The organism is Geodermatophilus sabuli (assembly GCF_010686765.1).
Classification (GTDB): Bacteria; Actinomycetota; Actinomycetes; order Mycobacteriales; family Geodermatophilaceae; genus Geodermatophilus; species Geodermatophilus sabuli_A.
In genome coordinates this window covers 56,711-113,097 of sequence record NZ_JAAGWF010000005.1, presented here as the reverse complement: position 1 = coordinate 113,097, position 56,387 = coordinate 56,711, and the positions used below count along the sequence as shown (strand labels likewise).

The 56,387-nt window shown below is 73.5% G+C and carries 49 protein-coding genes and 1 riboswitch (2 of these 50 running past the window's edge); of the genes, 26 read left to right on the top strand and 23 right to left on the bottom strand.

Annotated elements, in window-relative coordinates:
* Positions 1 to 495, bottom strand: the 5' portion of a protein-coding gene (locus tag GCU56_RS04130; RefSeq protein ID WP_163480251.1) for a dihydrofolate reductase family protein. It extends 84 nt beyond the left edge of the window; only the first 495 of its 579 coding nucleotides appear in the window; its start codon is at positions 493 to 495; its stop codon lies off the left edge, out of view.
* Between the two features lie 68 nt (positions 496 to 563).
* The gene (locus GCU56_RS04125; RefSeq protein WP_163480250.1) at positions 564 to 1,634 is read right to left on the bottom strand and encodes a hypothetical protein; all 1,071 of its coding nucleotides are present in this window, start codon (positions 1,632 to 1,634) and stop codon (positions 564 to 566) included.
* Between the two features lie 163 nt (positions 1,635 to 1,797).
* On the opposite strand from GCU56_RS04125, the gene GCU56_RS04120 reads away from it, so the two are divergent.
* On the top strand, positions 1,798 to 3,201 hold the full coding sequence (locus GCU56_RS04120; RefSeq protein WP_163480249.1) for a DUF4407 domain-containing protein: 1,404 nt from the start codon (positions 1,798 to 1,800) through the stop codon (positions 3,199 to 3,201).
* A 66-nt stretch (positions 3,202 to 3,267) separates the two neighbouring features.
* Here the strand turns inward: GCU56_RS04120 and GCU56_RS04115 are convergent, their stop codons facing one another.
* Complete coding sequence (locus tag GCU56_RS04115) at positions 3,268 to 3,690, bottom strand: nuclear transport factor 2 family protein (protein WP_163480248.1); 423 nt, start codon at positions 3,688 to 3,690, stop codon at positions 3,268 to 3,270.
* Positions 3,691 to 4,049: 359 nt separating this feature from the next.
* Between GCU56_RS04115 and GCU56_RS04110 the strand changes: the two genes are divergently transcribed.
* Positions 4,050 to 4,538 (top strand): hypothetical protein, encoded by a 489-nt coding sequence (locus GCU56_RS04110; RefSeq protein ID WP_163480247.1) that lies wholly within the window; start codon positions 4,050 to 4,052, stop codon positions 4,536 to 4,538.
* Positions 4,539 to 4,687: 149 nt separating this feature from the next.
* The gene (locus GCU56_RS04105; RefSeq protein ID WP_345771621.1) at positions 4,688 to 5,458 is read left to right on the top strand and encodes an enoyl-CoA hydratase/isomerase family protein; all 771 of its coding nucleotides are present in this window, start codon (positions 4,688 to 4,690) and stop codon (positions 5,456 to 5,458) included.
* Positions 5,459 to 5,610: 152 nt separating this feature from the next.
* Here GCU56_RS04105 and GCU56_RS04100 read toward each other — a convergent pair whose 3' ends face one another.
* Positions 5,611 to 7,161, bottom strand: coding sequence for an HNH endonuclease signature motif containing protein (locus tag GCU56_RS04100; RefSeq protein WP_163480245.1), 1,551 nt, complete (start codon positions 7,159 to 7,161; stop codon positions 5,611 to 5,613).
* 120 nt (positions 7,162 to 7,281) lie between these two features.
* Between GCU56_RS04100 and GCU56_RS04095 the strand changes: the two genes are divergently transcribed.
* Positions 7,282 to 10,551: an SNF2-related protein gene (locus tag GCU56_RS04095; RefSeq protein WP_163480244.1), complete on the top strand. Its 3,270-nt coding sequence runs from the start codon at positions 7,282 to 7,284 to the stop codon at positions 10,549 to 10,551.
* Between the two features lie 109 nt (positions 10,552 to 10,660).
* Here the strand turns inward: GCU56_RS04095 and GCU56_RS04090 are convergent, their stop codons facing one another.
* From GCU56_RS04090 to eat, 3 genes are all read right to left on the bottom strand, one after another.
* Positions 10,661 to 11,284, bottom strand: coding sequence for an antibiotic biosynthesis monooxygenase (locus GCU56_RS04090; protein WP_163480243.1), 624 nt, complete (start codon positions 11,282 to 11,284; stop codon positions 10,661 to 10,663).
* 149 nt (positions 11,285 to 11,433) lie between these two features.
* On the bottom strand, positions 11,434 to 12,213 hold the full coding sequence (locus GCU56_RS04085; protein ID WP_345771620.1) for a FadR/GntR family transcriptional regulator: 780 nt from the start codon (positions 12,211 to 12,213) through the stop codon (positions 11,434 to 11,436).
* A 4-nt stretch (positions 12,214 to 12,217) separates the two neighbouring features.
* Entirely contained in the window at positions 12,218 to 13,669 is a 1,452-nt protein-coding gene (gene eat / locus GCU56_RS04080) for an ethanolamine permease (protein ID WP_163480242.1), read from the bottom strand.
* 221 nt (positions 13,670 to 13,890) lie between these two features.
* On the opposite strand from eat, the gene GCU56_RS04075 reads away from it, so the two are divergent.
* The 4 genes from GCU56_RS04075 to GCU56_RS04060 are packed head-to-tail and all read left to right on the top strand — an operon-like array spanning position 13,891 to position 18,120.
* On the top strand, positions 13,891 to 15,255 hold the full coding sequence (locus GCU56_RS04075; protein ID WP_163480241.1) for a glutamine synthetase family protein: 1,365 nt from the start codon (positions 13,891 to 13,893) through the stop codon (positions 15,253 to 15,255).
* 22 nt (positions 15,256 to 15,277) lie between these two features.
* Entirely contained in the window at positions 15,278 to 15,964 is a 687-nt protein-coding gene (locus tag GCU56_RS04070; RefSeq protein ID WP_345771619.1) for a gamma-glutamyl-gamma-aminobutyrate hydrolase family protein, read from the top strand.
* A gap of 24 nt (positions 15,965 to 15,988) precedes the next feature.
* Positions 15,989 to 17,356 (top strand): aldehyde dehydrogenase family protein, encoded by a 1,368-nt coding sequence (locus GCU56_RS04065; RefSeq protein WP_163480239.1) that lies wholly within the window; start codon positions 15,989 to 15,991, stop codon positions 17,354 to 17,356.
* Positions 17,356 to 18,120, top strand: a complete 765-nt coding sequence (locus tag GCU56_RS04060) for a 3-oxoacyl-ACP reductase (RefSeq protein WP_163480238.1) — start codon at positions 17,356 to 17,358, stop codon at positions 18,118 to 18,120. The genes GCU56_RS04065 and GCU56_RS04060 overlap by 1 nt, the downstream gene beginning before the upstream one ends.
* A gap of 63 nt (positions 18,121 to 18,183) precedes the next feature.
* On the opposite strand, the gene GCU56_RS04055 is transcribed toward GCU56_RS04060, so the two are convergent.
* Both GCU56_RS04055 and GCU56_RS04050 read right to left on the bottom strand, forming a co-directional pair.
* Entirely contained in the window at positions 18,184 to 18,804 is a 621-nt protein-coding gene (locus GCU56_RS04055) for a hypothetical protein (RefSeq protein ID WP_163480237.1), read from the bottom strand.
* A 404-nt stretch (positions 18,805 to 19,208) separates the two neighbouring features.
* A complete protein-coding gene (locus GCU56_RS04050; protein ID WP_163480236.1) occupies positions 19,209 to 19,868 on the bottom strand; it encodes a hypothetical protein in 660 nt (219 codons plus the stop codon).
* Positions 19,869 to 20,001: 133 nt separating this feature from the next.
* On the opposite strand from GCU56_RS04050, the gene GCU56_RS04045 reads away from it, so the two are divergent.
* The 3 genes from GCU56_RS04045 to GCU56_RS04035 all read left to right on the top strand — a co-directional run bounded on the left by GCU56_RS04045 (position 20,002) and on the right by GCU56_RS04035 (position 21,793).
* A complete protein-coding gene (locus GCU56_RS04045) occupies positions 20,002 to 20,643 on the top strand; it encodes an endonuclease/exonuclease/phosphatase family protein (protein ID WP_163480235.1) in 642 nt (213 codons plus the stop codon).
* Positions 20,644 to 20,780: 137 nt separating this feature from the next.
* Complete coding sequence (locus GCU56_RS04040; protein WP_163480234.1) at positions 20,781 to 21,236, top strand: hypothetical protein; 456 nt, start codon at positions 20,781 to 20,783, stop codon at positions 21,234 to 21,236.
* A complete protein-coding gene (locus tag GCU56_RS04035) occupies positions 21,233 to 21,793 on the top strand; it encodes a GIY-YIG nuclease family protein (protein ID WP_163480233.1) in 561 nt (186 codons plus the stop codon). The genes GCU56_RS04040 and GCU56_RS04035 overlap by 4 nt, the downstream gene beginning before the upstream one ends.
* A 94-nt stretch (positions 21,794 to 21,887) precedes the next feature.
* Here GCU56_RS04035 and GCU56_RS04030 read toward each other — a convergent pair whose 3' ends face one another.
* The 4 genes from GCU56_RS04030 to GCU56_RS04010 form a co-directional block, all read right to left on the bottom strand.
* Positions 21,888 to 23,759, bottom strand: a complete 1,872-nt coding sequence (locus tag GCU56_RS04030) for a DUF2075 domain-containing protein (RefSeq protein ID WP_204331428.1) — start codon at positions 23,757 to 23,759, stop codon at positions 21,888 to 21,890.
* A gap of 420 nt (positions 23,760 to 24,179) precedes the next feature.
* On the bottom strand, positions 24,180 to 27,296 hold the full coding sequence (locus tag GCU56_RS04020) for a DUF3427 domain-containing protein (protein WP_163480231.1): 3,117 nt from the start codon (positions 27,294 to 27,296) through the stop codon (positions 24,180 to 24,182).
* Positions 27,297 to 27,380: 84 nt separating this feature from the next.
* A complete protein-coding gene (locus GCU56_RS04015; protein WP_204331427.1) occupies positions 27,381 to 27,992 on the bottom strand; it encodes a GIY-YIG nuclease family protein in 612 nt (203 codons plus the stop codon).
* Between the two features lie 15 nt (positions 27,993 to 28,007).
* A complete protein-coding gene (locus GCU56_RS04010; RefSeq protein WP_345771641.1) occupies positions 28,008 to 28,919 on the bottom strand; it encodes a phosphorothioated DNA-binding restriction endonuclease in 912 nt (303 codons plus the stop codon).
* 172 nt (positions 28,920 to 29,091) lie between these two features.
* Here GCU56_RS04010 and GCU56_RS04005 point away from each other — a divergent pair, with 172 nt between their 5' ends.
* Positions 29,092 to 32,346, top strand: coding sequence for a TM0106 family RecB-like putative nuclease (locus tag GCU56_RS04005; RefSeq protein WP_163480230.1), 3,255 nt, complete (start codon positions 29,092 to 29,094; stop codon positions 32,344 to 32,346).
* Positions 32,347 to 32,382: 36 nt separating this feature from the next.
* Here GCU56_RS04005 and GCU56_RS04000 read toward each other — a convergent pair whose 3' ends face one another.
* A complete protein-coding gene (locus GCU56_RS04000; protein ID WP_163480229.1) occupies positions 32,383 to 33,018 on the bottom strand; it encodes a hypothetical protein in 636 nt (211 codons plus the stop codon).
* A gap of 312 nt (positions 33,019 to 33,330) precedes the next feature.
* On the opposite strand from GCU56_RS04000, the gene GCU56_RS03995 reads away from it, so the two are divergent.
* Both GCU56_RS03995 and GCU56_RS03990 read left to right on the top strand, forming a co-directional pair.
* Positions 33,331 to 34,335, top strand: coding sequence for a DUF3048 domain-containing protein (locus tag GCU56_RS03995; protein ID WP_345771618.1), 1,005 nt, complete (start codon positions 33,331 to 33,333; stop codon positions 34,333 to 34,335).
* Positions 34,336 to 34,480: 145 nt separating this feature from the next.
* The gene (locus GCU56_RS03990; protein WP_163480227.1) at positions 34,481 to 34,648 is read left to right on the top strand and encodes a hypothetical protein; all 168 of its coding nucleotides are present in this window, start codon (positions 34,481 to 34,483) and stop codon (positions 34,646 to 34,648) included.
* Between the two features lie 19 nt (positions 34,649 to 34,667).
* On the opposite strand, the gene GCU56_RS03985 is transcribed toward GCU56_RS03990, so the two are convergent.
* Positions 34,668 to 35,189 carry an HAD domain-containing protein gene (locus GCU56_RS03985; RefSeq protein WP_163480226.1) on the bottom strand — a complete coding sequence of 174 codons (522 nt, stop codon included), beginning with the start codon at positions 35,187 to 35,189 and terminating at the stop codon, positions 34,668 to 34,670.
* 130 nt (positions 35,190 to 35,319) lie between these two features.
* On the opposite strand from GCU56_RS03985, the gene GCU56_RS03980 reads away from it, so the two are divergent.
* Positions 35,320 to 36,975, top strand: a complete 1,656-nt coding sequence (locus GCU56_RS03980; RefSeq protein ID WP_204331426.1) for an FAD-dependent oxidoreductase — start codon at positions 35,320 to 35,322, stop codon at positions 36,973 to 36,975.
* A 29-nt stretch (positions 36,976 to 37,004) separates the two neighbouring features.
* On the opposite strand, the gene GCU56_RS03975 is transcribed toward GCU56_RS03980, so the two are convergent.
* Positions 37,005 to 37,628, bottom strand: a complete 624-nt coding sequence (locus GCU56_RS03975; RefSeq protein WP_163480225.1) for a hypothetical protein — start codon at positions 37,626 to 37,628, stop codon at positions 37,005 to 37,007.
* A gap of 170 nt (positions 37,629 to 37,798) precedes the next feature.
* Between GCU56_RS03975 and GCU56_RS03970 the strand changes: the two genes are divergently transcribed.
* Positions 37,799 to 38,473 carry a hemerythrin domain-containing protein gene (locus tag GCU56_RS03970; protein ID WP_163480224.1) on the top strand — a complete coding sequence of 225 codons (675 nt, stop codon included), beginning with the start codon at positions 37,799 to 37,801 and terminating at the stop codon, positions 38,471 to 38,473.
* 4 nt (positions 38,474 to 38,477) lie between these two features.
* Here GCU56_RS03970 and GCU56_RS03965 read toward each other — a convergent pair whose 3' ends face one another.
* From GCU56_RS03965 to GCU56_RS03955, 3 genes are all read right to left on the bottom strand, one after another.
* The gene (locus GCU56_RS03965) at positions 38,478 to 41,732 is read right to left on the bottom strand and encodes a BTAD domain-containing putative transcriptional regulator (RefSeq protein WP_163480223.1); all 3,255 of its coding nucleotides are present in this window, start codon (positions 41,730 to 41,732) and stop codon (positions 38,478 to 38,480) included.
* 114 nt (positions 41,733 to 41,846) lie between these two features.
* Positions 41,847 to 42,629, bottom strand: a complete 783-nt coding sequence (locus tag GCU56_RS03960) for a hypothetical protein (protein WP_163480222.1) — start codon at positions 42,627 to 42,629, stop codon at positions 41,847 to 41,849.
* A complete protein-coding gene (locus tag GCU56_RS03955; protein ID WP_163480221.1) occupies positions 42,626 to 43,564 on the bottom strand; it encodes an ABC transporter ATP-binding protein in 939 nt (312 codons plus the stop codon). Before GCU56_RS03955 ends, GCU56_RS03960 begins: the two co-directional genes overlap by 4 nt.
* 186 nt (positions 43,565 to 43,750) lie before the next feature.
* Between GCU56_RS03955 and GCU56_RS03950 the strand changes: the two genes are divergently transcribed.
* The 3 genes from GCU56_RS03950 to GCU56_RS03940 all read left to right on the top strand — a co-directional run bounded on the left by GCU56_RS03950 (position 43,751) and on the right by GCU56_RS03940 (position 47,010).
* The gene (locus tag GCU56_RS03950) at positions 43,751 to 45,055 is read left to right on the top strand and encodes a sensor histidine kinase (protein ID WP_163480220.1); all 1,305 of its coding nucleotides are present in this window, start codon (positions 43,751 to 43,753) and stop codon (positions 45,053 to 45,055) included.
* A complete protein-coding gene (locus tag GCU56_RS03945; RefSeq protein ID WP_163480219.1) occupies positions 45,052 to 45,699 on the top strand; it encodes a response regulator in 648 nt (215 codons plus the stop codon). Before GCU56_RS03950 ends, GCU56_RS03945 begins: the two co-directional genes overlap by 4 nt.
* Before the next feature lie 150 nt (positions 45,700 to 45,849).
* On the top strand, positions 45,850 to 47,010 hold the full coding sequence (locus tag GCU56_RS03940; RefSeq protein ID WP_163480218.1) for a ScyD/ScyE family protein: 1,161 nt from the start codon (positions 45,850 to 45,852) through the stop codon (positions 47,008 to 47,010).
* 82 nt (positions 47,011 to 47,092) lie between these two features.
* Here GCU56_RS03940 and GCU56_RS03935 read toward each other — a convergent pair whose 3' ends face one another.
* The gene (locus tag GCU56_RS03935) at positions 47,093 to 48,007 is read right to left on the bottom strand and encodes a carbohydrate kinase family protein (RefSeq protein ID WP_163480217.1); all 915 of its coding nucleotides are present in this window, start codon (positions 48,005 to 48,007) and stop codon (positions 47,093 to 47,095) included.
* Positions 48,008 to 48,039: 32 nt separating this feature from the next.
* Positions 48,040 to 49,440 (bottom strand): ADP-ribosylglycohydrolase family protein, encoded by a 1,401-nt coding sequence (locus GCU56_RS03930; protein WP_163480216.1) that lies wholly within the window; start codon positions 49,438 to 49,440, stop codon positions 48,040 to 48,042.
* 183 nt (positions 49,441 to 49,623) lie between these two features.
* Between GCU56_RS03930 and GCU56_RS03925 the strand changes: the two genes are divergently transcribed.
* Positions 49,624 to 49,998 carry a hypothetical protein gene (locus tag GCU56_RS03925; protein ID WP_163480215.1) on the top strand — a complete coding sequence of 125 codons (375 nt, stop codon included), beginning with the start codon at positions 49,624 to 49,626 and terminating at the stop codon, positions 49,996 to 49,998.
* 182 nt (positions 49,999 to 50,180) lie between these two features.
* Positions 50,181 to 51,926: a PxKF domain-containing protein gene (locus GCU56_RS03920; protein ID WP_163480214.1), complete on the top strand. Its 1,746-nt coding sequence runs from the start codon at positions 50,181 to 50,183 to the stop codon at positions 51,924 to 51,926.
* 51 nt (positions 51,927 to 51,977) lie between these two features.
* Here GCU56_RS03920 and GCU56_RS03915 read toward each other — a convergent pair whose 3' ends face one another.
* Complete coding sequence (locus tag GCU56_RS03915; RefSeq protein ID WP_163480213.1) at positions 51,978 to 52,496, bottom strand: C40 family peptidase; 519 nt, start codon at positions 52,494 to 52,496, stop codon at positions 51,978 to 51,980.
* A 13-nt stretch (positions 52,497 to 52,509) separates the two neighbouring features.
* A riboswitch (cyclic di-AMP (ydaO/yuaA leader) is annotated at positions 52,510 to 52,632 on the bottom strand.
* A gap of 378 nt (positions 52,633 to 53,010) precedes the next feature.
* On the opposite strand from GCU56_RS03915, the gene GCU56_RS23345 reads away from it, so the two are divergent.
* From GCU56_RS23345 to GCU56_RS03895, 5 genes are all read left to right on the top strand, one after another.
* Positions 53,011 to 53,175, top strand: coding sequence for a hypothetical protein (locus tag GCU56_RS23345; RefSeq protein WP_204331425.1), 165 nt, complete (start codon positions 53,011 to 53,013; stop codon positions 53,173 to 53,175).
* Positions 53,176 to 53,230: 55 nt separating this feature from the next.
* Positions 53,231 to 54,184 carry a D-2-hydroxyacid dehydrogenase family protein gene (locus GCU56_RS03910; protein ID WP_163480212.1) on the top strand — a complete coding sequence of 318 codons (954 nt, stop codon included), beginning with the start codon at positions 53,231 to 53,233 and terminating at the stop codon, positions 54,182 to 54,184.
* A 91-nt stretch (positions 54,185 to 54,275) separates the two neighbouring features.
* Positions 54,276 to 54,446 carry a hypothetical protein gene (locus GCU56_RS03905; RefSeq protein ID WP_163480211.1) on the top strand — a complete coding sequence of 57 codons (171 nt, stop codon included), beginning with the start codon at positions 54,276 to 54,278 and terminating at the stop codon, positions 54,444 to 54,446.
* A 199-nt stretch (positions 54,447 to 54,645) separates the two neighbouring features.
* Positions 54,646 to 54,936, top strand: coding sequence for a hypothetical protein (locus tag GCU56_RS03900; protein ID WP_163480210.1), 291 nt, complete (start codon positions 54,646 to 54,648; stop codon positions 54,934 to 54,936).
* A gap of 59 nt (positions 54,937 to 54,995) precedes the next feature.
* Positions 54,996 to 56,336, top strand: coding sequence for an amidase (locus tag GCU56_RS03895; RefSeq protein ID WP_163480209.1), 1,341 nt, complete (start codon positions 54,996 to 54,998; stop codon positions 56,334 to 56,336).
* Positions 56,337 to 56,386: 50 nt separating this feature from the next.
* On the opposite strand, the gene GCU56_RS03890 is transcribed toward GCU56_RS03895, so the two are convergent.
* On the bottom strand, position 56,387 holds a 1-nt sliver of the coding sequence (locus GCU56_RS03890; protein WP_163480208.1) for an SDR family oxidoreductase. It continues 920 nt past the right edge of the window; a 1-nt sliver of its 921-nt coding sequence is all that appears in the window; its start codon lies beyond the right edge, outside the window — the gene reads right to left on this strand; the stop codon is cut by the window's right edge — 1 of its three bases falls inside, at position 56,387.

Sequence of the window (56,387 nt, the reverse complement as noted above, 5' to 3'; positions counted from 1 at the left end):
GAGGCCGTCGAAGAGCAGCTTGCCCCGGCCGAGGAGGACGGGGACGAGCTGGATCTCCAGCACGTCGAGCACCCCGGCCCGCAGGCAGCTCTGCGCCGTGACGGCGCCGTGCACCAGGACGTCGCGGTCACCGGCGGCGGCCTTGGCCTGGGCCACGCACGACTCGATGCCGTCGGCGACGAAGTGCACCCGCTCGTGCCGGTTCTCGGCCGGCGGGCGGTGCGTCGGCACGAAGATGGGGACGCCGTCGTGGTGGTCGCCGCCCCAGTAGTCGACGAAGTCGCCCGTCCGGCGGCCGGTGAGCACCGCTCCGGTCGCCAGCAGCTCGTCGAAGACGACCTGGCTCGGCGCGTCGGGCGGCCGGAGGTCGGGGCCCTCCCCGAGCCAGGCGTGCAGCCGCTCCCCGCCGGAGCCGAACGATCCTGGCCGGCCGTCGTCCGGACCCGCGATGAACCCGTCCAGCGACATCGACATGGACAGCACCGTCTTCGCCATCGCCGTCCTCCATGAGCTCGCTCATGGCAGGACTGACCGGTCGCTGCCCGCGAACTCATCGGGCGGGATCAGCCGACGAGGAAGGCGGTGGTCTGCGGGCCGTCCTCGTCGACGCAGGCCCCGGTGACCAGGGTCGGGCCGTCGGCGGAGCCGGCGACCGCGCCGAAGACGCCGGTGCCCCCGCAGAGCTTCACCGCGCCGATCCGGTCGCCGCTGCCGAGGTCGACGGTGACGAGCTCGGCCGGGAACTGCAGGTCGGCGACGGCGACGGTGGCCGACCGGCCGTCAGGGTCGACGACGAGGCCGAGCGCGGAGTCCCCGGCGCCGTCCAGGTCGACCGAGAGCTGGACCGCGCCGTCGGCGACGGTGACCAGCCGGCCGACGCTGCGGGCCTCGCCGAGGTGCACGGTGGCGACCGCGACGCCGTCCGCGGTGACCTCCAGGGCCGTGGCGCTGCTCCCACGCTCGGGGACGAGCGGGACCGGCTCGCCCACCGGCCGCAGGGCGGTGTCGTAGCGGGCGAGGACGGCGCCCGTGCCGCCGCCCTTGCGTCCGCCGTTGACCAGCGCGGCCAGGCCGCCGGTGGGGTCGAGGGCCAGGTGGGTGACCGGCGCGGCCGCGGTGGCGGTGGTGCGGACGGCGCCGGTGGCCGCGTCGACGGCGGCGAGCGCGGTGCCGCGGGCCAGGTAGAGGGTGCGGCCGTCGAGGGCGACCGCGGACGGCGGCCCGCCGAGGGGCAGCGGGACGGCGGTGGGGCCTTCCCCGTCGGGAGGCACGGCGAGCAGGTCGTCCCCTACGACGAGGACCGTGCCGTCGCCGGCGACGGCGAGCCCGCTGTCCCGGGGGACGGGCGGGATCGTCCGGACGTCGGCGGCCGGCCCGCCGTCTCCGTGGGTGATCCGGACCAGCCAGCTCTGCCGGGCGTCGAGGGCGGTGAGCAGCGCGACCGGTGCGCCGTCCGGGCCGGGCGCGAGGTCGGCGAGGGTGACGTCGGCACCCACGGCGGCGTCGAGGTCGAGGGTGCCGAGCAGCGCGTCGCCGGTCTCCCGGCCGTCGGGCTCGTCGCCGTCCGCACCGGTGCAGCCGGTCACGAGCAGCGCGACGGCGAGGGTCGCGGCGGCGCGGCGGGCGCGGGTCATGGCGGCTCCGGGAGCGGGCGGGCGCCGAGCGTCCCGCCGGTGTGACCCTCGTGCCAACTCGGCCGCCGTGCGCCGAGACCGTTCCGTCACCGCCGGGGACTGCCGATGAGGCAGGGGAGGCGGCGGCTGATCCACGACCCCCGTCGCCTGGGGGTGGCTCGGCATGGCGGCACGACAGCGGCTCGGCGACGGCCTGGCGTCGCTCGGCGGCGCGCGTCCCGACGTCCTGGAGGTGGCGCCCGGGGCGCGACCGCGGTTCGTCGCGCTGGGCGGCGTCCTGCTCAGCACCGGAGGGCTGGCGCTGGTCTCGATGGCGTTCGCGGTGCACATGGCGCTCGGCGTCTGGTGGCCGCTCGCGCTGCTGGTCGGCCTCGGCTGGGGCGCGGTGGTGATCAACCTGGACCGGATGCTGCTGGTCGGGATGGCGCACGACGCGTCGCTGAAGCGGAACCTGGTGCTCGCCGTCCCGCGGATCGGCCTGGCGCTGGTGCTCGGCATCGTGATCGCGACGCCGCTGACGCTGCAGGTGTTCCACAAGGAGATCGACGCCGAGATCGTGACGATGCAGGCCGAGGCGGCCGACGCGCACCGCGAGTCGCTGGAGTCCGACGCGCGGTTCGTCGGCCTGCCCGAGCTGCGGGAGCGGATTGCGACGCAGGAGTCGATCATCGCCAGCGGCGGGCGGACCGACCCCGAGCTGGCTCCCGTGCAGTCGACCGTGATCGAGCGCCAGACGGCCTATGACGAGGCGCTGGCGACGTCCGGGGAGCTCGAGGCGAAGGCGCAGTGCGAGCTGGACGGCACCTGCGGAACGGGGGACGCCGGCACCGGCGACGCCTACCTCCAGGCGCGGGCGGCCGCGGATGCGCAGGCCGCCGTGGTGGCCGCGGCGGGCTCCTCGCTCGCCGCCGCGCAGGAGGCCGCTGACGCGGCGGAGGAGCGCAGCACGGACCTGGCGGCGTCGTCGCTGGACCTCGACCGGGAGTCGCTCGAGCGGCTGACGGCGGAGCAGGACCGGCTGCAGGCCGCGTTCGACGGGGCCAACGAGGACAACGGCGGCATCCTCGCGCGGCTGCAGGCGCTGGACCGCCTCGGTGACCGGAACGCCACGCTGGCCGCAGCGCAGTTCATGCTGTCGCTGCTGTTCATGTGCGTGGAGATCCTGCCGGTGCTGATGAAGCTGCTGCTCAACTTCGGCCCGCCGTCGGCCTACGACAAGCTGGCGGCGCTGCGCGACTCCGGGGACGTCGAGGTCGAGACGATGCAGCACCAGTCGCGGCTCACCGTGGCGCAGGCGCGCGAGGAACTCCTGGTGATGGCCGAGCGGGAGCGCATCGACCGGCAGAAGGACGCCCTGCTGGCCCGCCGGCGCGCGGCCGTCGAGGCGGTGGCGGCTGCGGCCGTGGCGCGGGAGGCCGGTGCGGCCGAGCCGGCGCCGGTCGCTGCCGAGCCGGTGCGGCAGCCCTGGGACACCGGGCCGATCCTCGGCCTGGCCCGGGAGGCCGCCGTCCGGACGGTGCGATCCGTGCGTCGCCGGCCGACCGACCGGGTGACGACGGGCGTCTGACCCGGGCGGCACTGCCCGGGGAGGGTGGCCTGCCGGGGAGAGCTCCGGCAGTCCGCCGCCGCCCGCTCAGATGACGGCGACGCCCATCACGTCGGCCAGCTGCCGGGTGTCGACGTACTGCTGGAAACGGACCACCTTGCCGTCGCGGACGTCCCACACGTGCGCCACCTGGGCGTCCAGGGGCTTGCCGGTGGCCCGGTGGCTGGTGGCCCGATAACGGGCCTCGACGGCCACGGTCTCGCCGTTGCTGATGAACTTGTGCGGCTCCACCCGGAAGTCCTCGAAGTCCTCGGCGATCCTGGCAAGGACGCCCTCCACCACCTGCTGCGGTCCCACGAAGGCACGGCCCGGGTGCCAGGGGTTGCCCTCCGCCTCGTACCACTCGACGTTCTCGTCGAGGGCACCGATGACCGTGGCGACGTCCCCTCGAGCGAAGGCGTCGTAGAGAGCCGTGACGGTCTCGACGCTGGTGTCGGTTGTCTGCGTCATGACGACCTCCTCGGGTGATGATCGGCCGACGGTAGTGAGCGCCGCCGTGCTGCGGGTGGCCGCCGGAGCGCCCTAGAGGCCCGCCCAGCGCGCCACGACGGCGGGTGACCCGACCCCACCACGGAGCGGACCCGGGCGGATCGGCGGCGGCCGGTGGTGCGGTGCCTCTCCACGGCTCTCGCGGTCCCGGGAACTCCCGGCGGACGGTTGCCGCGCCGACCGTGCGGAGGCGGCGCGGGGGATCACGTTCCCGTCCCGCAGGGATGCCTCGGCGTGGCAAGGAGGACACGCCCGCGTCCGGTGTCCGGAGGCACAACGGCCCTTCGTCGGACCTGGGGTGGCTCCTACCGTCCGCCGGCATGCGCACGTCACTGCTCGCTCTGGTTCTGTGTGCCGCCCTCGTGGGGATCGGGGCCTCCCCGGCCGCGGCGGCCACCCGTGTCCCCGCTTCCGGGGACTTCACCGTGGCCGTCACGGGGCCGCCCGTCGTCCGGCCGCTCCCGGGCGACCGGTGCCTGGGGACCGCCCCGGTCCAGCTGTCCTTCGCTGCCGGAGGAACGCTGACCGGGCAGGCACCCGGCACCATCCGGATCGCGGTCGACGCGCCGTGCACCGTGGCCTTCACCGCCCCGCCGGGGACGTACGGGGACGTCTTCGCCTTCACCGGGACCTTCACGGGGACCGTGGACGGGGCGCCGACCAGCGCGACGCTCGTCTACACCGGCGTGACGCGGCCCGGTGGGTCGGTGGGTGGCCTGATGGCGCTGTCCGGAGACACGCACGGGCTGCTCGGGGGCACGGCGACAGCCGGCGTGGGCGGCACCTACTCCGGCGCCCTGGCCGCCTGAGGCGTCCCGCCAGTGGCTGTGACCGGCAGCCTCCACGACCGGCTGCCGTCGGGGGTCTGAGCCCTTCCGCGCCGCCCCGGCTCCTCCGTGGTCTGATGCCTCCGGTGTCAGCCGGCGGAGGGGCCGGTTGCGTGGGTGGGGGTGTGCTCGTGACTGCTTCCGGCTCGGTTCCCGGCGCTGCCTCGGGTGAGGTGCTGCTCGAGGTGGACGGCGCGGTCGCGGTCGTGACGCTGAACGCGCCCGATCGCCGCAACGCGTTGACGCCGTCGATGGCCCGGGAGCTGATCGGGCTGTTCGACGAGGTGGACGCGCGGCCGGAGATCGGGGCGCTGGTGGTCCGGGCGGTGGGAAAGTCGTTCTGCGCGGGCGGGGACATCGCGACGCTGACCTCCGCCGGGCGCGATCCCGCTGCTCCGGAGGCCTACGACGGGATGTCGGCCATCTACGACTCCTTCTACCGGCTCGGGCAGGTGCGGGTGCCGACCATCGCCGCGGTGCGCGGGTCGGCGGTCGGCGCCGGGATGAACATGCTGCTGGCGACGGACCTGCGGATCATCGCGTCCGACGCGCGGCTGCTGTGCGGCTTCCTCAAGCGGGGGATGCACCCGGGAGGGGGGCACTTCGTGATCCTGTCCCGGCTGATCGGCCGGGAGGCCGCGTCGGCGATGGCCCTGTTCGGCGAGGAGATCTCCGGTGCGCGGGCCGCCGAGCTGGGGCTGGCCTGGGAGTCGGTGGACGACGACGCGGTGGAGCCCCGGGCGATGGAGCTGGCCGCCCGTGTGGCCGCGGACCCGGAGCTGGCGCGGGTGGCGGTGGGCAACTTCCGCAGGGAGGTCGCGGGCGGTGCGGTGAGCTGGGAGGTCGCCACCCAGTTCGAGCGCCCGGCCCAGATGTGGTCGATGCGCCGCTCAGCCGGCTGAGCGGCGAGACGTCGACACGTCAACAGGTCGACAGGTCGCCACCGAGACCTCTCGACACGTCGACATGTCGGCGGCCGTGCTCACCTGAACCCGCCGCACGCCAGCGCGGCGCTGCCGCCGTGCTCGTCACCAGGGTGGGCCGAGCGCCCCCCTCACACGCGGAGCGGGTCGGGTGGGGCGACGTCCTCGAGCCAGGGCGGGTCGGGTTCCGGGTCGTGGCACCAGCCGGGCGGGCGGGTCGACCGGATGACGCCCGACGGGGTGCGGACGACCAGCTCGCCGTCGGGGAGCAGGGCGAACGACCAGCCGCGGGCGAAGGTCTTGATCCGGTGGTGCCGCCGGCAGAGACAGCACAGGTTCTCGCAGGCGGTGGGCCCGCCGGCGGCGTACTCGAGTGCGTGGTCGAGGTCAGAGCGGCCGGGCCGGCGGTGGCAGCCGGGCATTCGGCAGTGCCGGTCACGAGCGGTGACGAGGCGGCGCTGCGCGGCGGTGGGCCGGTAGCCGCGGGTGGGTGGCGGCGGCCGCAGGCCCGGCCCGTCGTCCGGTTCGGTCGTGCCGGCCCCGCGGTCGTCCCGGCCCGGTTTCCGGGTGGGGCAGTTTTCGGGGTCCGGTTGGTTGCGGCGGTGGATGCGGCGACGTCGGCCGGCGGCGCGGCGGAGTTCGGCGCGGGTGGCCACGGCGAGGGTCTGACCGGTGACCGGGTGGTCGATCGCGACGGAGATCGACCCGCCGATCGGCGCCGGGGACAGGGGCAGCATGTCGAGTGCGGCGAGCAGGTCGCGGCACTGGGCGGCGGAGATCAGCTGCCCGTCCAGCTCCGCCGGGGCGGCGTCGGCCGGATTGTCGGGCCGCAGCGAGGTGAGTGCGGCGTGGACGTGTAGCTGCGCGGTCACCGGCGGACGGCTGGTGTCCCACGGGCGCAGGATCAGGTCCAACGCAGCCGAGGCGCGCAGCACGCCGATCGGCCGGTCGTCACCGTCGGCCCGCATCCAGCGGGCGTACTGGTCGACCGCATCGCGGGCCGCGTGCACGGCGGGCAGCGGACCCTCGACGACGAGCCGGCCCAGGTCGTCGGCGGTGCGCTCGACGTGCACGTCGGCCCGGCGTTCGGCCTCGAGCCGGCGGCGTTCCTTGGCTTCGGCGTCCAGCCGGTACAGGTGGTAGCGGGCCCGGTCGGCCAACCGGGACGGCGGGCACGCCTCGGCGTCGGCGAGCACTCGCCCCTGGACGGCGGCGGCGACCTCGGGATCGGCATCACCGAGCAGGTCGAGCAGGATCCGTGCCTTGCGGACGGTCAGCCGCCCGGCGTACAGCTCGGACCAGGTCGCGGTCAGCGTGGTGGTGAGCAGGATCGACTCGGCCGCCAGCCGGCCGGCCTCGGCCTCCGAGCAGTGGCGGATCAGCGCGAGCTCGGAGACGAAGTCGTCGGAGACGTCGGCGAGCGCGGCCGGCCGCAGCGCCCGGGCATCACGCCCCGGCCCACCCCGAGGCCCGAACGCGGCGTCGCGCTCGGCCGAGCGACGGCGCGCCAGCTCGGCGATGGTGGCGGCCTGCCGGGCGTACTCGCGGGCCATGTGCGCGTCCGTGGACCAGATGTCGCACACCAGCTCGAACTCACCCGACTGCCGGGACACCACCTCCCACGGCAGGACGGGCATCGGCTCGCCGTCCTCCGGCGGCCGCGGTACCCCTCCGTCCTCCATGCCCCGCACGCTAGGCCCCACCTACGACAGTTCCGGCTGGTCGGAGGCATGGCCGACACCGGCAGCCGGTGAGCTGTGGACAGCGGCTCGGCCCTCTTTCGGCGCCGTTAACCTCGGGCGGTGTTCGACGAGTGGCGTCCGGCGCTCACCGACTCCGTGCTCCGCCGCTCGGTGGGGAACGACGCCTGGAACCGCGGTGCCGCGTACGCCCGCGAGGGCCGGGTCGCGGAGGTCTCCGTCCTCCGCGCGACGGGCCAGGTCAAGGCGGTGGTGAGCGGCAGTCTGGGGCGGATCTACCAGACCGTGGTGGAGTACGACGGCGGGGAGTCCCGGTGGTGGGGGGAGTGCAGCTGCCCGGTCGGCTTCGACTGCAAGCACGTCGCGGCGACACTCCTGGCCGCCCGCCAGGTCCACATGGCCTCGTCCGAGGCGCCCGGCGCACCGGACTGGGAGCGCGCGGTCGCCGACCTGGTGCAGGCCGCGCCGTCTCCCGGAGGCACCCCGATCGGCCTGCAGTTCGACGTCGAGCGGGCGGTGAACCGCCGCGCCGCCGGGCCCGAGGTGTCGGTGCGCCTGCGCCCGGTCGTGCCCGGCGCGAAGGGGCGCTGGATCCGCACGGGGGTGTCGTGGCGCAGTCTGCCCTTCGACTGGTCGGGGCACCGGAACCAGGCGCACGCCGACGCGCTGACGGGCCTGCACCGGGTACACCGGGCGGCCGACGACGGCCCCGGCGGCTACTCCGGCTCCGGTGACGCGCCCGTCCGGCTGGAGGAGTTCGGCCCGGAGCTGTGGCCGGCCCTCCGGCGGGCGGTCGACGACGGCGTGACCCTCCTGACCTCCCGCGGCGGAACCGTCGCGGTCACCGAGCAGCCGGGCGCCGTCACGGTGGACGTGCGCCAGGACGGGGACGCCGGCCTCCGGGTTCAGGCGGTGGTGGAGCTGGCGGACGACGTCCGGATGCCGGCGACGGCGGTCCGGCTGCTCGGCAGCCCGCCGCACGGCGCCGCACTGATCCCCGGCGTCGACGGCCTGCCGGACGGGCTGGTGGCGGACGGCGGGCTGCTGCTCGTCCCGCTCCAGCGGGTGCCCAGGAGCGTCGAGAGGCTGGTCACCGGCGGTCCGGTGCGGGTGCCCGCGGCCGACCGTGCGCGCTTCCTCACCGTCTTCTACCCCGCTCTGCGCCGGGCGCTGCCGGTGCGCTCGTCCGATCATTCGGTGGAACTGCCGGAGGTGCTGCCACCCCAGGTGGGCCTGCACGTCGAGCACACGGCCGGCCACCGGGCCCGCCTCACCTGGTGGGTGCTCTACCGCTCGGGCGACGACGTCCGCCGGCTGCCGCTCGGACGGGACAGGGGCGACACCTCCGACGTCGGGCGCGACCTCGCCGAGGAGGACCGGTTGCTGCGCGCCCTGCCCGCGCCGCCGGCCCGGCTGGCGCGGTACTGGTACGCCGGTCCGCAGCCACGGCCGGTGCCGGTCGCCGAGCTCTCCGGCATGGACGCCGCCGTCCTGACGACCGAGTTCCTGCCCCGGCTGGCCGATGCCGGTGTGCTCGTCGAGGTGACCGGGGAACCGCCGGACTACCGGCGGTCCGAGGCCGCTCCGGTCGTGGCGGTGTCGGCCACCGACGTCGGGGACGGCGACTGGTTCGACCTCGGGGTCACCGTCACCGTGGACGGCGAGGACATCCCGTTCCCCCTGCTGTTCGCGGCGCTGGCGGCGGGGGACGAGCACCTGCTGCTGCCCAGCGGGACCTGGTTCGACGTCCGCCGTCCGGAGTTCGACCGGCTGCGGAAGCTGATCGACGAGGCGCGGGCGCTGCAGGACGCCGACCGCCCGGGGCTGCGGATCAGCCGGTACCAGGCCGGGCTGTGGGACGAGCTCGTCGAGCTGGGAGTGGTGGCCGAGCAGAGCGAGCGGTGGGCGCGCGACGTCCGGACGCTGCTCGACGTGGACGACGCCGCCCCGCCGCCGGCGCCCGCCGGGCTGGCCGCGCAGCTGCGGCCGTACCAGCTGCAGGGCTACCAGTGGCTGTCGGTGCTGTGGGACGCCGGCCTCGGCGGGGTGCTCGCCGACGACATGGGGCTGGGCAAGACCCTGCAGACCCTGGCGCTGGTCTGCCGGGCGCAGGAGGCCGGTGAGCTGACCGCTCCGGTGCTGGTCGTGGCGCCGACGAGCGTGGTGTCGAACTGGGCGCGGGAGGCCGAGAGGTTCGCGCCCGGTCTCGTCGTCCGGACCATCGAGGCCACCGGCCGTAAGCGGGGCACGTCCCTGGCCGAGGTGGTCGAGGGCGCGGACCTGGTCGTCACCTCGTACACGCTGCTGCGGCTGGGGGACCAGGACTACGGCGCGCTGCGGTGGACCGGGCTGGTGCTCGACGAGGCGCAGTTCGTGAAGAACCACCAGGCGAAGACGTACGCCGCCGCGCGACGGCTGCCGGCCCGGTTCAAGCTCGCGATCACCGGCACGCCGGTGGAGAACGACCTGATGGACCTGTGGTCGATGCTGTCGATCGTCGCGCCCGGGCTGTTCCCGAGCCCGCAGCGGTTCACCGAGCACTACCGGACGCCGATCGAGCGGGGGAACGACGCCGAGGTGCTGACCGCGCTGCGCCGCCGCATCCGGCCGCTGATGCGCCGCCGCACCAAGGAGCAGGTGGCCGCCGAGCTGCCGCCCAAGCAGGAGCAGGTCCTCGAGGTGGTGCTGAACCCCAAGCACCGCAAGGTGTACGACACGCACCTCCAGCAGGAGCGGCGCAAGGTGCTCGGCCTCGTCGACGACCTGCAGCACAACCGGTTCACCATCTTCCGGTCGCTCACCCTGCTGCGGCAGCTGGCCCTCGACCCGGCGCTGGTCGACGGCGACTACGCCGGCATCCGGTCGAGCAAGGCCGACGCGTTCCTCGAGCACCTGCACGAGGTGGTCGCCGAGGGGCACCGCGCGCTGGTGTTCAGCTCGTTCACCGGCTTCCTGGGGACGGTGCGTGGACGGCTGGACGCCGAGGGGCTGCCGTACGCCTACCTGGACGGGGGGACGCGGGACCGGTCGGGGGCGATCGACCGGTTTCGCAGCGGGAGCGCGCCGGTGTTCCTGATCAGCCTCAAAGCCGGGGGGTTCGGGCTGAACCTGACCGAGGCGGACTACGTCTTCGTGCTCGATCCCTGGTGGAACCCGGCTGCGGAGGCGCAGGCGGTCGACCGCGCGCACCGGATCGGCCAGGCGAAGACGGTCATGGTCTACCGGCTGGTGGCCGCGGACACGATCGAGCAGAAGGTGGTGGCGCTGCAGGAGCGCAAGCGCGACCTCTTCTCCCGGGTGCTGGACGACGACGGCGAGGGCGGGCTGGCGGGTCCCCTGACGGCCGACGACATCCGGGGCCTGTTCGCCTGATGGTCCCGGCCGGTCCCTGCCGGTGACGGCGGTCCTCCTGTCGGCAGGTCGGCGCAGGACGGCGGGTGGTGCCCACCTGCAGGGGTGGTCACCACCCGGCCGCCGTCCGTCAGGCCATCTCGGGTACGCGCAGGTGATGGATGGCGATCTCCATCTCGATCACCTCGGTGATGTCGACGTCCATCGCGCTGCTGAACTCCGCGCGCATGCGGTCGCCCATCTCCCGTGACCGTTCCATCGCCTCGCGGTCGTCGAAGCACACGGTGGTCACGCCGCGACCGGCGGCCCGGTCGACCATGAGGCTGACGCTGGAGAAGCCGTCGAACTCGTCCATGCGGGGGAGGACGCCGGCCTTCCACGCCTCGATCACGCGGTCGGCGTCGCCGGCGTTCCTCAGCTGGCTGAAGATGACCCGGGCGCAGCCGCCTTCGCCCATGGTGTGGGCGCGGTGCATGACCGCGATCTCCCATTCCTGGACGTCGAACTGGCCCCCCATCACGTCGGTGGCCTCCTCGCGCATGGCACGGACAGCCTCCCTGCTGGCGCTCATCGACTCCTCGGAGTCCCAGCTCGTGGTGACGATGCACCGGCCGGAGTCGCGGTCGCAGAGCATGGACAGGCCCATGCATCCGGGCATGTCCTGCACGGTGGGCATGACCTCGTCGCGGATGTGGGCGATGCCCTGGTCGATGCGCTGCGGGTCGGCGTGGACGGTCGTGGAACGTGCGTACATGCCGCGCTCCTCTCGGAAGCGTGGGCGGCGCCCCTGCGGCGTCGCCGCGCAGGACATGGTTCTCCGCTCCGGGGACCTGTCAACGGGTCCTCGAGCGGCCGACATCCTCGCGGAGGGCGTCACCACCACGCTCCGCCCGACCGTCGCGGTCAGGTCAGGAAGCCGCGCAGCAGCGCCGCCGTGCCGGCCAGGTGCTCGGCCATGGTCCGCCGGGCGCCGGGCGGGTCGCCGGCGAGGATCGCGGTGACGATCGCTGCGTGCTGGCGGTCGGAGTGCTCGATGTTGGGCGCCAGCAGCGGGATCGCGTCGAGCAGCTCGTTGACCCGGGAGCGGACGTCGACGACCGCCGTCGTCAGGGACGGCGAGCCGGCCACCTCCGCGATGGCCAGGTGCAGCCGGGAGTCCAGGCGCCGGTAGTCGGCCTGGCCGGTGCCGGTGCACTCGGCCAGCCGGGCGGTCAGGTGCTCGCGGTCGGCGCGGGTCAGCGATCGCGCCGCGGCGGCCTCGGCCGCGCCCGCCTCGAGCACCTGCCGGAACGCCAGGACGTCGTCGATCTCCGCCGCGGAGCGGCCGCCGGGGGCGAGCCCGGAGCCGGGAGACGGTGTGGCGACGACGAACGTGCCGCCGTAGCGGCCGCGCCGCGACTCCAGGTACCCGGCGGTCTGCAGGGTGGCCAGCGCCTCGCGCAGGGTCGCCCGGCTCACACCGAGGCGGGCCGCGAGCTCGCGTCCAGGGGGCAGCCGCCCGCCGGGGGCGACGACGCCGAGTCGGAGGGTGGACAGCAGCCGCTCGACGGTCTCCTCGAAGGCGTTGCCGCCGCGGATCGGGCGGAACAGCGCCTCGTCGGCGCCGCGCACGGCACCCGACGACACCTCCGGCGGCTGCGCCGACGACAGTCCCTCCCGGCTGGGCACCAGCAGGGCCCGCACGGCGTCAGTCGCCGGCGAGCTCGGCCTCCGCCCGACCGATCGCCTCGAACTCCTCCTCCGGGGCGTTGGCCACCAGGCGGTGCCGGCTGTAGAACCAGAAGTAGGCGAGAGCCGCGACGAAGATGGCCGCGGTGATGCCGGCGGCCTTGACGTCGACGAAGAAGGTGGCCACGACGGCGGCCGCGGCGAGCACCAGCGCGACCCCGGTGGTGGCGACGCCGCCCGGCGTCCGGTACGGCCGGTGCAGGTCCGGCTCGCGCTTGCGCAGCACGATGTGGGACAGCGTCATGAGCACGTAGGACACGGTCGCGCCGAACACCGCGATGTTGATGAGCAGTGCGCCGTCCTGGGTGATGGCGGCGAGCAGGAAGCCGAGCGTGCCGGGCACGATCAGCGCCAGGTACGGCGTCCGGCGGGCGCCGGTGCGCGACAGCCAGCGCGGCAGGTAGCCGGCCCGCGAGAGCGCGAACAGCTGGCGGGAGTAGCCGAAGACGATGGAGAAGAAGCTCGCCACCAGCCCGGCCAGGCCGGCGTAGTTGACGACGTCGGCCATCCAGGTGTTGCCGCCGTAGGCCTCGCGCAGCGCCAGCGGCAGCGGGTTGTCCGAGTCGGCGATCGCCGCGGCGCCGGCACCACCGGGCGCGGTGATCAGGATGAGCGCCGCGAAGACCAGCAGCACCATCATCGCGGCGATGATCCCGCGGGGCATGTCCCGCTTCGGGTCGCGCGACTCCTCGGCGGCCAGCGGCACGCCCTCGACGGCGAGGAAGAACCAGATGCCGTAGACGAAGGCGGCGATCACTCCGGCGAAGCCGAACGGGAGGAACTCGCTCGCGCCGGCGGCCGAGGACGGCTCGATGTCGAACAGGTTCGACGCGCTGAACTGCGGGATCATCCCGACGACGAACACGGCCAGGGCGACGACGGCGATGGCGGTGATGCCGAACACCAGCCGCAGCGCCTCCCCGACGCCGTACAGGTGGATGCCGACGAAGATCGCGTAGCAGACGAGGTAGACCGGCCAGCCGCTGGTCAGCCCGAAGAGGCCGAGCGCCTCGACGTACCCGCCGATGAACACGACGATCGCCGCCGGGGCGATGACGTACTCGATGAGGATCGCGGTGCCGGTGGCGAAGCCGGCCAGCGGGCCCATCGCCCGGCGGGCGAAGCCGTAGCCGGCACCGGCGACCGGCAGCGCCGACGCGAGCTCGGCGAGGCCGAAGACCATCGCGGTGTACATGATCGCCATCAGCACCGTGGCGATGAGCAGGCCGCCCCAGCCGCCCTCGGCGAGGCCGAAGTTCCAGCCGGCGAAGTCACCGGAGATGACGTAGGCGACGCCGAGCCCGGCGAGCAGCACCCAGCCGGCGGCGCCGCTGCGCAGCTGCCGGCCCTCCAGGTAGTCGGAGCCCATCTGCTCGTACTCGGCACCGTGGACCTTGCGGCGGTCGACCATGCGGTACTCCCGGCTCGGGCCCACTCGGCGGCGGGCATTGGGCTCGACGTGGACCTTTGGAGCTGAGCGGTGCCGGGAAGCGTGGTGCCCGCCCGGCGGCGGTGTCAAGGTCGTTGACGGCGACCGCGTCCGACCTGTTGCATTCGGTCAATGGGCTCCTGCTGGCCCGTTGCAGGCCGCCCGCCGTCCCCCGAGGCGAGGGCACCGCCCGAGGAGGCGACATGGAGCGACCCCCGGCACCGCTGTCGGTCGAGGAGCTGAGCAGGCTCGTCGAGCGCGGCGACGTCGACACCGTGCTCGTGGCCATGACCGACATGCAGGGGCGGCTGCAGGGCAAGCGCTGCGGGGCGCGGTACTTCTTCGAGGAGGTGCTGCCGCACGGCGCCGAGGCGTGCAACTACCTGCTCGCCGTCGACGTCGAGATGAACACCGTGCCCGGCTACGCCCTGACCTCGTGGGAGAGCGGCTACGGCGACTTCGCGCTGCGCCCGGACCTCAGCACGATGCGGCTGATCCCGTGGCACCCCGGGACGGCGCTGGTGCTCTGCGACGTCCTCCAGCACGACGGCCGGCCGGTGGCGCCCTCGCCCCGGCAGGTGCTGCAGCAGCAGCTGGACCGGCTGGCCGAGCGCGGCCTGGCCGCGTACGTCGGCACGGAGCTGGAGTTCTTCACCTTCACGACGTCCTATGAGGAGGCCTGGCGCCGCGGCTACCGCGACCTCGAGCCGGCGAACCAGTACAACGTCGACTACTCGCTGATCGGCACCGGCCGGATCGACGGGCTGCTGCGCGACATCGCCCGCGGGATGACCGGGGCGGGGCTCTACGTCGAGTCGGCCAAGGGGGAGTGCAACCTCGGCCAGCACGAGATCGCCTTCCGCTACAGCGACGCCCTCTCCACCTGCGACAACCACGTCGTCTACAAGACCGGCGCCAAGGAGATCGCGGCGCAGCACGGCATGAGCCTGAGCTTCATGGCCAAGTACGACCAGCGGGAGGGCAACTCCTGCCACATCCACCTGAGCCTGCGCGGCGAGGACGGCGGCTCCGTGCTGGCCGGGGACGGCGCGCACGGGTTCAGCCCGCTGATGGAGCACTTCCTGGCCGGGCAGCTGGCCTGCCTGGAGGAGCTGACCGCGTTCCTCGCGCCGAACATCAACTCCTACAAGCGGTTCGCCGAGGGCAGCTTCGCGCCGACCGCGGTCGCCTGGGGCGTGGACAACCGGACCTGCTCGCTGCGCGTCGTCGGGCACGGCGAGTCACTGCGGTTCGAGAACCGGCTGCCCGGCGGCGACGTCAACCCCTATCTCGCCGTGGCCGCGCTGATCGCGGCGGGGCTGCACGGGGTGGAGAACGAGCTGCCGCTGGAGGAGCCGGTGACCGGCAACGCCTACACCTCGGACAAGCCGCGGGTGCCCTCGACGTTGCGCGACGCCGCTGATCTGCTCGAGGGCAGCGAGGTCGCCCGCAAGGCGTTCGGCCAGGAGGTCGTGGACCACTACGTCAACGCCGCCCGGGTCGAGATCACCGCCTTCGACGCCGCGGTGACCGACTGGGAGCGGGTGCGTGGCTTCGAACGGCTCTGACCGCCGACGGCCGCGGATCGGGGTGACGACCTACCTCGTGCCCGCCCGGCACGGGGTCTGGGAGCACGAGGCGGCGCTGCTGCCGCGGACCTACCTCGACGTCGTCGTCCGGGCGGGAGGGACGCCGCTGCTGCTGCCCCCGCTGCCCGAGGTGGACCCCGACGTGCTGGGCGTGCTCGACGGGCTGGTGCTCAGCGGCGGCGGGGACGTCGACCCGGCCCGCTACGGCGCCGAGCCGCACCCGCAGACGGGCGGGACCTCCGCCGTCCGGGACGCGGCCGAGGAGACGCTGCTGCGGGCGGCGCTGGCCGCCGACGTCCCGGTGCTCGGGGTGTGCCGCGGCATGCAGGTGATGAACGTGGCCCTGGGCGGCACGCTGGTGCAGCACCTGCCGGACGTGGTCGGGCACGAGGGGCACCGGCCGGAGCCGGCGACCTTCGGGCGCACCTGCGTGCGGTTGGCCGACGGCAGCCTGCTCGGCGGTCTGCTCGGCGAGCAGACCGACGTGGCGTGCTACCACCACCAGGCGGTCGGCGAGCTGGCACCGGACCTGGTGCCCGTCGGCCGAGCGGAGGACGGCACGGTGGAGGCGGTCGAGCTGCGCGGTCCGCGGTACGCCGTCGGCGTGCAGTGGCACCCGGAGCAGACCGGCGAGGACCTGCGCCTGTTCCGGAGCCTGGTCGCCGCGGCGAGCGCCGTCCTGGCCTGAATTGTCGACGAACGAGGGGAACGCGTGACGAGCACGATCCAGCTGGTGAACCCGGCCGACGAGCAGCCCCTGCAGGAGGTGGCGCTGACGTCGGCGGCCGACGCTGACGCGGCGATCGCCCGGGCGGCGGCGGCCGCTGCTGCGTGGCGGCGGGTCGCGCCGGCCGACCGGGCCCGGCTGCTGCGCCGCTTCGCGGCCGCGGTGGACGCCGACGTCGAGCACCTCGCGTCGCTGGAGGTGCGCAACAGCGGGCACCCGATCGGCGCGGCCCGGTGGGAGGCCGGGCACGTGCGCGACGTGCTCGAGTACTACGCCGCGGCGCCGGAGCGGCTGTTCGGCCGGCAGATCCCGGTGGCCGGCGGGGTGGACGTGACCTTCCACGAGCCGCTCGGGGTCGTGGGCGTGATCGCGCCGTGGAACTTCCCGATGCCGATCGCGGCGTGGGGCTTCGCGCCGGCGCTGGCCGCGGGCAACTGCGTGGTGCTCAAGCCGGCCGAGATGACCCCGCTGACCGCTCTCCGTCTCGGAGAGCTCGCGCTGGAGGCTGGACTCCCGGAGGGTGTGTTCCAGGTGCTGCCGGGCAAGGGCTCGGTGGTGGGTCAGCGGTTCGTCGACAACCCCCTGGTGCGCAAGGTGACCTTCACCGGGTCGACGGCGGTGGGCAAGCAGGTGATGGCTGGCTGCGCGCAGCAGGTCAAGCGGGTGACGCTGGAGCTCGGCGGCAAGAGCGCCAACATCGTGTTCGCCGACGCCGACCTGGAGAAGGCGGCGGCGACCGCGCCGTCCGGCGTGTTCGACAACGCCGGGCAGGACTGCTGCGCGCGGTCGCGGATCCTGGTGCAGCGGTCGGTGTACGACCGTTTCCTGGAGCTGATGGAGCCGGCGGTGACCGGGCTGCGGGTGGGTGACCCGGCTGATCCGGCGACGGAGATGGGTCCGCTGATCTCGGCTTCCCACCGCGCCAAGGTCGCGTCGTACGTGCCCGACGATGCGCCGGTGGCCTACCGGGGCAGCGCGCCGTCCGGCCCGGGGTTCTGGTTCCCGCCGACGGTGGTGACCCCTGATCCCGGCGACCCGGTGCTGCGCGAGGAGGTGTTCGGCCCGGTGGTCGCCGTCGTCCCGTTCGACGACGAGGACGACGCCGTGCGGATCGCCAACGACTCGGAGTACGGGCTGTCGGGGTCGATCTGGACGCGGGACGTCGGCCGGGCCTTTCGGGTCTCGCGCGGCGTGGAAGCCGGGAACCTGTCGGTCAACTCGCACTCGTCGGTGCGCTACGCGACGCCGTTCGGCGGCTTCAAGCAGTCGGGCCTGGGCCGGGAGCTGGGCCCGGACGCGCTGGCCGCGTTCACCGAGACCAAGAACGTCTTCCTGGCGACCGAGGAGTCCTGATGCAGCGTCTGGAAGGCCGGGTCTGCGTGGTCACCGGCGGCGGGAGCGGGATCGGGCTGGCGTCGGCCCGCCGGCTGGCGTCCGAGGGGGCGCGGATCGTCGTCGGCGACGTCGACGAAGACGCCGGCAAGCGCGCGGCCGAGGAGGTGGACGGCCTCTTCGTGCGGACCGACGTGACGAGCGAGGCGGACGTCGAGGCGCTGTTCGCGGCGGCGTTCGACGCCTACGGCTCGGTCGACGTCGCCTTCAACAACGCTGGCATCTCGCCGCCGGACGACGACTCCATCCTCGAGACCGGGCTGGACGCCTGGTGGCGGGTGCAGCAGGTGAACCTGACGTCGGTGTTCCTGTGCTGCAAGACGGTGATCCCGTACATGCAGCGCCAGGGCAAGGGCTCGATCATCAACACCGCGTCCTTCGTGGCGGTGATGGGGGCGGCGACGTCGCAGATCTCCTACAGCGCCTCCAAAGGCGGGGTGCTGGCGATGAGCCGGGAGCTCGGCGTGCAGTTCGCCCGCGAGGGCATCCGGGTCAACGCGCTGTGCCCGGGTCCGGTGAACACCCCGCTGCTGCAGGAGCTGTTCGCCTCGGACCCCGCGCGTGCCGCCCGCCGGCTGGTGCACGTGCCGCTGGGCCGCTTCGCCGAGCCGGAGGAGATCGCCGCGGCGGTCGCGTTCCTCGCCAGCGACGACTCGTCGTTCATGACCGCGTCGACGTTCCTCGTGGACGGCGGGATCTCGGGCGCGTACGTCACGCCGGAGTAGCGGCTCCGCCACCACGGTGCCCTGACTCGGGACCTCAGCCAGGGCACCGCGGCAGCGGACAGCTCAGACGGTCTCGGGCACCCGGAGGTGGGCGAGGACGAGGTCCATCTCGGCGACGTCGAGGATGTCGACGCCCTGGGCGGTGACGCCCTCCCGGATGGTGCGGGCCGGCTCGCGCGACGCCTCGAGGGCGGCGCGGCTGTCGAAGCTGGCCGAGCCGACGCCACGGCCGCTCTCCCGGTCGACGAACATGCTGAGGCTGCAGAAGCCGGGCATCCCCTGGATCCGCGGCATCACGGTGCTGCGGTACATGTCGAGCATCTGATCGGTTCGGCCCGGGTCGGTGCGCACCCAGGTGATGCGGGCGCAGGCGCCGTCGCCGGTGGGGTGCTCGCGGTGGAGGACGGCGACCTCCCACTCGTGCACTTCGGGTTCGCCGCCGCCGAACCGCTCGATCATGTGGTCCCTCATGGGGTGGACCCGCTCGGCGCTGGCCCGCATGGACGCCTGGTCCTGCCAGGACGACGTCGCGATACAGCGTCCGGACTCGCGGTCGCACATCATCGACAGGCCGACGCAGCCCTCCATCTGCTGCATCTGCGGCCACACCTCGTCGCGCATGTAGGCGATGGCGTCGTCAAGCGATCCGGGGCTGCTCTGGATGGTGGTGGAACGGGCGTACATGGCCGGCTCCTCTCGTGCCGGCGACGCCCCTGCGGCATCGCCGCGGAGTCGACCGTCCTCTCCCGGGTGCCGGCGGACACAGGGCCCTAATACCTCTTCGGCGGGCGACTCCCGGGAAGAGCGACCGCCGGGTCGAGTCCCGTGGGCTGAGGCGTCGCTTCCTCGTCGGCCGGCCATCGGAGATCGGCTGCCCGGTGAGAGCTGGGCGCGTGCATGACTCCGGTTCCGGCTCCGATGAGGTGTGCTCGAGGTCGACGGCGCGGTCGCGGTGGTGACGCTGAACGCGCCCGATCGCCGCAACGCCCTGACGCCATCGATGGCCCGAGAGTTAATCGGGCTGTTCGACGAGGTGGAGGCGCGTCAGGAGGTCGGCGCTGACCGGAAGCTCACAACGACGTCGTGGATCAGGGCGGTGAATTTGCCTTCGTCCGAGCGTGAGCCCATATGGCGTGATCGAGCTCGGTCGGGGACGTGTTCAAGATGGTGGCCGCGCCCGTAACCAGACGCTCCGCCGCCTTCGCATCCACCGAGCGACCGAGGGCGTCGCTGACGAACCGAATGATCCAGGTGTCCGCCTTCACGCCGGGGGCTCCCAGCAACATTGCGAAGTACCTCCACGTAACGGGTCCCAATCCGCGGACCTTCGTCCATGCCCGTGACTGTCGGGGGTTCTCCGCTACGACGTCGCCCGCTCGCCGCACGCCCAGCTCGACGAGGTTTGCAGCCGCCTCGACGATGGCGCCTGCCTTCGAGCGTTGCGCAGTCTTCTGCTGGTTGCCGAGCAGTTGAGCCAGCGTCGCCGGCTCTGCTTGCGCGAGCCTTTCCAGGTTGTCGAGGGGACCGGGGTTCGCTGCCCGGTAGCTCGCGATACTGCGGTGAACACCGGTCGCTTCGCGGTTGATCTCAGCGGCTCGCCCGTACGACGCGCGAATCGAGAGGACAGCGTCGATCAGGGCGGCCTCAACTTGTCCTGTGCGGCCTCCGGGCCACGGAGTCCAGGGTTTTTGAATCTGCGACTCGATGTAGGCAGCCAGCCTGGTCGTGTCTTCGGCGCCGTTCGTCATGTCGTGATGCTGCACGGTGCGAGGGACAAACCAAGGGAGCGGCACTCGCAGCGACCCGCCGGACTGCCCGAACCTGCCGCTGTCGCGCACGGTTCCGTGTGACTCTCCGAACGTGCGAATCGGGACGTGGAACATGGCGGGCTGGCTGAAAGCAGGATGGCAGGAGTTCCTGCTGACGGCTGACTGTGACGTCTGGCTGCTGACGGAGGTCAACGAGACGGTCGAACTGCCTGGGTACGACATGCACCGTGGGAAGGCTCGGATGGCTGCGCGCCGCTCATGGGCCGCTGTGTTCAGCCGAGCTTCTCTCACGGCGCTGCCTGATCCGCATGTCGCGAGCGCCGCCGCGGTTGTTGACGGAATCACGTATTGCTCGTCGATCCTGCCGTGGCGTGATTCCGGCGGTGAGCCGACCTGGCCCGGCGCGGAGCCCAAGCCCAATATGCACTCAGGGCGCGCGAAGTACGCCGTCGATATGCTCCTGCACGAGTTGCCTCGTCATGACCTCGTCTGGGGTGGGGACTGGAATCACGCAATCTCGGGCGAGGAACGGACGGGGTCGAAGGGCGGACGCGCCTACGTCCTTGCGGCTGTCGAGGAGCTAGACCTGCAGGTGCCTACCTCTGAACTTCCTCACCGATTGAAGGGACTTCTCAGCATCGACCACATCGCCGTCCCTCGGCACTGGTCGGTAGGCGATGCACATCGCCGGGACGCGCAGGGGCTCAGCGACCATGACTGCTACGTCGTCGAGGTCGGGGTGTCGACGCCGTGACCCCTGACGACGGCAGACTGCGGCCACCGCCCACTCGGCTGCTTGGGGGGAACGAACCGATCCAGGGTTCGACGGGGTCGGTGCGGGACTTCTGGGCCTGGGCGCTTTCGGACCTGCGCGGGAACACGGTCCGGCCGATGCTCGCCGAGTTCCTGGTCGCGCAGGCGCTCGGCGCCGCATCCCGGCCGCGCATCGAGTGGGACGCTTACGACGTCGTGACTCCGGACGGAGTCCTGGTCGAAGTGAAGTCGAGCGCCTACGTGCAGGCCTGGACGCAGGCTCGGCCGTCGGCCATCCGGTTTGGCGGGTTGAACGGTCGGACCTGGAACGAGACAGCGGGCTATGCGGACTCTGCGACTTACAACGCCGACGTCTACGTCTTCGCTCTCGTGACCGCTCGGGATCACGCCTCGTACGACCCGCTGGACTTGAGGCAGTGGACGTACTGGGTCCTCCCGCGCCGAATCGTGGAAGCGACCGGGCAGCGGAGCATGGCCCTCTCCCGGGTCGAGGAGCTGGCGGTCGCTCCGGTGTCGCACGGCGGTCTGGCCGAGGCTGTGCGAGTCGCTGCGGAGGCAGGTGAACGGCTGTGAGAACGGTCGACCTGCGCACTGACGTCGTCCCCGCCGACGAGGCGAGGGATGTCGTGCCGTCTGAGCCTGGGCTCTACGCGTGGTGGTCGCGCCCTGGCGCACTTCCAGGGATCACGGGGCCCCTGCACCTGCGCGGTGAGCACGAGCTGCTGTACGTCGGCCTTGCACGCAGTGGGCCTTCGTCACGGGCGACGCTGCGCAGCAGAGTCGTGGGCAACCACATCCGTGGGACGACCGGGCAGTCGACGTTGCGACGGTCGCTGGCATCGCTGCTCTTCGAGCAGGAGGGCTGGCGCAGCCGCTTCACCGACCGTCCGCTGCTGGTGCCCGACGACGAACTGCGGCTGAACGAGTGGATGCAGCAGCACTTGGTGCTGACCTGGGCGATGCACGAGCAGCCGTGGACGGTGGAGGCCCAGGTGATCGCGGATCTCGCCCCGCCACTCAATCAGTCGGCCAACTCTTCACATCCGCTCTACCCGCTTGTCCGCGACGCCCGGCGGCGCTGGCGGCAGGCAGCACGACAAGCCGAAGACGAGCAATCTCACGAGGTCTGAGGGGCAGGCTTCGGTCGAACGGCTCGACCATGAGTGCACCTGCACAGCCGAGGAGCCGGTGAGCATGCTTCGAGCCCGACGGTTGCCGCGACGATTACTCCTCCGATATCAGCCGGTGAAGGAACGTCTGGGTCTCCGGGTCGGTGGAATAGAGCAGGGTCCCGCGCATCCCGCGGCTCAGGAGGACCTTGTAGACGTTGCGGACGAGCGCGTCGAATTCCTCGTCGCTGACCTTCGAACGGTTGCGAAAGTCGGGGTCCTTGTTGCGTGAGCGGTCGGCCAGCCAGCGGTCCGTCCGCCAGACGAGGTCCGGACCGATCAGGACGCCGTTCCAGTCGTACTCGAAGCCCTGGGCGGTGTAGACGCAGCCCACCTGACCGAACCCGGCCGGGTCGCTGGCCCACAGCGCTGACGGCGGCGCTCCTCCGACAGCCCGCTCGCCCTTGAGGTTCCACGGCCGCTGCCAGTCCCCGATGCGCACGTCCGGCACGAGCGATCCGTCCTTCGCCGGGTCGCTCCACGGCCAGCAGTAGCCGGCGGCCATGCGTGCGCCGTACTTGTCGTCCAGATACCTCTGGAGTTCGGACTCCATGGCCGATGGCGACTCGGCGACGCGGACCTCGAAGTGTTCGTCCCCGGTCCAAGCCACCGGTCCGCCGGGCTGCAAACCGAGGAGTCGTTCGACCCAGTCGATGTAGGCCGCGGACCCGCCGCAGCGGTACTGGGCACTGAGGTCGACGTGGTGGACGTCGAGTCCGCGTTCGCGGGCGGCCTTCTCGATGTCCTCCACGGTGCCGAGCTCGCCGGGACGCACGACCTGGTCCTGGTCGAGCAGGAAGACTGGCACACGCGCCGCGTCGATGAGCTCGTCGACCTGCCGCTTGTCCGTGCGGAGATCGGCCTTCGTCCAGCGGTTGGCGGAGGTCTCGCGGAGGCGGTGCGCCTCGTCGGCGATGAGGACGTCGAAGCCGTTCTTGTCGGCGTCCATGAAGCTGTTGAAGTACTTGAACAACGACTGGACCTGCCGCGAGCCCCTACCGGCCACCTTGCGCAGGGTCTGCGTGAACGACCGTGATCCCGTCGCATGGATCGCCGTCCGGCCGCGGCGGTTCAGCTCACCGAGCAGGGACAGGGCGATGACGCTCTTCCCGCTGCCCGGACCTCCCGACACGACGACGACGCTCTTGTGGTCGCCCGACCGGGCTTTCTCCACCTCGTGGAGAACGAGATCGAAGGCCACCCGCTGCTCGTCGAGCAGCACGAACTGCTCACGGCGCTGGATCTCGTCGGCCGCGACCTGCATGAGCTGCTTGCTCGGCGCGATCGTCGAGTGGAGCAGGCGGTCGGCGTAGGAGCTGCCGTCGCTGGGTGCCAGCCGGCTTCGGAGGAAGTCGAGGAACTCTCCCCGGCTCTCTTTGGCGAACAGCCGGCCGAGCTCGTCCTGCGGGTAGTTGTACAGCTCGCCGATCTGGTGCCGCGCCGCGTTGTGCAGGTAGGCGGCGCCGGCCACTACGTCCGTCGTCGCATGAAGTGACGCGACGAAGTCCAGCAGATACTCGCCGTAGGCCCGCACCTGCGCGACCGGGTGCAGGATCGGACGCCGCCCGTAGGTCGGCTGGACGACGAGCTCGGCGTCGTCCTCGAACAGCTCGGCCTCCGTCCACTGCTTCAACTCGAGGACGATGTAGGAGGGGGCGTCCCGTTTCGGATGACGCCCGGCCAGCACGGCGTCAATCCGCTTGCTGCTGAGGGGGATCTGGTACTCGAGCAGCACTTCGACGTTGTCGAGTCCCGCCTGCAGGAGGTCGTCGGCGAGGACGCGCAGGCTGGCGTCCCATGACCGCATCTCGGAGGCGGAGGCGCGACGCTTCATTTGGAAAGACATCTGCTCGGCGAGGACGGTGCTCAGGCGGCCGGCAGACGACAGGTCGGCCAGACCTCGCGCGGAGGTGCGCAGCAGTGGCAAGGACAGTCCCCAGGCAGCACGAATCTATTCGTGCGGGTGGAGGCATGTCCTGGGTGCGGAAGCCTGTCGAGCCGCTCCTGAGACAGTAGCGGGCCGGATCCGGGACGGCGGACATCGCTACTCAGCGACCTACGGGCCTACACCCTCGATGATCTCGGAGCCGTCGACATGTGAATCCGTCAGCGCTGCAACGGCCACGCGAAGCCGCCGCAGAACCCGCCCGTCGCAGTGAGGTCATCGTCCGGGCGTCGACGACAGGAGCAAGAACAGTTCGGGACGAGCTCACCGACGTCCTCCTGCAGCTGCCGAACGAAGAGCGTTTCCAGTCGCCTCGGAGTGTTGCGCCCGACCACCAATGAGAGTCCTGCCGGCTGAGAAGGCTCTTAGACACTCCGGACCCTCGGCCGTCGTACCCGTGACTCAGGCGATCTTGGCGGCATGGAAGACGTCTGCCGGGAGGGCGTGCTCGAGTCGCCAGAGGATGCGCATCGGGCGCACCCCGGTGTGGGAGGCGTAGGACATCGGTCCGGCGTAGAGGTAGGGCGGGGTGCCCAGGGTTCCGTCCGCCGATTTGGACTCGCGGACGAACAGGTGGACGGACGTGCCCTTTTCTCGGTGGTTGATGTACCGCTGGCCCGTTGCCGAGTGCTCCGCGGTGGCGTTTTGCGACTCCCACTGGAACAGCGTCGGAGATATGGCGTGGTCGGCGTACATCGTGGTGGGGGAGAAGTGAGCCTCGGTCTTCACCAGCGTCACGAAGAAGACATCGGCCTGGTCGCCGGGCACCCACCGAACTCCTGACCCCCACGTCCCGTTGAGGTCCTCCATCCCGAACGCAGCCAGCGCCTCGTCCCGGCTGTAGCGGGCGTGCACGTGCAGCGGGCGGTCCCCGGCGACCTCCACTGCAGTTGTCACCCGGTGGATGCGGTCATGCAGGACGCCACTCAACTCGACCAGCTCGTCGGCACGGCCGGGGTTGGCCAGCAGACGCCGCAGGCTGGCCTCGATGCCGCTGAAAGGAGTCCGTGAGCCCCAGAGTGAGAAGTGCAGCATCGCCGCCAGGCGACGGGTCCGCGCGGAGGCGTTGACTTCACAGTCGGCGTTCACTGCATCGAGCAGTTCTTCAAAGGCGTGCAGCCGTTCGAGATCGTCGAGGTGCAGCATGCGGCTGAACGCTCCGCGCAGCGTCTCGTCGTCTTGACCCGCAGGCGAGTCGTTCCAGCCAGCGGCGCGCTTGAGGTCCAGCCAACTCCTGCCGTTGCCGCGGTAGAGGTCCTCGAGTTCGGCCCCGGTCTCCTCCAGGAAGTCCCTGAGGGAAGGCGCCTGCCCGTGCGTGGCCTCGGCGACGAGGCCCTTCCACGAGGCGTTGAGCGACTGCTTGATGTTGTCGAGGACGATGCGCTGCGCCACCCGGTCCAGCTCGATGTGGCAGCCGGCCGGCAGGGTGGGGAAGCCCTGCTCGACGACCCTCTGCAGCCCCCGCCGGGAGGTGCCGGTCACCGCCCGAAACCGCAGGTCGAAGCGGAACTCCCTGCGTTGCGCCCCGATGAAGTCGAGAACGGTCAGGCAGGCCTTGTCCTCCGACAGTCGTAGACCGCGGCCGAGCTGCTGCAGGAAGACAGTCGCGCTCTCGGTCGGCCGCAGGAACAGCACGGTGTCGACCGCCGGGATGTCCAGTCCCTCGTTGAACAGGTCGACCGCGAAGAGGACGTTCACCGTGCGCTCCCGGAGGGCAGCCAGCGCGGCAGCCCTCTCGTCGCGGGACGACGTCGAGGTGACAGCCAGGCTGGGGATTCCGGCCGCGGTGAATCGCTCGGCCATGTACTGGGCGTGCTGGATGCTCACGCAGAAGCCCAGCGCTCGCATCTGCCGCGGGTCCGCCACCTTGTCGTGGACCGCCTGCAGGACCAGTCGGACGCGCTTGTCGTTGCCTGTGTAGACGTTGGTCAGTTCGCCGACGTCGTAGCCGCGGCCCCGCCGCCACCGCAGCTGGTCAAGGGCCACGTCGTCGTGGATGCCGAAGTACTGGAACGGCGCGAGCAGACCTTGCTCCAGTGCCTCCCACAGCCGCAGTTCGACCGCCGTCCGGCCGCTGAACCAGCGGCGGACGTCGGCGCCGTCGGTCCGCTCCGGTGTCGCCGTCAGCCCGAGCAGTACCTTCGGCTCGAGGTGCTCGAGCAGCCGGCGGTAGGTCGCCGCTTCGGCATGGTGGAACTCGTCGACGATGACCATGTCGAAGTGGCCCGGATCGAGCTCGGCCAGGTCGAGCTGCGTCAGTGACTGGACCGAGCCGAAGACGTGCCGCCACTCGCGGGGTCGCTGCCCGCCGACCAACAGCTCACCGAAGTCGCCCTGCCGGAGCACGTGACGGAATGTCGACAGGCTCTGGACCAGCAACTCCTCGCGGTGTGCGATGAACAGCACTCGCTCGACGGCCCCCGCTGTCCGTAGCCGCCGGTAATCGAGGGCTGAGACGACCGTCTTGCCAGTTCCTGTCGCCATCACCACGAGGTTCCGCCAGCGGTGGTGGACCTCCCGCTCGGCCCGGAGCTCGTCGAGGATCTCCTGCTGGTAGCCAAAGGGACGGACGTCGAGCGTCGCGATCTGGATGGGTAGGTCGGTCGGTCCACCGCGCTCGGCAGCGATGGCCTGTCGCAGCCGGTCGGCGTCCCGGCTCGGCTCGTAGGTCTCGAAGGACGGGTCCGCCCAGTAGCTGTCAAACGTCTCGGCGAACGTCGTCAGCAGGTGCGACTGCTCGACGTTGGACAGCCGCACGTTCCACTCGAGGCCCTCGATGAGCGCGGTCCGGGACAGATTCGAGCTGCCGACGTACGCCGTCGACATGCCGGTGTCGCGGTGGAACAGCCACGCCTTGGCGTGCAGCCGCGTGGTCCGCGTCTCGTAGGAGATCTTGACGTCGGCGCCGAGCTCGACGAGCCGGTCGAGGGCGCGCTGGTCGGTCGCGCCCATGTAGGTGGTGGTGATGACGCGCAGCCGGACGCCGCGTTCCCGTAGTTCGGAGAGGGCCGCCTCGAGGACACGCAGCCCGTGCCACTTGATGAAGGCGCACAGCAGGTCGACCCGGTTGGCCGACGCCAGCTCGCGGGTGACCTCGTAGCCGATCCGCGGTTGGCCACGGCCGTTCACCAACAGCGCGCTCGTGGCGAGCGGGACAGCCGGACGCTCGGGGAAGGACGCAGGACCAGGAACGCCGCTCGGCGCGGCGATCGCCAGGAGGGTGCGGGCCGGGTCATGGATGGCGTCGTCCGTGTCGGTCACGTCCGGTGCCGCATGGCCGATGGCTGCCACGATCCGGTTGGCCAGCTCGATCTGCCGACTGGTGGCCCCTGCGTCGCTGCCCCCGGCCGCCCGCAGAGCGCGCCCCGCAATCCCGGCGATGTGGCGGGTCAGCGCCTCATGTGCCTCGGACGGATCGAGCGTGCCGAACTGGACCAGATCAGGAGCCGTCGCGGACAGGTCTTTGCTGAGCCGATCAGTGAGCAGGTGTTCGTACAGCCCGATAGACGCGTCCCCCATGAACTCAACGTAACCGCAGGCTCACGAAGCAACTTGCTTCCACGCGGCAGGACGAACTACGGCGCGGTCCAATCGGGCCGCAGTTCAGCCGCCCCCTGTTCCTGGATTGGGCGCCACCGGAAGGGCGTTCGCCGTGGCGACAGCCTCCTTCCGGATCCGCGTCAGGACTGAGTGGAAGGCGTTGCGGCTGTTGCCATCCAGGTTCAACGGCAGGTCTAACTCCTCGATGAGCCGCCTCTCTAGCTCCCAAGGACGTTCATGGGCGATGAAGCTGACGTAGGCGTGCTCGGCCATCCATTGCGACAGCTGATGTTCGCCGTTCACGAAGGTCCTGCGGGAGCCCGACCCGACGCGCCGGAGCTGGATGCCCAGTTCTTCGGCGAGCAGGCAGCCGAGTGTCTTGCGCAGTGTCGACCCCTCGGCATTGCCGGCGTAGTGCGTCGCGATCCGTTGGCGGAGTTGGCCCCTGCTAGCCGGACGACCGTTGCGAGGTGGCTCCTTCGGGCTGATCCCCGTGTAGAGGAGCGTCAGCCCGTCGACCTGGCGGCAACCGGAGATGTCGATCCGGGCCGGCAGGCGGTCGAACCACCAGCCGTAGGCGCCCGGAACGGCAGGTACGGGCGACGGACGACTCAACACGTCGGCCCTGCGCCACAGGCGCTCAGGCGACAGGAAGTTCATGACATCGCTGGACACGTCGTCCTCCACGAGTCAGCTGGCGAGGGACTGGCCTTGGAACACCTGGTCGGTGTGCCAGCGAACGTGCCGGGCTGCGGGTAGCGGAGTACCTGGGCGCGGCGTGAGGCGCTGACCGTGCAGGTCGTACACGGTCCGGCCCTGCGTCGTTCGCGCGGAGAAGCGTCGGGACACGACCACGGCGAAGTCGCCGTCCAGACCGAGCATCCCTCGGTCGAACAACTTGTGGTGGAGGGAGCAGAGGGCGAGCCCATTGTCGAGGTCGTCCGGGCCGCCGAGCTTGAACCAGCGGACGTGCGCGGCCTCGATCCCGACGACACCGCCGCCCGCAGCACCGTCGAAGCCACAGAACGCGCACTGCCGGTCCCAGGCCTCGATGACGGCGGCCGGCCACGTGCTGCTCCGTCGTCGGTCTGCAGGGCTCGTGTCGCGGGCTGGTCGGCTGCCTTCCAGTAGGTCCGGGTCCAGGCCGACCGCGACGAGGACGTCGGGTGCCACGGTCCCGGGGAAGTGGCTCTCGACCAGTCCACGTGCTGCCGCGGCGAGGAGCTCCGGTCGATCCCGCAGGGCCGCTTCCAGGGACGCCTCGAACTGCCCCGTCACGCCCTGACGCAGCGGACCGACGTTGTCCATGGGGACATCGCGGTCGAGCATCCACACGCCGTCCGAGCGCAGCCGGGTGAACGGGAAGGCGGCGCTCTGAGACCGGCCCGTCTGCGACGTCGGCCCGAACTCCTCGATCAGGTTCGAGAGCGTCTCTTCGGCCTCCGACCAGGGCAGGCGGCTCGACCCGGTGGCGGCCAGGCGGCCCAGTGCCAGGAGAACTAGCAGGGGCTTGTGCGGTGACCGTCGGCTGTCCTGCTGGTGCTGTCGCAGCGAGGACAGGCGTTCGAGGGCCTGTTGCGCGTCAGGGGTGCTGGGTGACACGAGCACCCACTGTTCCTGATGCCCCGGTCGCAGCCGGGCAGGACACGGCGCGGGAGATTCCGGGACGGCGCCGTCCGTGACAGCCTCCGTATGGATCTGCACGCACCAGCACGGGGGATCGTTGCCGCACTCATCCCTGCCCGCCGTCGTCCACTCGACGGAGAGCTGAGCCGTGTACCGCGCCAACGGGGGATTGGTCCTCAGTCCCAGTGATCTGACCCGGCACCAGGAGTGTCACCACCTCACCGCGCTCAACCTCGCCGTGACCGGCGGCGCTCTGCAGCCGCTCGCCGAGGGCGTCAGCGATCAGACGGTGCTCGTCGCCGATCTCGGCATCGCCCACGAGCTCCGCTACCTGGAGTCGCTGGAGGAACAGGGCCTCGACGTCGTCCGCCTTCAGGGCCGACGCACCGAGGCAGCCACGATCGAGGCAATGCGCGCCGGCGTCGACGTCATCCACCAGGCGTACCTGTTCAACGGCACCTGGGGCGGCCAGGCCGACTTCCTCCTGAAGACGCCAACGCCGTCCGACCTCGGCGACTGGTCCTACGAGATCGCCGACGCCAAGCTCGCCCGCCGCATCAAGGTGCCGGCGCTGCTGCAGATGGCCACCTACGCCGACCGGCTCACCACGCTGCAGGGCCGTGTGCCCGAGCGCATCAGCGTCGTCACCGGGGACGGCGAGTCGCGTCCCTGGCGGCTGGTCGACGTCGCCGCCTACGCCCGCCGCGCCCGCGCCAAGCTCGAGGGCTTCATCGACGCCCCGACGGCCACTGTGCCCATCCCGGTCGCTCACTGCGGCCAGTGTGCATGGGCGCCGCGCTGTACCGACGAGCTCCGCAATAGCGACGACCTCAGCCTCGTCGCCGGCATGCGCCGCGACCAGCGCGCGGCCCTCAACGGCGTCGGCATCAGGACCCTGGAGCAGCTCGCCGCGGCCGACGACGACGTCCTCAAGGCCACCGGCATCACCCGCGGCACCCGCGAACGACTGCGCGACCAGGCCCGCGAGCAGCTGCGCGGCCGTCAGGCCGGAGCTCCCACCCGCACCCTGCTCCCGCCCCAGCCATCCCAGGGACTGCTGCGACTCCCCGAGCCCAGCCCCGGCGACCTCTACCTCGACTTCGAGGGCGACCCGCTCTCCGGCGACGGCGCCGGGTTGGAGTACCTGGCCGGGGTCGGCGACCGGGACGGCCGCTTCACCGCCCTCTGGGCGCACGACGCCGCCGAGGAGCGCCGCATGGTCGAGGACCTCGTCGACCGCACCGTCGACGCCTGGCGCGCCGACCCCGGCATGCACGTCTACCACTACGCCGCCTACGAGGTCAGCGCCCTCAAGCGGCTCACCGGCCGGTACGGCGTCCGCGAGGCCGAGCTCGACCAGCTGCTGCGCGCCGAGCGGTTCGTCGACCTCTATCCCGTCGTCCGCCAGTCGATGCGGATCAGCAAGGAGTCCTACTCGATCAAGAAGGTCGAGGCCTTCTACGGGCGCGAGCACACCGGCGACGTCGCCGACGCGATGTCCAGCGTCGTCGAGTACGAGAAGTGGCTGATCGACCGCGACCCGGCGCGGCTGCAGGCCATCCACGACTACAACCGCGACGACGTCGACTCCACCCGCGAGCTGCACGACTGGCTGGAGACCCAGCGGGCCGAGCTGGAGGCCGAGCACGGCGAGCTGCCGCGCCCGATGCTGTCCGCGCTCGACGCGCCGGCGCCGCGGTCGGACGCCGAGGTCGCGGAGCTGGCGCTGGTCGAGCAGCTGCTGGCCCAGGAGCACCACCTGCTCGGCGACCTCGTGCAATGGCACCGCCGCGAGGCCCGGCCCGGCTGGTGGGAGTTCTTCAGCCGCGGCGACCTGGAGGACGAGCAGCTGATCGAGGACCGCACCGCGATCGGTGGGCTCTCCGCCGCCGTCGAGATCGGCACCGAGAAGCGCAGCAAGCTCTACGCGCTGGCCTTCCCGCCGCAGGACGCCAAGCTCGCGGTGGGCAAGCCGGCCTTCGACGTCGACACGCGTGCGCGCATCGGCGAGGTGCGGGAGCTCGACGCCGTCGGCGGGCGGATCGTCGTCAAGAGCACCAAGCAGCCGGGCGCCGTCCGCGGGCTCGGTCCGGAGGGGCCGCTCGACGACAAGCAGATGCGGGCGGCGATCGTCGCCACCGCGGACGCCGTCCTCACCGGCCGGCCGTGTCTCGGGCAGGCGCTGCTCGACCGCGTCGTCCCCGGGGACACCCGGCGGCTGCCGGGGGAGGAGGCCGGGGACGCCGTCGTCCGGCTCGGGCTGGCCCTGGACGGCGAGGTGCTCGCCGTCCAGGGGCCGCCCGGCAGCGGGAAGACGCGGGCGGCGTCGCGGCTGATCCGGGCGCTGCTGGACGCCGGCAAGAAGGTCGGCGTCACGGCGCAGTCCCACGCGGTGATCGGCAACGTGCTGAAGGCGGTCGGCCGGCCGGCGCTGCAGAAGTGCGACGAGCACCAGGCCTGCGGGGCGGACGGCGTCGAGTGGTCGAAGGACTCCGCCGAGGTGGCCGGCCGATTGCTCGACGGGTCCGCGAACCTGGTCGGCGGGACGTCGTGGTTCTGGTGCCGAGATGACCTGGCCGAGGCGGTCGACGTGCTCGTGATCGACGAGGCGGGGCAGTTCTCGCTGGCCAACGCGGTCGCCGTCGCGCGGTCGGCTCGCTCGCTCGTGCTGCTCGGCGACCCGCAGCAGCTGGCCCAGCCGACGCAGGCCGTGCACCCGGGGGAGTCGGGGCTGTCCGCGCTCGAGCACCTGCTCGACGGGCACCCGACCGTGCCCGAGGACTGCGGCGTCTTCCTCGACCGGACCTACCGCATGCACCCGGCGCTGACCGCGTTCGTCTCCGACCTGGCGTACGAGGGGCGGCTGGAGTCCGCGGCCGATCGCGAGCGGATCGCGGTGGACGGCTGGGCCAGCGGGCTCGCTGTCCGGTTCGTCGAGCACACGAAGCCGGCTGCGGCGGCTTCGGACGACGAGGCGGCTGCGGTGGCCGAGCTGTGGCGGTCGCTGCAGGGCGTCGGCTGGGTCGACGCAGCGGGGGAGCGGTCGGTCATCGGCGCGGACGACGTGCTGGTCGTCGCGCCGTACAACAACCAGGTGGCCCGCATCCGGAGCCTGCTGCCGGACGGCGCGCGGGTCGGGACCGTGGACAAGTTCCAGGGCCAGGAGGCGCCGGTCGTCCTGTACTCGATGACGTCGACGTCAGCTGAGGACGCGCCTCGCGGGGTGTCGTTCCTCTACGACCTGCACCGGCTCAACGTCGCGGTCTCGCGGGCGAAGGCGCTGGCCGTCGTCGTCATGAGCGAGGAGCTGCTCGACGCCGCGGTGCGGACGCCGGAGCAGCTGCGCCAGGTCAACGCCCTCTGCCGCCTGGTCGAGATGGCGACCTCCGACCTGCGCACGTGAGACAGGCCGTGGACGTCGTCGTCCGTTCCTCCAGCGTCAGGCGCTGACCTCCTCGTGGGTGTTGATCCCGGGAATGCGTCGCACCGACCCCCAACCGAAGCGGGCCCACACGACCAGCAACCCGGCGCCGACGAGAGACCCCAGGGTGTCGCGGAGCAGATCGCCGTTGGTGTCGTCGTTGTCCTCCGACAGCGCCGTTCCGAACCAGGCGTCGGACCGCCACTCGTACAGCTCCCACAGCGCCCCGACGGCGATGCCGAGGGCCGCGGTCACCACGCCGATGCCGATGTAGTGCTGGAGGTGCGTCTCGTCGCGGGGATCCGGGACGACGTCCAGCCGGGCGAGGGCGAGGTAGACGACGGGCGCGGTGAGCATCGGCAGCGTGAAGTGCACCAGGTCGTCGAAGCGGACGAACTCGTCGTACAGGCCGAGCGTCTCGCCGAACCCCTGCAGCGCCATGCCGAGGGTCAGCGACAGGTCGTAGAGCCGCGGCAGGTTCACCACCCGCGCGACGAGCGTGATGCCCCCGAGGAAGGCCAGCACCGCCGCCGAGCCCCAGTCCCCGGTGGCGGCGTACACGACGGCTCCGCCGAGGATCACCAGTCGGAGGACGTCGATGCCGTCCCGCACGATCGGCGTCCAGTCCCCCAGCACCAGCGTCCGCGCGTCCACGCCGCCTGCCTACCCGCCGGCGACCGGACGCTGCACGCACATCCGGAGGAGATGAGGGCTGCGCCGTCCCGTCGACGTCGTGTGCCGGGCCGCGGAGAGCGTGCCGATACAGAAGAGGCACCACCCCGCTGACCCAGGAGTTCCGACGTGCCCAGGTCCACCGCGGCCCGGCCGCGCTCCGGGTCGAGAACCGGCGCCCGCAGCACGACGAGCCCACGCACCACGAAGAGCACCCGCACGACGAAGCAGACTCCGGCGAGGGGGCGCCGCCGCGCGAAGCCCAGGCGGGGCCTACGAGCGGCCCTGCTCGTCGTGCTGGTGGCGGCCGGCGTCGTCGCCTGGCCGACGGTCCGGCAGCACCTGTCCGCGGTGCCGTTCCTCGGCTCGATCGTCTCCGCGCTCCCGTCGTCGTCTGCGCCCGCCTGGCCGCTGACCGGGGTCCCGGTCGACGCGGTCGCCGCCCGTCCGGCGCTCGTGGTGAAGATCGAGAACTCCGTCGAGGCGCGCCCGCAGACCGGACTGAACGCCGCGGACGTGGTGTGGGAGCAGGTCGTCGAGGGCGGCATCACCCGCTTCGTCGGCGTCTACCACTCGACCCTCCCACCCGAGATCGGCCCCGTGCGCTCGATCCGGCCGATGGACCCCGCGATCGCCGCGCCGCTGGGCGGGCTGCTCGCCTTCTCCGGAGGCGTGCCGCCCTACGTCACCGCGGCCCGGGAGGCGGGACTGCAGGTGCTCAGTCAGGACACCGGCGCCGACGGCTTCCACCGGACGTCGACCCGCAGGGCGCCGCACAACGTCTACGCGGCGCCGCAGACCCTCGTCGAGCAGGCCGACGCCGCCCACGGGGCCGCGCCCGGCGCTCAGTTCGACCACTCAGCGGCCGATGATCCGACCGCCGTCGCGGACGGGCAGCCGACGGCCACCCTGGCCCTCACGCTGTCCGGGGTCAGCTCCCCCCGGTGGACCTGGAGCGCTGCGGACGGCCGATGGCTGCGCAGCGAGGGGAGCACCGCAGCCGTCGAGAGCGACGGCCGGCGGATCGGCGCCACCAACGTCGTCGTGCTGCGCGTCGACGTCGTTCCGACCGAGGCCCGCGACCCGGCGGGCAACCCCGTTCCGGAGACCATCCTGACCGGCACGGGCCAGGCGCTCGTCGCCTCGGGCGGGCACACGGTGGAGGCCACCTGGTCCAAGCCAGGAACCGGCGACCGGATGCGGCTGACCGGGACGGACGGCGACCCCGTGACGCTGGCGCCCGGGACCACCTGGGTCGAACTGGTCCCCGCCCGGGCCGGTGCGGTGTCCACCGACTGACGACGGCGGTGGCACGGGCGCGCGCCGCACTGACACCACCCCGCACGTCCCGCTGGTCACAGACGCCCCGGCTTCCCCGTCGAACCCGCCGGGAGTCGTCGCCCTGCTTACGCTGGCCGGGCAACCACCACGGAGGGACCCGGAAGTGACCAAGCACCTGCTCGACCAGACGGCGGAGTTCACGCTGCCCCAGGCCGGGCGGCACGCCGCCCCCGACAGCGACGAGGTCGAGGCCACCCAGCGGTTCGACCCCGGCTTCCAGCAGCGCCGGCCGACCCCCGTGCCGCAGCGCGGCAGCGACCGGGCGCGCTGACCGCCGGGTCCACCCAGAGTCAGGGCGACGCGAGCCAGGCCTCCACCCGGTCCAGCTCGGCGTGGGTCAGGCCCGTCTCGAGGTCGGGGGCCACGACCAGCACGTGGCCGTTCGCGGCCAGCCACTCGCTGGTGTCCTCGGCCTGGTCGGCGAGGTCGTCGTCGATCCACACGATGCGCCGGCCGGGCTCGGCCTCGGCCACCGCCCGCGCGGCGGCCAGCTTCCACCAGCCGGCGAGGCCGCCGAAGGAACCCCCGAAGCCGGTGGAGACCATGTCGTCCCGGCTGTGGGTCCGCAGGCCCCGGGGGAGGCCCATGGGCTCGGCCAGCAGCTGGTCGGCCTTCTCCGTCCACGTGGTCAGCCACTGGAGCTCCACCCGGCCGGACTCGTGCAGCTCGCGCAGCCGGGCGACGACGGTCGGGTCCCACGACAGGACGTAGCCGTTGTAGGTCCCGCGCCGCCAGCCTTCCGGCAGGCGTGAGCCGACGGCGTTGAGCACGCCGTCGACGTCCAGCAGCAGGACCGGTGGGGGAGGAGGCACGACGCCGTCCTACCAGGCCGGGCTCGGCGGGCTCACCTCGGAGGGGCCGCATCGGCCTTGGCAGGCCGGGTCACCCTCCCTACGATCGCCGGGTCACGGGGCTGTCTGCTGCCGATGCCCCGGAGCTGCCATGGACCTCCCCCTGATCGTCGCCGTCGACGACGATCCCGCCCTGCTCGCGGCCGTCGAGCGGGAGCTGCGCACCCGGTACGCGCTCGACTACCGCATCTGCACCCAGGGCAGCACCACCCAGGCGCGGACCACCCTCGACGAGCTGGCCGCCGCCGGCGAGGAGGTCGCCCTGGTCCTCGCGGGCGAGGAGCTCGACGGCGCACCCGGGACGGAGTTCCTCGGTGAGGTGGGCCGCCTCTTCCCGCACGCCGAGCGCGCCCTGCTCATCGGCTGGAACCACCTCGGCGATCCGGACACCGGCGACGCCATCTTCAAGGCCATCGCCCGCGGGCGCATCGACCACTACGTCGTGCGGCCCGCGCCGCCGCCCGACGAGCAGTTCCACCAGGCGATCTCGACCTTCCTCCTCGCCTGGGCCGAGGCCCGGCGCCGCGCCCCGCACACCATCGACGTCATCGGCGAGACCTGGTCGGGTCGGGCCTTCGAGCTGCGCGAGGTGCTCGGCCGCTGCGCCATGCCGCACCGCTTCTGCCTGGCCGAGTCCGACGAGGGCCGCGCCCTCCTCGCCGACGTCGGCGAGCCGCGGCTCCCGCTGCTGGTCATGCCCACCGGCGGCGTCATGGAGGACCCCACCGACGCCGACATCGCCCGGTTCGCGGGCGCACCGATCGACCCCTCGGGCGAGCGCTACGACCTGGTGATCGTCGGCTGCGGACCGGCCGGCCTCTCCGCGGGCGTCTACGGCGCCTCCGAGGGCCTGCGCACCGTGGTCATCGACTCGGGCAGCATCGGCGGCCAGGCCACGTCCAGCTCGTCGATCCGCAACTACCTCGGCTTCCCGCGCGGGGTCACCGGCGCCGACCTCGCCCGCCGCGCCTACCAGCAGGCCTGGGTGTTCGGAGCGCGGTTCGCGTTCATGCAGCAGGTCACCGACCTCACCCGGGAGGACGACGACCTCGTCGTCGGCATCCACACCGGCGGGGTGGTGCGGGCCCGGGCCGTCGTCCTGGCGACCGGTGCGAGCTACCGCCGCCTGGGCATCGAGCCGCTCGAGGCGCTGCACGGCGCCGGCGTCTTCTACGGCGCCGCCGCCTCGGAGGCACCACTGGTGTCGGGCGAGGACGTCTACATCGTCGGCGGCGCCAACTCCGCCGGGCAGGCCGCGATCCACCTGGCCCACTACGCCAAGCGGGTCACCCTCGTGGTGCGGGCCGCGACGCTCGAGGCCGGGATGTCGCACTACCTCGTCCGCCAGGTCGAGGAGGCGCCGAACATCGAGGTCCGGACGGGCACCGAGGTCGTCGACGGCGGCGGCGACGGCTGGCTGGACCACCTCGTCCTGCGGAGCCGGAGGGACGGCGGGCTGGAGACGGTCGGCGCCTACGCGCTCTTCCTCATGATCGGGGCCATGCCGCACACCGAGTGGCTGCCCGCGACCATCGAGCGCGATCCAGCCGGCTTCGTCGTCACCGGCTCGGAGCTGAGCGACGGCGCGCTCGCCGCGCTCGGCCGGCGCCCGATGGCGCTCGAGACCAGCGTCCCGGGGGTGCTCGCGGCCGGCGACGTCCGGCACGGCTCGGTGAAGCGCGTGGCGTCCGCCGTCGGCGAGGGCTCGATCGCGATCCAGTTCGTGCACCGCCTGCTCGCGGTGTGACCGCCCGACGACGTCACCCCCGGGCCGGCTCAGTCGCGCGGCGACCGGGACAGCCAGCCAGCCGCGGCGATGCCGATCCCGAAGAGCACCGTGCCCGGGATGATCCCGTAGCCCTCCTTGGGCAGCACCGGGTAGAGCAGCGCCCCCACCGTGATGCCGGGGATGGCCAGGGCCACCCACAGCGGCAGCAGCCTGTTGCGGATCGCCGCGATCGCGATAAGCGCCGGGCCGACCAGGTTCGACGTGCCGGCGAGCATGGTGAACCCGAGCGTCGCCTCCTCGATCGCCATGAAGCCGTGGTGGTCCATCAGCGGCCGCACGTAGGCCTCCATCAGTGCCCCGCCGGGGATCAGCACCATCCCGAGCCAGGTGATGCCGAGCCCGACGAGCCCGGTGCGAGAGGCGGCGAACCGGCGGGTCAGCACGGTCATCCCGGCCGCGATCAGCAGCGCGCCGATCGCGAAGACGACGTGCGCGACGACCCAGGTCGGCGACTGGTGCGCGGTCTCGTCGTGCGTCAGCGGGTGGAGCAGGTTGCCGACGGCGAACAGCGTGCCGCCGGCGACGACGGACAGGGCGCGGACCTGCGTGCTCGGGCGGTGGTCGGCCGGCGCCGGGGTGGAGAGGGTCGGGCGGTCGGACAGCGTGGTCATCTCGTCCTCGTTCTGGTCGGTGCCCGGCCTCGGTGACCGGTTCGGCCAGAACCGTGGCGGCGTCCGCTTACCGCGCTCTTGTCGTCCACCTGCCCTCCCGCGACAAGCGGGCGGAAAGCGGCGGAGCGCAGCGTCTCCGGCGCCAGCAGACGACCCGAGAGGAACCACCGATGACCACTGTCACCCCGCGCACCGAGGGCGACCCGCGCCCCGACACCATCGGCATGCGCCTGGCCCACCGCGTGATGCTGCGCGACGCCCGCCGGCTCACGGCGCTCGCCGAGAGGCTCGCCGCGACGGCCACCACCGCCGACGCCGCCCGCGGCGCCGCCATCGCCGGATACGTCGCCGACTACTGCGACTCGATCCACCACCACCACTCGGCCGAGGACGACGTCCTGTGGCCGGTGCTCGCCGCGTCGGCCGGCCCGCACGTCGACCTCACCGAGCTCAGCGACGACCACGCCGCCCTCGACCCGCTGCTCTCCCGCGTCCGCGCCGCGGCGGCCGCCTTCGCCGCCCGGCCAGCCTCGGAGGACGCCGCCACCGCGCTCGCCGTCGAGCTGGCGGATCTCCGGGACACCCTCGTCGAGCACATCACCGACGAGGAGGCCGCGGTCCTCCCCGCCATCGAGGAGTACGTCTCGGTCCAGGACTGGAACCGCGTCGAGGGCACGATCCGCAAGCGCGCGAAGCTCTCCTTCGAGGCGCCGCGCGTGGTCGACGAGACGACGCCCGAGGAGTACCGGGCGCTCGCCGCCGAGGGCGGGCTCGTGCTCCGCCTGATGCTGGCGCTGCTCGTGCCTCCCTTCCGCCGGCGGCAGCGCCGCGTCTTCGAGGGGTGACCGGTCAGAGTCCGACGGCGGCCAGCTCGGCCGCGAGCCGCCGCCGGACCCCGGCCGCGTCCCGCCGGTGTGCCTCGCCCCCCGCGGCGTCCCCGAGCAGGTCGGCCACGGCGGCCAGCGCGTCGTCGACCGGGCCGGCGATGAGGGTCCCCGAGTCGAGCCCGGCGATCCGTCCGGCCCACGGGAGCAGCTCGTCCCGCGCCCGGGTCGCGACCGGGACGTCGCCGAGCCGGGCGGCCGCGTGCGCCCGGAGCGTCGTGGTCACCAGCCAGTAGTAGTCGCGCGCGATCGGACGGCGGATCGCCCACACCGCCCGCGCGTCGTCGTCCCGCCCGGCGTCGAGGAACGTGAGGACGACGGCGTCGCCCAAGGCCCCTGGCATCGCGGCGGCCAGCCACTCGAAGTCGGGCACCGACGGCGAGAGGTCGCCCTGTGCGAAGCCGGCGACGAAGCGGCCGATCATCGCCATCAGCCCGCCGTTGGTCTGCCCTGTCTCGACCAGCCGGGTGGCGACCTCCTCGTAGCGCGCCAACCCCTCGTCGACCCGCCCGGCCAGCACCAGCAGGGCGCCCGAGTGGATGGCCAACGCACCGAGCACGTGCCCCAGTTGGCCGCTGCCGGACAGGGCCAGCGCTTGGTCGCCGTGCTGCCGTGACGCGACCAGATCGGTGCGGGCCGACGCCGCGAGGAACAGCAGCCAGTGCGCCACCGCCTCGTGGTCGGTCGCACCGGCCGCGTTCGCCACTGCGCGCAGCTCCTCGGCGAGCGCCTCCCGCTGGCCGGCCAGGTCGGGGCCGAGCGCGGCGTAGGCGCGCGCGTTGAGCGCCGCGCACAGCAGCCGCGGGTCCGACGGCACCCGTCGTGCCAGCGCGAGCGCCTCCGCGCTCGCCCGCTCCGAGCGGGCGTCGTCCACCCCCTCCACCTCGCGGAACAGCGCCACCCAGAGCCGCGCGCGGACCTCGTCCGGCAGGTCCTCGCCGGCGGGGGTCTCCAGCAGCGCGACCAGTGGCTCGAGCAGCTCGGGGTCCTGCGCGCCGTCGTCGCGGACGGTCCACACCAGCGGCGCGTCCCACTCGGCCAGCGCGGCGACGTGCAGGTCGCGGCGGCCCAGCCGGGCGGCGGCCCGCACCGCGAGCCGCTGCTGCTCGCGGGCGACGACGGCGTTGCCGCTGCGGGCGTGCGCCGAGATCGACGGCAGCAGCAGCGCGACCAGCGCCTCGTCACCGCCGGACCGCGCACCGGCCAGCTCGTGCATCCGCAGCGCGCTCGCCCACTGGCGGGCGGCGTCGGCGTGCGCGCCGAGCTGCTCGGCCTCGCGCGCGGCGGCGACCACGTACCGGACGGCGTCGGCGGCGGTCGACGGGGAGGCCGAGGCGACGGCGTGGTGGGCCAGCGTCGCGGCGTCCGCGCCGCCCTGCGCCTCCAGCACCGACAGCGCCGCGGCGTGCACGCGCGCCCGGCGCATCAGCGGGGTGTCCTCGTAGAGGGTGTCGCGGACCAGCGCGTGGGTGAACCGCACCCGCCCCGGCGCCGGCTCGTCGAGCAGCCCGGCCAGCACCGCGGTCTCCAGGGCGTCGAGCAGCTCGTCGGGATCCCGGCCGGCGACGGCGGCCAGCAGGTCGACGTCGACGTCCCGGCCCAGCACCGCCGCCTGCCGCAGCGCGGTGACGGCGGGCCCGGGCAACCGGCCGACCCGCCGCCGCAGCACCTCCCGCACGCCGGCCGGGACGCTGGTCCGCGCCGCCGCCCGGCCCTCGGCGACGATCAGCTTCGTGAGCTCGCGGAGGAAGAGCGGGTTGCCGCCGGTCCGCTCGCGCAGCAGGCCGATCACGTCCGGGGAGACGTCGTCCAGGCCGTGGTCCGCGGCGAGGACGGCGACCCCGGCGTCGTCCAGCCCGGTCAGCGACAGGTGCCGCGCGCTCGCGCCGGCCAGGGCCGCGCGGGTGGCGGCGAGCGCGTCGCCGTCCTCGGTGTCGCGGAACGTCGCCAGGACGAGCACCGGATCGCCGGACAGCTGGTCGACGACCTGGCGCAGCAGCTGGAGGGTCAGCTCGTCGGCGCGGTGCACGTCGTCGAGCACCAGCGCGACCGGCGAGCGGTGCGTGGCCGTCCGGACCTGCTCGGCGAGCGACCGGGACAGCCAGAAGGCGTTCGGCGCACTGCCCTCGACGAGGTCGCCGCCGTCCAGGGCGCGCACGATCTCGCTCCACGGCCACGCCGGCGGGGCGCCGTCCACCTCGGGGCAGCGGCCCCACGCCACCCGCCAGCCGCGGCCGCGCAGTTCGTCGGCGGCGGCCTCGACCAGCGTCGTCTTCCCGGCGCCTGCCTCGCCGGCGACCCAGACGACGGAGGCACCGGCGCGGGCGCCGTCCGCGACGTCGAGGAGGAGCCGCAGCTCGGCCACCCGGCCGACCGAGCGCTGCGGTGCCGGCGGTCCGGGAGCGGCGGGACGCGGGGGAGCGGCGACCCGGGTGGGCGCCAGGTCCAGCGACGGGTCGTGGGCGAGCACCGCGGCCTCGAGCTCGCGCAGCTCGCGGCCGGGGTCGATGCCCAGCGCGTCGGCCAGGTGCTCGCGCGCCCGCCGCAGCACCGCGAGCGCGTCGCCCTGGCGGCCGCTGCGGTAGAGCGCGAGGGTCAGCAGCCGCACCGGCCGCTCCCGGGCCGGGTGGTCGTGCAACAGCCGCTCCAGCCCGGGGACGACGGCGGTCGCGTTGCCCAGCTCGAGGTCGGCCTCGGCCCGGCTCTCCCGCGCGACCAGCCGGAGCTCGTCCAGGCGCGCCACCTCGGGACCCGCCCACGACGCGTCGGCGACCTCGGCGTACGCCGGCCCGGACCAGCAGGCCAGCGCCTCGTCGAGCAGCCGCCGGCGGACCGCCGGGTCGGGCTCGTCCTGCGCGAGCGCCACCAGGTCGTCGAACCGCCAGGCGTCCACCGACCCGCGGGGCAGCCGCAGCGCGTACCCCGGGGGCGCGCTGACCAGCACCGAGGCCTCCGCCCGCCGCTCGCGAGCCGGCTCGAGCGCGCGGCGCAGGTGCGACACGTGCACCTGCAGCGACGCCAGCGCCTTGGGCGGTGGCTCCCCCTCCCACAGGTCGTCGATGACCCGGTCGGTCGAGACGACGTGACCGCCTGCGACCGCGAGCCGGGCGAGCACCGAGCGCTGCCGCGGGCCGCCGAGCGCCGCCGGCTCGCCGTCGACCGTCGCGCGCAGCGGGCCGAGCACCGAGACGGCGACGTCCGGGGAGTCGGGAGCAGCCATGGCGCCGGGAAAGGTAGCCCACGTCGGCGTCGCGCAGGTCGTGCCGTGCCCACCGCCGCGCCGGGAGCCACGCGGGCGCGGAGCCGACGCCCGGGAGGGCGCCGGCTCCCGCAGCTATCCGGCGTCCCGGCGCAGCAGCGACCGGCCGCCCGCCAGCAGGGCGACCCCCGACCAGCCGACCAGCAGCGCCGTCGCCTGGGCCGCCGTCATCTCCGGCTCCCCGAGCAGCGTCCAGATCGCGCCCGAGCCGGGCAGCAACTCCCCGAGGTCGGCCATCCACCCCACCCCGAACGCCGGCAGCAGGAACGGCAGGACGAGCTGCAGCAGGAACACCGTCGCCAGCGCTCCGGCCGTGCTGCGCAGGAACAGGCCGACGCCGGCGGCCAGCACGCTGCCCGCGAACAGCACCGCGGCGATCCGCGGCAGGCTGTCGGCCAGGTCGGCGAACCGGAGCACCAGACCCGGATCGGCCAGCAGCGCCAGGACGTCCGCGACCAGCGCGAGCAGCACGCCCACGGCCGTCGCCACTCCGGCAGGGACGACGACGCGGGCGGCCAGCAGGACCCCGCGACGCGGCGTCCACTGCAGGGTCGGGCCGATCGACCCACTGGCGTACTCCTGGGTGACCGCCAGGAGAGCCAGCACCAGCAGCGCGAACTGCCCCAGCATCACGCCGTACTCGCCGGCGAACGTCGACGGCACGACCAGGTTGCCGGGGCCCACCGGGCCCTCGGCCTCGTCGGCGGCGGCGATGACCCCGATGCCGACGATGGTGACCGCCGCGGCGAGCAGGCACCACCACGTCGTCCGCACGGTGCGCAGCCGCAGCCACTCCGCCGCCGCGGCGCGCCCGAGCACGGTGGGCGTCCCGGGCTCGGCCACCGCCACGGCGCTCACCGCCGCACCTGCCCCGCCAGCGCCGGCGCCGAGGACACCCGGTACTGGACGCTGTCCCCGGTGAGGTCCAGGTAGACCTGCTCGAGGGAGTCGTGCTCCTCGGTCAGCCGGTGCACCGCCACGCCGGCCTCCAACGCGACGTCGCCGACGGTCTCGGCGGTCGCACCCTCGACCAGCAGGTCGCCGTCGTCGGTGGGGTGCACCCGCAGCCCGAGGCGCAGCAGCGCGCCGGCCAGCTGGTCCAGGGACGGCGTCCGCACCCGCACCTGCCGCCGCGCCCCCTCGCCGCGCACAACCTCCTGCATCGAGGCGTCGGCGATCAGCCGGCCGGCGCCGATGATGACCAGGTGGTCGGCGGTCTGCTCCATCTCGCTCATGAGGTGGCTGGACAGCAGCACCGTGCGCCCCTCGTCGGCCAGGTCCCGCACCAGGCGGCGGATCCAGCGGACGCCGTCGAGGTCCAGGCCGTTCATCGGCTCGTCGAACAGCAGGACGGCGGGGTCGCCCAACAGCGCGGTGGCGATGCCGAGCCGCTGCTTCATGCCGAGGGAGTAGCCGCGCACCCGGCGCCGGGCGGCCGGGCCCAGCCCCACCGAGTCGATCACCTCGTCCACCCGGCGCACCGGGATGCCGTGCGTGCGGGCGGCCACCCGCAGGTGGTCGCGGCCGCTGCGCCCCGGGTGCACGGTCTGGGCGTCGAGCAGCGCGCCGGCCACGTGCAGCGGCTCGGCCAGCCGGGCGAACGGCCGGCCGCCCACCAGCGCGCGGCCGGCCGTCGGCCGGTCCAGGCCGAGGATCATCCGCATCGTGGTCGACTTGCCGGCGCCGTTGGGCCCGAGGAACCCGGTCACCTTGCCCGGCTCGACGTCGAAGGTCAGGTCGTCGACGGCGCGCACCGCGCCGTACTGCTTGGTGAGCCCACGCACCTCGATCATGCGGGCCTCCGGAGAGGGCGGCGGCGCGGCCACCGGGAGGGGGATGCAGTCATGACAGGGAGCGTGTCGGGCCCAGCGGTCCGCGCGGATCACCCCGCAGCGCCGAACCGGGTCCCCCGCGCGGGGGAGGAGGAGACGGCGCCGGCGGGGGAATCGCCCCGCCGATCCCTCGGCCAGGATCGGTCCATGCACCCGACGACGTCCGCGCGCACTCCCGGTCCTGCCGCCGAGGTCGTGACCCGGCTGCGCGCGCTGCTCGCCGCCGCCCGCCCCGGCTGGCCCGGCCGCGCCCTGTACGCGCTGGCGAGCCTGCCGATCGGTGCGCTGAGCCTGGCCCTGTACGTCGCGCTCCTCGGCTCGGTGTTCGCCGTCATCTACGGCGTCGGCCTGCTCCTGGTCCTGCTGGTGCTCGCGACCATCCGGGGGTTCGGCGGCGTGGAGCGCCAGCTGGCCGGGATCCTGCTGGGCGTCGACGTCCCCGTCGGCGAGCGCGTCCGCCACCAGCCCGGCGTCATCCGCAAGGTGCGGCGGCTCGTGCAGTCGGCCGGCACGTGGCGGGCGGTCGGCTGGCTCGGCGCTCGGGTGCTCATGGGGGCGGCGACGCTGGCCACCCTGTTCTTCGGCGGGCTCGCGTTCGCCTACCTCGGCTGGGGCGCCGACTGGAACGCGCTCACCGCGCTGCCGCTGCTGGCGCTCATGGCGGCCGTCGTCGGCCTCACCCTGGCGGTGCTCGACCTGCTGGTCCGGCTGGCCGCCACCGTCGCACCCCGGCTGCTCGGCACCTCCCCCGAGCAGCAGATCGCCGCGTTGCAGCAGAGCACCCGCCGGCTGGCCGACCGCACCAAGCTGGCCCGCGACCTGCACGACACCATCGGGCACGCGCTGACCGCCAGCCTGCTGCAGGCCACCGCGGCGCGGCGCACCCTCACCCCGCACGACGACCGGCCGCTGCAGCCGGACTTCGCCCGCCAGGCGCTGGGCCACATCGAGACCAACACCCGCACCGCGCTGGCCGAGCTCGACCGGGTGCTCACCGTGCTGCGCGCCTCCGACTCGGGCGCCGAGGACGGCGGCCGGAACCCCGCCCCGTTCGCGGCGCCCTCGCTCGCCGACCTCGACGACCTGCTCGCCGGCCTCCGTGACGGCGGCCTGCCGGTCGCCCTCGTGGTGGACGGCGAGGTCGACGACGTGCCTCCCGGGGTGCAGGAGCTGGCCTACCGGGTGGTCCAGGAGGGGACGACGAACGTGCTCCGGCACGCCGGCTGCCCGCTGACCGTCGCCCAGGTGGCCCGCACCGGCGACGTCCTCGTCGTCCGCGTCTGCAACGAGCGGGCCTCCCACCTGGACAGCCGTCCGGGCCCCGGCGGCGGCCGCGGGCTGGCCGGCCTCCGCGAGCGGACGGCCGCCGCGGGCGGCACGCTCAGCGCCGAGCCCTCGCCGTCCGGCGGCTTCGAGCTGTGCGTCACCCTGCCGCTGTCGGGAGCCGCATGAGCCTGCGGCTGCTGCTGGTCGACGACGACGTGCTCGTCCGCTCGGGGCTGCGGGTGATCCTGGAGAGCGAGCCCGACCTGACCGTGGTGGGGGACGCCGGTACCGGCCGCGAGGCGCTGGACGCCGCGGCCCGCACCGATCCCGACGTCGTCCTCATGGACGTCCGGATGCCGGACATGGACGGCATCGCGGCGACCGCGGAGCTGGTCGCCCGCGATCCCCGGCGGCCGCGCGTGCTGGTGCTGACCACCTTCGAGGACGACGACTACCTGTTCCGGTCGCTGCAGGCCGGCGCCAGCGGCTTCGCGCTGAAGCGGTCGGACCCCGACGAGCTCGTCGACGCGATCCGGGTGGTCGCCCGGGGCACCTCGCTGGTCCTGCCCGACCTGACCCGCCGGCTCATCGCCTCCCACGCGCCGTCCCGCGCCCGCGGGGCCGCCGCGCTGCCGGAGCTGACCGGCCGCGAGGCCGACGTCCTGCGGCTGGTGGCCGGCGGGCTGTCCAACGCCGAGATCGCCGGCCGGATGCACCTCAGCCGCGAGACGGTGAAGACCCACGTCAGCGGAGTGCTGCTCAAGCTCGGCGCCCGCGACCGCACCCAGGCCGTCATCGCGGCGTACGAGAGCGGGTTCATGACCGCTTGAGCAGGTGATCTCCCCGTGCGGGAGGCCACTACGCCCCGCCACGCCGCGCGCGGGCGCGGAAAGCGGAACAGCTCCAGGCCTCTACTTCCCACCGCGGTCCCTGGCAGGTTCGCCCGCGTTCTCGGGGGGTCCCAACTGGAGGAGACACGTATGCGGCACGACAAGGCGGCCCTGGGGGCGGCGGCGACGCTGGCCCTGGTGGTGGCGTTCCCGGCGACGGCGAGCGCGCACGGCGGGGACTGGCACGGCGGGGGCGAGCCCGTCACGACGATCGCGGGCGGGCTGGACGGGCCGCGGCAGCTCAGCGGCTACAAGGGCGACCGGCTGGTCGTCGCCGAGTCCGACAGCGGCGAGGTGTCCTCGGTGGACCCGTACAGCGGCGAGGTCCGCACGCTGCTGACCGGCATGGGCAACGCGCAGGGCGTCGACCACGAGAACGGCCTGCTCTACGTCGCGGTCGGAGAAGCGGCCGGCCCGCCACCCGAGGAAGGGGCACCACCGCCGGCCGAAGGAGCCGCGCCGCCGCCCGCCGAGCCCCCGGCCGAGGGGCCCAGCCAGTTGCTCGTCGAGGCGACGCCGTACGGCCACGTCACCCGGTCGTTCGACCTCCTCGCGTACGAACTCGAGCACAACCCCGACGGGCAGGAGCAGTGGCTGGACGAGGCCGAGACGCAGCCGGCCGACACGCTGTCGAACCCCTTCTCGGTGCTCGCCCAGGACCACCGCGTCCTGGTCGCTGACGCCGGTGCCAACGCCGTCCTCTCCATCGACCTGTACAGCGGCGAGATCAGCACGTTCTTCGTCCCGCCGGTCGTCACCGACGTCCCCGGGTGCGAGGCCGCGGAGAACAACCCGGGAACCACCGGCTGCGACCCGGTGCCGACCGAGATCACCGAGGGTCCGGACGGGCTCGTCTACGTCGGCACGCTCGGGGCCGAGGTGCCCGGGGCGGGACGGGTCTACGTCCTCGACCAGCACGGCAAGCCGGTCGACGTCATCACGGGCCTGACGTCGGTCACCGGTGTGGCCGTGGACCGGCACGGCACGGTCTACGTCTCCAACGTGCTCGAGGGTGCACCGGAGGGCGAGGGGCCGCCGCCGGAGGGCTTCGACCCGACGACGGTCGGGCAGATGACCCGGATCTCGCCGGACGGCGAGCGCGCCACCGCCGAGGTGGTCATGCCGACCGGCCTCGAGATCGAGGACGGCGAGCTGTACGCCTCGGCGTGGAGCGTGGGCATCTTCCTCGGCATGCCGGGGGTGGGTGAGGTCCAGCGGATCGGCGACAGCGCCTTCGCGGCGACGCCGTAACCGTTCCGGACACCGCGATGGCGGTCGGCGGGCCGAACGGCTCACCGGCCGCCATCGTCGCGCTCAGGGGCCTGCCTGCCGGTCAGGACGTCGGCGGCCGGGCGCCGAGGACGCCGGCGACCACCGCGGCCATGGCGTGGCCGGCCTGGACGGCGTCCAGGACCGGCGCCCCGGCCCGCCAGCCCGCCAGCACACCGGCCGCGAACGCGTCCCCGCAGCCGGTCGTGTCGCGCAGCCACCCCTCCGGCAGGGGCGCCACCGGCACCTCCTCCGCCCCCGCCCGGGTCAGCACCCGTGTCGGCCGTGCGCCGGCGTGCACCAGCACCAGCTCGGGGGCCCATCCGGGCAGGCCGCCGACCAGCCCCAGCACCTCCGCCTCGGCCGCGTTGCACGACAGGAGGTCCGGCCGGAGGCCGGCGATCAGCTCGACGTACTCGTCCGCACCGTGCTGCTCGATGCGGGAGGCCGCCGCCACGTCGACGCTGATCGGGACTCCGGCGCCGTGCGCGAGCGATGCTGCGGTCCGCAGCGCGTCGGGGAACCGGTCGGGCAGCAGGTCGTAGCCGTCCAGGTGGAGGACGGCGGCGCCGGCAACCCACTCCCTGCGGACGTCGGCCGACTCCAGCCGGCCCTCCCCGCGGTCGGTGAGCAGCGTCCGCTCGCCGTCCGGGTGGACCAGCACCGTCGACAGCGGCGTCCGGCCGCGGCGCACCACCGCCGTCTCGACCCCTCGCCCGGCCAGGGCGGTCAGCAGTCCGTCCGCGAGCGGGTCCGCACCCGCCCAGCCCGCCATCCGCGCCGGCGCCCCGGTCCGCGTCAGGCCCGCCGTCACGTTGGCCGGCGCTCCGCCCGCAGTCGTCGTCCGGACGACCCGCTGCTGCCCGCCGACCACGAGCGGCGCGGACAACTGCAGTACCTGGTCGGCCACCAGCTTGCCCAGCGCGACCACGGGTCCGCGCCCGGCGGGGCGTGGCCATCGGGGCTCCGCCTGCTCCATGGTCCGCAGCCCGTCGTCAGCAGGGGAGTTGATCAGCGCGACCGCTCGAGCCGGTGCAGGGCGGCGGTGAAGCTGTCGTTCCACAGGCCGAGGTGTTCCCACCGCTCGGCGACGTGCCCGGTCGCCTCGGCCACGGACATGCCCTCCTCGCGGACCAGCCAGCCGCGCAGCACCAGCCCGGTCCGGGAGGCCCCGCCGTGGCAGTGCACGAGGATGCGGCGTCCGTCGGCGCGCAGGGCCGCCATGTCGTCGAGGACGTCGGTCAGGACGGTGTCGACGTCGGCGTTGAGGTCGTTGTCGGCGAGGTAGGCCATCCGGTGCACCTCGTGCGGGAACGGGTCGCCGAGCCGGCAGAGCGAGATGACGGCGAAGTCGGCCTCGCTGTACCGGGCACCGTCGAGGTTGCCGGCCCAGATGCCGGGCAGCACCTCCCGGGGGCCGATCCGCGGGATCACGCCGGGGTCGTAGCTCTGCAGGGCGCCGCCGTCGAGGGCGGCGGCCAGTTGCTGCAGGTCGGCCAGTCCCCACCGCCGGTCGCCGAAGCCGGGCACCTTCCCGTGCACCACCGACGACCAGCGCATCGGGATGCCGCCCATGCCGTGGACCGCTCCGGCGAGGCCGCCGGAGACCGCGGCGACGGTGTCGGTGTCCCCACCGAGGTCGACGACCAGCCGCAGCACCTCGGCGAAGTCCCGGCCGTGGCGCAGCGCCCACACCGCCTGGCCCAGCGTCGGCCACACCGCCCCGTTGGCCTCGGTCGCGTCGGCGGGGGTCCAGTGCGGGTCGAGGACGGCCGCCCAGCGGGGCCGGTGCTCGGGTGCCACCTGGTCGAGGGCTGCCGGGACGGCGGCGAGCGGGTCGCCGCCGTCCAGGGCCACCCGCACCAGCTCGTGGAAGACCGCGCAGCCCTCGCCGGCCGACGGGTCGCCGTGGGTGAGCGCGGAGATGCGGCGGGCGGCGTCCATGGTCGCCTGGGTCCCGTCGCGCGAGAAGCGGATGGCCGCGGGTGTGGTCCGCATCAGCGAGCCGTTGCCGGCCGCCCGCCCGGTGCGGGTGGAGTGGTCGGCGGCGGCGACGTCCCACGGCAGGCCGGAGGCGAGGACGGCGCGGGTCTGGATGCCGATGTCCGGCGGGTCGGCCTGCGCCCAGGTGCGGAACCGGTCGAACAGGTCGGCCTCGTCCAGGCCGCCGCGCTCGACCAGGGACGTCGCGACGAGCAGCGCCATCTGGGTGTCGTCGGTGAACTCGCCGGGCTCCCAGCCCAGGGAACCACCGCCGCACATCTCGGTCTCGACGCCCCGGGCGGGAACGGGGAAGCGCGCGGAGAAGGCGCCCGCCGGGCCGAACTCGAACGGCGCGCCGAGGGCGTCGCCGACGGCCGAGCCGACGAGGGCGCCGGCGACCCGGTGCGAGCGGTGCATGGTGGTGGTCACCAGGCGATCCTGCAACGAGCCGCGCCCGGCCGCCGCTGACCGTGCGTCACCCGGGACCGCGTCGTCCACCCCCGGGGAGGACGACGGCACCCCGATGGGGGGTCCGGGTGGCCGGCGACGTTCGTGCGACCGCCGCGCGGGCAGACGCTCCTCCTCACCTGGCGACGATGCGAGGAGCGCCTCATGTCCGATCGTGAGCTCGAGTCCCCCTCGGGACGGCGGACGCCCGGGCTGACGCGGTGCGGCAGCCACGCCCCCGGACACGCCCCGCACCCGGCGCGCGTGCAGCTGTGCCGCGACGACGCCGCCGAGCACTGGGAGGTCGTGATCGTCATGGGCGCGGTGGACGACGTCGTCACCCTGGCGCTCGGCGCCGACCTGCAGCGCTGGCGCAATCACGACGCCGCGCACCTCGCCGCGCAGGTCCGCGACTGCGGCCCCGCGGCCTTCCTCAACACCCGGCTCGGACTGCTGTTCCTCCGGGCGTGGCCGCGCGACCAGTCCGCGGTCTTCTCACTCCAGCCGGCCGAGCACCCCGCGGCGCCCTGCCGGAGCTGATGGCCGCTCCACCGGGGTGCGCGGGACGGGCATCGATGTCGCAGTGACGGAATGCGCCGTCGGCACTCCGGCCCGTATGCCATCCCGCCTGTACAACCCCCGGATCGTCCAATGTCGGCGCCACCTGCGGCGCCATACCGTGGTCGGCATCGAGGTCTGCGCTCTCCCGAGAGAAGCCAACCATGACCACCACCCTCCGCCGCGGACTCGTCGCGCTGGTCACGACCACGTCGACGGCGGCACTCGCCCTCTCCCTGGCCCCGTCCGCCGGCGCCCAGACGCCCGGCGCGCCCGGCCTCCTCGCGGTCATGCGAGATGAGGGCCCCGACCACCTGCCGGGCGTCTACACCATGAACCCGGACGGCTCGGGGCAGCAGCTGGTGTGGGAAGACACGTTCGTGCGGAAGCCCGCGTTCAGTCCCGACGGCACGCGCCTCGCTGTGACCGTCCGGAACGACGTCGATGACACCCGGCTGGTGTACACGGCGAGCATCACGGGGACCGACCGTCGGCCAGTCAGCCCGACCACCCACCGTGCCTTCGACGTCGCGTGGAGCCCCGACGGCAGCGAACTGGCCTACACGACGTCCACCGACGACCTCTACGTGATCGCCTCCGACGGCTCGGGGGAGCCCCGGCTCCTGGTGGACACCGACTGCATGAACGACGCCGCCTGGGGTGTCGACGGTCACCTCTACTTCACGGTCTGCGACCAGGCGGCCGCACACCCGGACGACGTCCACCGCGTCCTCGCCACGGGCGGGCCCGTGGCGCTCGTCGCTGACACCCCGGTGACCGAGGTCGACGTCGACGTCCACCCGGCAGGTGGTCTCCTGGTCGTCGCCACCGGCGGGACGAGCGACTCGCTCGACGAGCCTGGCGGGCTGTGGCTCATGAGCACCGACGGCGCCGATCCCGAGCGGGTGGACGGCGACCGCGGGCGGACGAGGTCGCCGGTGTTCAGTCCGGACGGCTCCCAGGTGGCATTCGTGGCCACCGACCCCGCGGAGTCCCCGGACGAGCGCACCCGCACCCACGTGCTGGACCTCGGCTCCGGCGCGGTGCGCGTCGTGCCGAGCGATCTCGCGGAAGGGCAGCAGGAGTACAACGTCGCGTGGCAGCCCTTGCCGACGGCCAACCCTCCGGCGCCCGGCGACCTGGACACCACCGTCACCGGCCCGGAGACCGTGTCCACCGGCGCCTCGGCCACCGCCGACGCGCCCCTGCAGACCCAGATCGCGGTCCCGGCCGGGGTCAGCGGGACCCTCACGGTCGACGCGCAGCCCACCACCGCCGCGGCCCCGTCCGGGTTCGCCCTGTTCGGCCGGCAGGTCGTCATCGAGGGACCGGTCGGCACGGCTGTGGCGCCCTACCGCGTGACCTTCACCCTCGACGTCTCACTCGTCGGCGGGGTCGCGCCGGCGGACGTGCAGGTGTGGCGCGACGGCGTGGCACTGGCCGCGTGCACCGGCCCCACCGCCGCCGTGCCCGACCCGTGTCTCGTCAGCCGTACCGCCGCCGGGGACGGCGACGTGGCGGTGACGGTCCGGACGTCGCACTTCAGCACCTGGACCTTCGGGCGGCTCGGCTACAGCGTCACCGGGCCCTTCCCGCCGGTGGATGCCCAGCCGACCGTGAACACTGTCAAGGCGGGCTCGGCGGTGCCGGTGAAGTTCCGCCTCGGTGGCGACCGCGGCCTCGACGTCCTTGTCCCCGGGTACCCGAGGGTGGTCAGTGCCACCTGCGGCACGACCACGGACGCCGTCGAGGAGAGCGTCGCCGCCAGCAACTCCGGCCTGACCTACGACGCTGCCTCCCAGACCTACAGCTACGTGTGGAAGACCGCGCGCACGGACACGGGCTGCCGCGAGCTGGTGCTGCGGTTCCGCGACGGGTCGACCCTCACGGCGACCTTCCGCCTGCGCTGACCGGGGACCCGTGCCCCGGCCGCTCGATGGCGGCCGGGGCACGGACGAGCCTCAGACGACGCGGCGCGCGGTGTTGTAGCCGGGCATCGAGTCGAGGTTGACGACCGCGACGGGCTTGCTCGCCGTCGAGGCGTGCACCATCTGCCCGTTGCCGATGTACATGCCCACGTGCGAGACCGGGCTGTAGAAGAACACCAGGTCACCGGGCTTGAGGTCGGCCTTGGCGACCGGGGTCCCCGACGTCGACTGCAGCTTCGACGTGCGCGGGATCGTGACCCCGGCCGCCGCGTAGGAGTAGCTGGTCAGACCCGAGCAGTCGAACGAGTTCGGGCCGGTGGCGCCGTACACGTAGCGGTCGCCGACCTGGGCGAGCGCGGTGTCGACGGCGACCTGGGCGGCGGCGTTCGGAGCCGCCACGGGCGCCGCGGCGGGGGCGACCGACTGGATCGTGACGCCGCCGGTGTCAGCGGAGGCGGCGACCGGCGAGAGTGCGATGCCGGCACCGGCGACGGTGGCGACGGCGATCCCGCGGAACAGATGGCGTGCTGAAGACGTGCGTGCGGTCGTCATGGACGACGGGTTCTCCTGTTCTCCACGACCGCCTACCGGGTTAGCTGACGGGTTCGGGCGGGGGAGTCGCCCGGCGCGACGGATCGCGCTTCACCCCGGGACTGCGATGGGTCCCCGGTCCGGGCGCCGGCCATCGGCCGGCGCGGTGGTTCGGCGGTGTCCGGCGGGGTGCCACCACGGTTCGGGTGGCGAGAGGCCCCCTCCGGGCCGGAACAGACGCTAGGTCGGTGCCGGGGGCGCCGCTGACCACGGGGGCCCCGCTGTGGACGACCGCCGGTCGCACCCCGAAACGCCGTCCTGACCACCGCCGACGCCGGACGACGCCCGTCGGCCGGTCCGGAGAAGCGCAGGTCAGCGGTCCGGGGGAAACCTCGTCACGTCACGGTGCGCCTGGACGCACCGTGTGCGGACGGCGACTCCCAGCGGCGCGGCGGAACCCGAGGGGTTGGCCCGGCCGTTCCCCGGGCACGATCAAGGCAACCACCGGCACGACGAACCACGAGGAGGCCGAGACATGGCTGGAATGCTCAGGAAGGTCCTGGCGTCGGGGATCGCGGCGAAGGTCCTCCAGGAGGCCCGCAAGCCGCAGAACCAGGCCAAGATCAAGAAGATGATCGCCGACTTCCAGGCCAAGCAGAAGGGCTCAGGCGGCACCAGGGGCTACGGCCGCGGCCACTGATCTCCCCGCCCGGCGACCCCGGCCCGACACCGGGCCGGGGTCGCCGGCGCATGCCATGACGCGCATCGCCGTCCTCGACGACTACCAGACCGTCGCCGCCGCCTCCGCCGACTGGTCCGCACTCCCCGGGACGGCCGAGGTCGCCTTCTTCGCCGACCACGTGGACGACGCCGACCGCCTCGTCCGGCGGCTCGAGCCCTTCGACGTCGTGGTCGCCATGCGCGAGCGGACGCCGTTCCCGCGCGCGCTGCTCGAGCGCCTGCCCCGCCTCCGCCTGCTGGTCACCACCGGCGCGCGCAACGCCGCCATCGACCTCGCCGCGGCCCGCGCGCACGGGGTCACCGTCTGCGGCACCGGCGCTCACACCCCCGGCACCGTCGAGCTGACCTGGGCGTTGATCCTGGCCGTCGCCCGGCAGGTGCCGCAGGAGGACGCCGCCCTGCGCGCCGGCCGCTGGCAGACGACCCTCGGCACCGACCTCGCCGGCGGCACGCTCGGCGTCGTCGGACTGGGCCGGCTGGGCACCCGGGTCGCCCGCATCGGCCAGGCCTTCGACATGGACGTCGTCGCCTGGAGCCCCAACCTGACCGAGGAGCGCGCGGCCGCGGCCGGCGTCCGCCGGGTGGAGGAGGAGACGCTGTTCGCCACCGCGGACGTCGTCACCGTCCACCTCGTCCTCTCCGACCGCACCCGCGGGCTGGTCGGCCGCCCGCAACTCGACCGGATGAAGCCGACCGCGATCCTGGTCAACACCTCCCGCGGGCCGATCGTCGACGAGACCGCCCTGGTCGACGCGCTGACCACCGGCCGCGTCGCCGCTGCCGGCATCGACGTCTACGACCGCGAGCCGCTGCCCGCCGGCCACCCCTTGCGGCGCGCCCCGCGCACGGTGCTCACCCCGCACCTGGGCTACGTGACCCGCGACACCTACGCGGTCTTCTACGGCGAGGCGGTCGAGGACATCGCCGCCTTCCTCGCCGGCCAGCCCATCCGGGTGCTCTCCGGCTGACGTGCAGTTGATCACTGCGGACGTTGGTCCCTGTGCACGCCGCCGTCCATGGGCAACCCTCATTGCGCCAAGCAACGGCCCGGAGGCCCCCATGACCGAGCTCGACGACCTGATCGCGTGGATCAACAGCGACCAGCCCAAGTCCGTCCCGGAGCTGCAGCGCGCCGCCGACGTCCTGGGCCGCCACCTCCGGACGGGGGAGACCCGCGTGCCCGAGGCGCGCCTGCGGGTCGCCGTCGCCCTGGAGCGGCTCGGCGCGTGAGCTGACCGGCCCGGAGCCGCTGGGCAGCCGAGCCGCCTCGAGCACGACCCGTCCGCCGACCGCGGCCGCCGCCCGGATGAGGCCCGCGGCGTCTGGGCGCCCCCGTTCGCAGTGGGCACCGGGTCCCCCTGATCTCCACGTCGTCGGACCCGGCGGGCACAGTGGTGCCGGTCCACCCCTGTGTCCGAGGAGCCGCCGCGTGCCCGAACCCCTGATCGCCGTCGTCGGCGCCACCGGACGGCAGGGCGGTGCCACCGCCCGCGCGCTGCGCGCACGCTACGAGCCCCTGCCGCTCGACGTCCTCGGCGACGACGAGGACCTGCGGGCGATGTTCGCCTGGTTCGGCGAACTGCCCGCCTACCAGGGCGACGTCGCCGCCACCCGCGCCCTCGCCCCGGACACCCACGACCTCCCGGCCTGGCTGGCCGCGAGCGGCTGGAGCCCCGGCGCGCCGAGCCGAACCGCAGCGAGCACAGCCGCGCCGAGCTGAGCCGCGTCGTGATCGACCGCCCGGGAGCCACCGGGCGCCCCAGACCTCCGGAGGTGGGGATGCAGGACCCGGACGAGACGCCCGCGACGCAGCGGTGGGACGAGGCCCGCGCGCGGTGGCAGGCCCGCGACGCCGACCTCCGTGCCGTCATCACCTGGATCGAGGAGTCACGCGGTGCCGCCGCGGCCGCGGACCGGCGACGCGCCGCCGGGGAGTCCCGCGGTCCGCTGGACGGGGCGCTCGTGGGGCTCAAGGACAACATCGACGCCGCCGGGGTGCTGACCACGGCCGGGTCGGCGTACCGCGCCGACCACGTCGCGGTATCGGACGCGCCCAGCGTCGCGCTCCTCCGGCGCGCCGGGGCGGTCGTGGTCGCCAAGCTCAACATGGCCGAGCTGGCGTGGGGGACGATGACGCAGAACCCCTGGTACGGCTCCTGCCGCAACCCCTGGGACACCGACCGCACCGCCGGAGGGTCCAGCGGGGGCCCGGGCGCCGCCCTCGCCGCCGGCTACTGCGACCTCGCGCTGGGCACCGACACCGGGGGGTCGGTGCGCATCCCCGCGGCGCTCAACGGCGTCGTGGGGTTGCGGCCCAGCGTCGGCACGATCTCCACGTCGGGCGTCGTCCCGGTCGGGCGCAGCATCGACACGGTCGGCCCCATGGGCCGCTCCGCGGTGCAGGTCGCCCAGCTGGCGGACGCCCTCCGGGCTCCCGACCCGACCGACCCGTGGTCGACGGTCAGCGACGGGCTCCCGGCGACGGCGCTGATCGGGAAGCCCCTCGACGGGATGCGGGCCGGGGTAGCCCGCGACTTCTTCTTCGACGAGCTGGACGACGGCATCGGCGCCCTCGTCGAGGACTTCCTGCGGTGGCTCGCCGACCAGGGCACCGCCTCCGCCGCCGTCCCGGACCTCCGGGCCGCCGACGCCACGGAACACTGCCTGCGCATCATCCGGTGCGAGGGCGCGGCGTTCCACCAGGAGCGGCTGGCCGCGTCCCCGCAGGACTTCTCCCCGGACGTCCGGGCCCGCCTGTCGTCGGGGATGGCGGTCGCCGGGACCGACCTCGTGCGGTCCCTGGAGTTCCGGCAGCGCTACCGTCGGCGCCTCGCCGAGGTGTTCGACGACGTCGACGTCGTCGTCACCCCGGTGGTGCCCGTGGAGGCGCCGGTCGCCGCGGGGGAGTCGTCCTGGGACCCGGCGGGGGTGCTCGGCCGCGCCACGGTGCCCTGGTCCCTGCACGACGGCCCCACCCTGAGCCTGCCGATCGGCTTCCACCCCCGGAGCGGGAACCCGGTCGGGGTGTCACTCGCGGCCCGCCGGTTCGACGAGGCGACGCTGTTCCAGGTCGCCGCCGCCTACCAGGAGGCGACCGACTGGCACACCCGACGCCCCTAGTCGCCCTCGACGTCGGCCACCGGCGCAGCCCGTGCCGGCCGGGCCACAGGT

What these genes read in the sequence shown, in the direction of transcription:
- GCU56_RS03970 (WP_163480224.1), top strand. Translation starts at nt 37,799, where the DNA reads ATGACCACTGTCACCCCGCGCACCGAGGGCGACCCGCGCCCCGACACC.
- GCU56_RS03895 (WP_163480209.1), top strand. Translation starts at nt 54,996, where the DNA reads ATGCAGGACCCGGACGAGACGCCCGCGACGCAGCGGTGGGACGAGGCC.
- GCU56_RS04045 (WP_163480235.1), top strand. Translation starts at nt 20,002, where the DNA reads ATGGCGGGCTGGCTGAAAGCAGGATGGCAGGAGTTCCTGCTGACGGCT.
- GCU56_RS03935 (WP_163480217.1), bottom strand. Translation starts at nt 48,007, where the DNA reads ATGGAGCAGGCGGAGCCCCGATGGCCACGCCCCGCCGGGCGCGGACCC.
- GCU56_RS23345 (WP_204331425.1), top strand. Translation starts at nt 53,011, where the DNA reads ATGGCTGGAATGCTCAGGAAGGTCCTGGCGTCGGGGATCGCGGCGAAG.
- GCU56_RS03955 (WP_163480221.1), bottom strand. Translation starts at nt 43,564, where the DNA reads ATGATCGAGGTGCGTGGGCTCACCAAGCAGTACGGCGCGGTGCGCGCC.
- GCU56_RS04060 (WP_163480238.1), top strand. Translation starts at nt 17,356, where the DNA reads ATGCAGCGTCTGGAAGGCCGGGTCTGCGTGGTCACCGGCGGCGGGAGC.
- GCU56_RS03920 (WP_163480214.1), top strand. Translation starts at nt 50,181, where the DNA reads ATGACCACCACCCTCCGCCGCGGACTCGTCGCGCTGGTCACGACCACG.
- GCU56_RS04125 (WP_163480250.1), bottom strand. Translation starts at nt 1,634, where the DNA reads ATGACCCGCGCCCGCCGCGCCGCCGCGACCCTCGCCGTCGCGCTGCTC.
- GCU56_RS03905 (WP_163480211.1), top strand. Translation starts at nt 54,276, where the DNA reads ATGACCGAGCTCGACGACCTGATCGCGTGGATCAACAGCGACCAGCCC.
- GCU56_RS04050 (WP_163480236.1), bottom strand. Translation starts at nt 19,868, where the DNA reads ATGACGAACGGCGCCGAAGACACGACCAGGCTGGCTGCCTACATCGAG.
- GCU56_RS04120 (WP_163480249.1), top strand. Translation starts at nt 1,798, where the DNA reads ATGGCGGCACGACAGCGGCTCGGCGACGGCCTGGCGTCGCTCGGCGGC.
- GCU56_RS04075 (WP_163480241.1), top strand. Translation starts at nt 13,891, where the DNA reads ATGGAGCGACCCCCGGCACCGCTGTCGGTCGAGGAGCTGAGCAGGCTC.
- GCU56_RS03945 (WP_163480219.1), top strand. Translation starts at nt 45,052, where the DNA reads ATGAGCCTGCGGCTGCTGCTGGTCGACGACGACGTGCTCGTCCGCTCG.
- GCU56_RS04090 (WP_163480243.1), bottom strand. Translation starts at nt 11,284, where the DNA reads ATGTACGCACGTTCCACGACCGTCCACGCCGACCCGCAGCGCATCGAC.
- GCU56_RS03915 (WP_163480213.1), bottom strand. Translation starts at nt 52,496, where the DNA reads ATGACGACCGCACGCACGTCTTCAGCACGCCATCTGTTCCGCGGGATC.
- GCU56_RS03940 (WP_163480218.1), top strand. Translation starts at nt 45,850, where the DNA reads ATGCGGCACGACAAGGCGGCCCTGGGGGCGGCGGCGACGCTGGCCCTG.
- GCU56_RS04115 (WP_163480248.1), bottom strand. Translation starts at nt 3,690, where the DNA reads ATGACGCAGACAACCGACACCAGCGTCGAGACCGTCACGGCTCTCTAC.
- GCU56_RS03925 (WP_163480215.1), top strand. Translation starts at nt 49,624, where the DNA reads ATGTCCGATCGTGAGCTCGAGTCCCCCTCGGGACGGCGGACGCCCGGG.
- GCU56_RS04055 (WP_163480237.1), bottom strand. Translation starts at nt 18,804, where the DNA reads ATGTACGCCCGTTCCACCACCATCCAGAGCAGCCCCGGATCGCTTGAC.
- GCU56_RS04100 (WP_163480245.1), bottom strand. Translation starts at nt 7,161, where the DNA reads ATGGAGGACGGAGGGGTACCGCGGCCGCCGGAGGACGGCGAGCCGATG.
- GCU56_RS04020 (WP_163480231.1), bottom strand. Translation starts at nt 27,296, where the DNA reads ATGGGGGACGCGTCTATCGGGCTGTACGAACACCTGCTCACTGATCGG.
- GCU56_RS03910 (WP_163480212.1), top strand. Translation starts at nt 53,231, where the DNA reads ATGACGCGCATCGCCGTCCTCGACGACTACCAGACCGTCGCCGCCGCC.
- GCU56_RS04110 (WP_163480247.1), top strand. Translation starts at nt 4,050, where the DNA reads ATGCGCACGTCACTGCTCGCTCTGGTTCTGTGTGCCGCCCTCGTGGGG.
- GCU56_RS04040 (WP_163480234.1), top strand. Translation starts at nt 20,781, where the DNA reads ATGCTCGCCGAGTTCCTGGTCGCGCAGGCGCTCGGCGCCGCATCCCGG.
- GCU56_RS03975 (WP_163480225.1), bottom strand. Translation starts at nt 37,628, where the DNA reads ATGACCACGCTGTCCGACCGCCCGACCCTCTCCACCCCGGCGCCGGCC.
- eat (WP_163480242.1), bottom strand. Translation starts at nt 13,669, where the DNA reads ATGGTCGACCGCCGCAAGGTCCACGGTGCCGAGTACGAGCAGATGGGC.
- GCU56_RS03965 (WP_163480223.1), bottom strand. Translation starts at nt 41,732, where the DNA reads ATGGCTGCTCCCGACTCCCCGGACGTCGCCGTCTCGGTGCTCGGCCCG.
- GCU56_RS03980 (WP_204331426.1), top strand. Translation starts at nt 35,320, where the DNA reads ATGGACCTCCCCCTGATCGTCGCCGTCGACGACGATCCCGCCCTGCTC.
- GCU56_RS03950 (WP_163480220.1), top strand. Translation starts at nt 43,751, where the DNA reads ATGCACCCGACGACGTCCGCGCGCACTCCCGGTCCTGCCGCCGAGGTC.